The sequence below is a fragment of the Cellvibrio zantedeschiae genome (assembly GCF_014652535.1).
Lineage (GTDB): Bacteria > Pseudomonadota > Gammaproteobacteria > Pseudomonadales > Cellvibrionaceae > Cellvibrio > Cellvibrio zantedeschiae.
In genome coordinates, this window is the sequence record NZ_BMYZ01000001.1 from 805,525 (window position 1) to 863,195 (window position 57,671).

General features: G+C 45.4%; 50 protein-coding genes (2 of these 50 only partly in view). 40 read left to right on the forward strand and 10 right to left on the reverse strand.

The window, feature by feature from the left end; all coding sequences use genetic code 11:
- The 6 genes from IE104_RS03620 to IE104_RS03645 form a co-directional block, all read left to right on the forward strand.
- Positions 1-14: the final stretch of a Rieske (2Fe-2S) protein gene (locus IE104_RS03620; protein WP_189416106.1), read on the forward strand. It extends 298 nt beyond the left edge of the window; only the last 14 of its 312 coding nucleotides appear in the window; its start codon lies beyond the left edge, outside the window; its stop codon occupies positions 12-14.
- Positions 15-46: 32 nt separating this feature from the next.
- Positions 47-1,363, forward strand: coding sequence for a GntT/GntP/DsdX family permease (locus IE104_RS03625; RefSeq protein ID WP_189416108.1), 1,317 nt, complete (start codon positions 47-49; stop codon positions 1,361-1,363).
- An 85-nt stretch (positions 1,364-1,448) separates the two neighbouring features.
- Positions 1,449-4,268, forward strand: a complete 2,820-nt coding sequence (locus tag IE104_RS03630; RefSeq protein ID WP_189416109.1) for a DUF349 domain-containing protein — start codon at positions 1,449-1,451, stop codon at positions 4,266-4,268.
- A gap of 64 nt (positions 4,269-4,332) precedes the next feature.
- Entirely contained in the window at positions 4,333-4,716 is a 384-nt protein-coding gene (locus IE104_RS03635; protein WP_189416110.1) for a DUF4124 domain-containing protein, read from the forward strand.
- A gap of 14 nt (positions 4,717-4,730) precedes the next feature.
- On the forward strand, positions 4,731-5,420 hold the full coding sequence (gene mtgA, locus IE104_RS03640; RefSeq protein WP_189416112.1) for a monofunctional biosynthetic peptidoglycan transglycosylase: 690 nt from the start codon (positions 4,731-4,733) through the stop codon (positions 5,418-5,420).
- A 13-nt stretch (positions 5,421-5,433) separates the two neighbouring features.
- Entirely contained in the window at positions 5,434-7,302 is a 1,869-nt protein-coding gene (locus IE104_RS03645; protein ID WP_268247513.1) for a winged helix-turn-helix domain-containing protein, read from the forward strand.
- 25 nt (positions 7,303-7,327) lie between these two features.
- Here the strand turns inward: IE104_RS03645 and IE104_RS03650 are convergent, their stop codons facing one another.
- Positions 7,328-8,188 carry a formylglycine-generating enzyme family protein gene (locus IE104_RS03650; protein ID WP_189416115.1) on the reverse strand — a complete coding sequence of 287 codons (861 nt, stop codon included), beginning with the start codon at positions 8,186-8,188 and terminating at the stop codon, positions 7,328-7,330.
- Between the two features lie 284 nt (positions 8,189-8,472).
- On the opposite strand from IE104_RS03650, the gene IE104_RS03655 reads away from it, so the two are divergent.
- The 17 genes from IE104_RS03655 to IE104_RS03735 all read left to right on the forward strand — a co-directional run bounded on the left by IE104_RS03655 (position 8,473) and on the right by IE104_RS03735 (position 23,304).
- A complete protein-coding gene (locus tag IE104_RS03655) occupies positions 8,473-8,739 on the forward strand; it encodes an FmdB family zinc ribbon protein (RefSeq protein ID WP_189416116.1) in 267 nt (88 codons plus the stop codon).
- A 60-nt stretch (positions 8,740-8,799) separates the two neighbouring features.
- Positions 8,800-10,608 carry an aspartate--tRNA ligase gene (gene aspS / locus IE104_RS03660; protein WP_189416117.1) on the forward strand — a complete coding sequence of 603 codons (1,809 nt, stop codon included), beginning with the start codon at positions 8,800-8,802 and terminating at the stop codon, positions 10,606-10,608.
- 102 nt (positions 10,609-10,710) lie between these two features.
- Positions 10,711-11,454: a YebC/PmpR family DNA-binding transcriptional regulator gene (locus tag IE104_RS03665; protein ID WP_189416119.1), complete on the forward strand. Its 744-nt coding sequence runs from the start codon at positions 10,711-10,713 to the stop codon at positions 11,452-11,454.
- 121 nt (positions 11,455-11,575) lie between these two features.
- A complete protein-coding gene (gene ruvC / locus IE104_RS03670) occupies positions 11,576-12,094 on the forward strand; it encodes a crossover junction endodeoxyribonuclease RuvC (RefSeq protein WP_189416120.1) in 519 nt (172 codons plus the stop codon).
- A gap of 97 nt (positions 12,095-12,191) precedes the next feature.
- Positions 12,192-12,809, forward strand: a complete 618-nt coding sequence (gene ruvA, locus IE104_RS03675; RefSeq protein WP_189416121.1) for a Holliday junction branch migration protein RuvA — start codon at positions 12,192-12,194, stop codon at positions 12,807-12,809.
- A 49-nt stretch (positions 12,810-12,858) separates the two neighbouring features.
- Complete coding sequence (gene ruvB / locus IE104_RS03680; RefSeq protein WP_189416123.1) at positions 12,859-13,890, forward strand: Holliday junction branch migration DNA helicase RuvB; 1,032 nt, start codon at positions 12,859-12,861, stop codon at positions 13,888-13,890.
- 27 nt (positions 13,891-13,917) lie between these two features.
- Positions 13,918-14,337 carry a tol-pal system-associated acyl-CoA thioesterase gene (gene ybgC, locus IE104_RS03685; protein WP_308429261.1) on the forward strand — a complete coding sequence of 140 codons (420 nt, stop codon included), beginning with the start codon at positions 13,918-13,920 and terminating at the stop codon, positions 14,335-14,337.
- 27 nt (positions 14,338-14,364) lie between these two features.
- The gene (gene tolQ, locus IE104_RS03690) at positions 14,365-15,048 is read left to right on the forward strand and encodes a protein TolQ (protein ID WP_189416124.1); all 684 of its coding nucleotides are present in this window, start codon (positions 14,365-14,367) and stop codon (positions 15,046-15,048) included.
- 51 nt (positions 15,049-15,099) lie between these two features.
- A complete protein-coding gene (gene tolR, locus IE104_RS03695; protein WP_189416125.1) occupies positions 15,100-15,546 on the forward strand; it encodes a protein TolR in 447 nt (148 codons plus the stop codon).
- A gap of 7 nt (positions 15,547-15,553) precedes the next feature.
- Positions 15,554-16,396, forward strand: coding sequence for a cell envelope integrity protein TolA (gene tolA, locus IE104_RS03700; RefSeq protein WP_189416127.1), 843 nt, complete (start codon positions 15,554-15,556; stop codon positions 16,394-16,396).
- Positions 16,393-17,664: a Tol-Pal system beta propeller repeat protein TolB gene (gene tolB, locus IE104_RS03705; RefSeq protein ID WP_189416128.1), complete on the forward strand. Its 1,272-nt coding sequence runs from the start codon at positions 16,393-16,395 to the stop codon at positions 17,662-17,664. The genes tolA and tolB overlap by 4 nt, the downstream gene beginning before the upstream one ends.
- A 51-nt stretch (positions 17,665-17,715) precedes the next feature.
- Positions 17,716-18,183 (forward strand): peptidoglycan-associated lipoprotein Pal, encoded by a 468-nt coding sequence (gene pal / locus IE104_RS03710; RefSeq protein WP_189416129.1) that lies wholly within the window; start codon positions 17,716-17,718, stop codon positions 18,181-18,183.
- A 16-nt stretch (positions 18,184-18,199) separates the two neighbouring features.
- Positions 18,200-18,946, forward strand: coding sequence for a YbgF trimerization domain-containing protein (locus tag IE104_RS03715; RefSeq protein WP_189416131.1), 747 nt, complete (start codon positions 18,200-18,202; stop codon positions 18,944-18,946).
- Between the two features lie 125 nt (positions 18,947-19,071).
- A complete protein-coding gene (locus tag IE104_RS03720; protein ID WP_189416132.1) occupies positions 19,072-19,569 on the forward strand; it encodes an FKBP-type peptidyl-prolyl cis-trans isomerase in 498 nt (165 codons plus the stop codon).
- Positions 19,570-19,733: 164 nt separating this feature from the next.
- Positions 19,734-20,897 (forward strand): FIST C-terminal domain-containing protein, encoded by a 1,164-nt coding sequence (locus IE104_RS03725; protein WP_189416133.1) that lies wholly within the window; start codon positions 19,734-19,736, stop codon positions 20,895-20,897.
- A gap of 53 nt (positions 20,898-20,950) precedes the next feature.
- Complete coding sequence (locus tag IE104_RS03730; protein WP_189416135.1) at positions 20,951-22,750, forward strand: putative bifunctional diguanylate cyclase/phosphodiesterase; 1,800 nt, start codon at positions 20,951-20,953, stop codon at positions 22,748-22,750.
- Positions 22,751-22,776: 26 nt separating this feature from the next.
- Positions 22,777-23,304 carry an RNA methyltransferase gene (locus tag IE104_RS03735; RefSeq protein ID WP_189416136.1) on the forward strand — a complete coding sequence of 176 codons (528 nt, stop codon included), beginning with the start codon at positions 22,777-22,779 and terminating at the stop codon, positions 23,302-23,304.
- Between the two features lie 64 nt (positions 23,305-23,368).
- Here the strand turns inward: IE104_RS03735 and IE104_RS03740 are convergent, their stop codons facing one another.
- The 5 genes from IE104_RS03740 to IE104_RS03760 form a co-directional block, all read right to left on the reverse strand.
- Positions 23,369-23,665, reverse strand: coding sequence for a PA4642 family protein (locus IE104_RS03740; RefSeq protein WP_189416137.1), 297 nt, complete (start codon positions 23,663-23,665; stop codon positions 23,369-23,371).
- A 10-nt stretch (positions 23,666-23,675) separates the two neighbouring features.
- The gene (gene gatB / locus IE104_RS03745) at positions 23,676-25,121 is read right to left on the reverse strand and encodes an Asp-tRNA(Asn)/Glu-tRNA(Gln) amidotransferase subunit GatB (RefSeq protein WP_189416139.1); all 1,446 of its coding nucleotides are present in this window, start codon (positions 25,119-25,121) and stop codon (positions 23,676-23,678) included.
- Positions 25,122-25,135: 14 nt separating this feature from the next.
- On the reverse strand, positions 25,136-26,590 hold the full coding sequence (gatA, locus tag IE104_RS03750; RefSeq protein ID WP_189416140.1) for an Asp-tRNA(Asn)/Glu-tRNA(Gln) amidotransferase subunit GatA: 1,455 nt from the start codon (positions 26,588-26,590) through the stop codon (positions 25,136-25,138).
- A gap of 91 nt (positions 26,591-26,681) precedes the next feature.
- Positions 26,682-26,969 (reverse strand): Asp-tRNA(Asn)/Glu-tRNA(Gln) amidotransferase subunit GatC, encoded by a 288-nt coding sequence (gene gatC / locus IE104_RS03755; protein ID WP_189416141.1) that lies wholly within the window; start codon positions 26,967-26,969, stop codon positions 26,682-26,684.
- 229 nt (positions 26,970-27,198) lie between these two features.
- Positions 27,199-28,662 carry a M48 family metalloprotease gene (locus IE104_RS03760; RefSeq protein WP_229837601.1) on the reverse strand — a complete coding sequence of 488 codons (1,464 nt, stop codon included), beginning with the start codon at positions 28,660-28,662 and terminating at the stop codon, positions 27,199-27,201.
- 225 nt (positions 28,663-28,887) lie between these two features.
- Between IE104_RS03760 and IE104_RS03765 the strand changes: the two genes are divergently transcribed.
- From IE104_RS03765 to IE104_RS03785, 5 genes are all read left to right on the forward strand, one after another.
- On the forward strand, positions 28,888-29,184 hold the full coding sequence (locus IE104_RS03765) for a sulfurtransferase TusA family protein (protein WP_229837602.1): 297 nt from the start codon (positions 28,888-28,890) through the stop codon (positions 29,182-29,184).
- Positions 29,185-29,244: 60 nt separating this feature from the next.
- Positions 29,245-32,130 (forward strand): insulinase family protein, encoded by a 2,886-nt coding sequence (locus tag IE104_RS03770; RefSeq protein ID WP_189416142.1) that lies wholly within the window; start codon positions 29,245-29,247, stop codon positions 32,128-32,130.
- A 399-nt stretch (positions 32,131-32,529) separates the two neighbouring features.
- Positions 32,530-35,181: a pyruvate dehydrogenase (acetyl-transferring), homodimeric type gene (gene aceE, locus IE104_RS03775; protein ID WP_189416144.1), complete on the forward strand. Its 2,652-nt coding sequence runs from the start codon at positions 32,530-32,532 to the stop codon at positions 35,179-35,181.
- 119 nt (positions 35,182-35,300) lie between these two features.
- Entirely contained in the window at positions 35,301-36,923 is a 1,623-nt protein-coding gene (gene aceF, locus IE104_RS03780) for a dihydrolipoyllysine-residue acetyltransferase (RefSeq protein WP_189416145.1), read from the forward strand.
- Positions 36,924-37,164: 241 nt separating this feature from the next.
- Entirely contained in the window at positions 37,165-38,172 is a 1,008-nt protein-coding gene (locus IE104_RS03785; protein ID WP_189416146.1) for an alpha/beta hydrolase, read from the forward strand.
- A gap of 21 nt (positions 38,173-38,193) precedes the next feature.
- Here IE104_RS03785 and IE104_RS03790 read toward each other — a convergent pair whose 3' ends face one another.
- Together IE104_RS03790 and mobA are read right to left on the reverse strand one after the other, a co-directional pair.
- Positions 38,194-38,598 carry a VanZ family protein gene (locus IE104_RS03790; RefSeq protein ID WP_229837603.1) on the reverse strand — a complete coding sequence of 135 codons (405 nt, stop codon included), beginning with the start codon at positions 38,596-38,598 and terminating at the stop codon, positions 38,194-38,196.
- Between the two features lie 99 nt (positions 38,599-38,697).
- Entirely contained in the window at positions 38,698-39,321 is a 624-nt protein-coding gene (mobA, locus tag IE104_RS03795; RefSeq protein WP_189416148.1) for a molybdenum cofactor guanylyltransferase MobA, read from the reverse strand.
- 279 nt (positions 39,322-39,600) lie between these two features.
- Between mobA and IE104_RS03800 the strand changes: the two genes are divergently transcribed.
- The gene (locus IE104_RS03800; protein ID WP_189416149.1) at positions 39,601-41,061 is read left to right on the forward strand and encodes a catalase; all 1,461 of its coding nucleotides are present in this window, start codon (positions 39,601-39,603) and stop codon (positions 41,059-41,061) included.
- 232 nt (positions 41,062-41,293) lie between these two features.
- The gene (locus tag IE104_RS03805) at positions 41,294-44,641 is read left to right on the forward strand and encodes a CPBP family intramembrane glutamic endopeptidase (RefSeq protein WP_189416151.1); all 3,348 of its coding nucleotides are present in this window, start codon (positions 41,294-41,296) and stop codon (positions 44,639-44,641) included.
- A 162-nt stretch (positions 44,642-44,803) separates the two neighbouring features.
- Here the strand turns inward: IE104_RS03805 and IE104_RS03810 are convergent, their stop codons facing one another.
- Together IE104_RS03810 and IE104_RS03815 are read right to left on the reverse strand one after the other, a co-directional pair.
- Positions 44,804-46,504, reverse strand: a complete 1,701-nt coding sequence (locus IE104_RS03810; protein WP_189416153.1) for a GMC oxidoreductase — start codon at positions 46,502-46,504, stop codon at positions 44,804-44,806.
- A 2-nt stretch (positions 46,505-46,506) separates the two neighbouring features.
- Entirely contained in the window at positions 46,507-47,100 is a 594-nt protein-coding gene (locus IE104_RS03815) for a gluconate 2-dehydrogenase subunit 3 family protein (protein ID WP_189416154.1), read from the reverse strand.
- 257 nt (positions 47,101-47,357) lie between these two features.
- On the opposite strand from IE104_RS03815, the gene pdxH reads away from it, so the two are divergent.
- From pdxH to IE104_RS03865, 10 genes are all read left to right on the forward strand, one after another.
- Positions 47,358-48,002, forward strand: coding sequence for a pyridoxamine 5'-phosphate oxidase (gene pdxH, locus IE104_RS03820; RefSeq protein WP_189416156.1), 645 nt, complete (start codon positions 47,358-47,360; stop codon positions 48,000-48,002).
- 54 nt (positions 48,003-48,056) lie between these two features.
- On the forward strand, positions 48,057-49,034 hold the full coding sequence (locus tag IE104_RS03825; protein WP_189416157.1) for an NAD(P)H-quinone oxidoreductase: 978 nt from the start codon (positions 48,057-48,059) through the stop codon (positions 49,032-49,034).
- Positions 49,035-49,210: 176 nt separating this feature from the next.
- The gene (locus IE104_RS03830) at positions 49,211-50,926 is read left to right on the forward strand and encodes an ABC transporter substrate-binding protein (RefSeq protein ID WP_189416159.1); all 1,716 of its coding nucleotides are present in this window, start codon (positions 49,211-49,213) and stop codon (positions 50,924-50,926) included.
- Between the two features lie 10 nt (positions 50,927-50,936).
- On the forward strand, positions 50,937-51,719 hold the full coding sequence (locus IE104_RS03835; protein WP_189416160.1) for a vWA domain-containing protein: 783 nt from the start codon (positions 50,937-50,939) through the stop codon (positions 51,717-51,719).
- Entirely contained in the window at positions 51,716-53,260 is a 1,545-nt protein-coding gene (locus IE104_RS03840; RefSeq protein WP_189416162.1) for a phosphate ABC transporter substrate-binding/OmpA family protein, read from the forward strand. Before IE104_RS03835 ends, IE104_RS03840 begins: the two co-directional genes overlap by 4 nt.
- 10 nt (positions 53,261-53,270) lie before the next feature.
- Positions 53,271-54,074 (forward strand): hypothetical protein, encoded by an 804-nt coding sequence (locus tag IE104_RS03845; protein WP_189416163.1) that lies wholly within the window; start codon positions 53,271-53,273, stop codon positions 54,072-54,074.
- A gap of 27 nt (positions 54,075-54,101) precedes the next feature.
- Positions 54,102-55,328, forward strand: a complete 1,227-nt coding sequence (locus IE104_RS03850) for a toxic anion resistance protein (RefSeq protein WP_189416165.1) — start codon at positions 54,102-54,104, stop codon at positions 55,326-55,328.
- A gap of 26 nt (positions 55,329-55,354) precedes the next feature.
- Positions 55,355-56,398 carry a putative urea ABC transporter substrate-binding protein gene (locus IE104_RS03855; RefSeq protein WP_189416167.1) on the forward strand — a complete coding sequence of 348 codons (1,044 nt, stop codon included), beginning with the start codon at positions 55,355-55,357 and terminating at the stop codon, positions 56,396-56,398.
- Positions 56,385-57,224 (forward strand): ABC transporter permease, encoded by an 840-nt coding sequence (locus IE104_RS03860; protein ID WP_189416168.1) that lies wholly within the window; start codon positions 56,385-56,387, stop codon positions 57,222-57,224. The genes IE104_RS03855 and IE104_RS03860 overlap by 14 nt, the downstream gene beginning before the upstream one ends.
- A protein-coding gene (locus IE104_RS03865; RefSeq protein ID WP_189416170.1) for an ABC transporter ATP-binding protein crosses the window boundary here: on the forward strand, positions 57,221-57,671 show its 5' portion. It continues 443 nt past the right edge of the window; the window shows 451 of its 894 coding nt (coding positions 1-451); the start codon lies at positions 57,221-57,223; the stop codon falls past the right edge of the window. The genes IE104_RS03860 and IE104_RS03865 overlap by 4 nt, the downstream gene beginning before the upstream one ends.

Genomic DNA, 57,671 nt, shown 5'->3' on the forward strand with positions numbered 1-57,671 from the left:
TAGATCTCCACTAAGCATAATCCCAAAACAATAAGCAAGGTTGGCCATGTCTATTTTATCGGTTGTTATTTGTATTGCGTTGTTGGTGTTATTAACGGCGCGCTGGAATATTAATCCTTTTATTGCTTTTCTTATTACGGCAATTTCCGGCGGTGTGATGCTGGGTATTCCGCTCGATAAAATCCCCGACTCTGTTGAAAAAGGTATGGGCGGCATTCTTGGGTCGCTGACTGCAATTATTTGTTTGGGCGCTATGTTTGGGAAGTTAATTGCAGATTCTGGTGCAGCGCAAAAAATTACCGCCGTGTTGATTCAATTTTGCGGTGAAAAATATATTGCCTGGGCCTTAATGCTTACGGGGTTTTTTGTGGGGATTCCGCTATTTTATAATGTGGGTTTTGTGCTCCTGGTGCCCCTGGTTTTTTCAGTTGCCTATCAAACTAAATTGCCCGCAGTTTATTTGGGTATTCCTTTGCTTGCAGCGCTTTCTGTTACCCATGGCTTCTTGCCTCCGCACCCTTCGCCCACTGCTCTGGTACCGCAATTTCAAGCGGACATGGGGCTAACCTTGATTTACGGTTTAGTCGTGGGCTTACCTACCATGATGATCGCGGGCCCAATTTTTTCGCGCTTTTTAAAAAATATTCACAGCGAACCTTTATCCACCTTTACACCGCAAATAATTCCCGACCATGCTTTACCCTCTACGGGAAAAAGTTTTTTTGTTGCGTTATTGCCCGTGTTGATGCTGAGCCTTGCCAGCGTGTTAACGCCTTTACTGGCGGAACAAATTCAGTTCAAACCTTATGTTTCCTTTTTCGGAAACCCGCTTATGGTGATGTTAGTTTCCTTGATCATCGCTACTTATAGCCTGGGTTTGGCGCGTGGCCACACGCTTAAGTCGATAATGCAAACCTATACGCAAGCCTTAAAAGATATTTCTGTTATCCTGCTCATCATTGCAGGTGCAGGCGCACTTAAGCAGATTTTTGTCGATAGTGGTGTGAGCACTGAAATTGCTGCCGGGTTAAAAAATATCCCGGTTAACCCGCTCTTTCTTGGCTGGTTAATCGCGTTAATTATCCGTATTTGTCTTGGCTCAGCTACTGTTGCGGGTTTAACTGCTGCGGGTATTGTTGCGCCATTGGTGTTAGCTTCGCCGTCTATCAACCCTAATCTTATGGTGCTTGCTATTGGTGCGGGTAGTTTGATGTGCTCGCACGTGAATGACTCCGGCTTTTGGATGTACAAAGAGTATTTTAATTTAAGTTTGAAGCAGACCTTTGCTTCCTGGTCTGTGATGGAAACTATAGTGGGTACTTTGGGGTTAATTGGTGTTCTGCTACTGGATGTTTTTGTTTAATTAGATTCTGTTTCATCACTCTACTTTCACTCTCCAGACTTCAATTGCTAGTAAGTCTTGGTTTAATTTTTAAAAGGTAATGTTTATGTCATTCTTCGCTCGTTTATTAGGTAAAAAACCGCAACCTAAGCCGGTTGAAAAGAAATCCACTAATTTGGAAGTGCTTTCGCTTGATGCTTTAGTAGCAGTTATTAAAAGTGGCGACGATGAAGCATTGCGCATTGCTGCAATTCAAAAAATTACCGATCAGGAAACGCTATTGAGTCTTGCAGGAATTACCGAAGCATCAAACCTGAATGCCGGTATACAAAAAGCTGCAAAGCAGCGTTTGGCTAATTTGGTTGATTCGGGGGCGATTAACGGCGAACAATTAAGTCAGCGTATTAGTGACAAAATGGCACTCTTCGCGCTTCTGGGTTTAACGAATAATAAGCAATTGTTTGACGATGCATTTAATGCAATTACAGATCAAGCTGAATTGGCAAAGTTTGCTGTTGACGGCGCGACCAGCAAATTACGTCAGCATGCGGCAGAAAAAATTACCGATAAAGATATTTTGCAACAACTGTTGAAAGACACTAAAACCAAAGATAAAACCGTTTTTAAAATTGTTAAAGAAAAGTGTGATGCGTTTAAGGAGGATGAAAAGCGTTCCGCTGAAATCCTGGCGTCGGTAGCCGCAGTTGTGCAATCTTTAGAGCAACACAGCAATCGTCCATTCGACGGTCAATTTGTTGCGAAGTTTACCTATTTACAACAACAGTGGGATACAAAAAAAGCTGACGCAAATAGTGAGCTTATTGAACGCGTGGCTCAGGCTGTTAAAAAAGCCCAGCTAACTATAGATAACATTTCTGCGGAAGAGGTTGCGCAGGAAAAACAACGTAAAGCAGAAACAGCCGCAGCTGAAGAGCGTCAAGCCCATATTCAACAACTGCAATCGATTTTGGTATCTGTTGTAAGCAGTGAAGTTAACGTTGAAGAAACCCAAGCCTTGCTTAAATTATTGAATTCAGCATGGGAATCACTCGCCGCCGTAAAAGCACCAAGCGCCAGCGAACAAAAAATCGTAAATAATTTACACCGTGTTATTGCTGATGAGCTGGCTAACCATAGCGCGCATGGCAGCCTTGCTGCACACAAAACTCGCTTTGAACAACTGGTAACCGACGCATCGGCAGATGCAAATACTTATTATCAGTCGTTAAAAAAGCGCGTCAATGGCTTGGCAGCTTCTTTCAAAGAAGAGCTACCGGAAGTCATAACATCCGCACAGGCGACCTATCAAGAATGGGAAAAAGCAGCAGAGAAAAAAGCTGCTGAAATACAAAGCGCTCAACGTCATATCGCTGGCTTGATTCGCAAAGCTAACGAAACTGTGAGTTCCGGGGTATTAGGCAAAGCTTTAGGAATTCGCCGTGCTATTGACGAAAAATTGCAAAGCCTTGAACAATTGCCAAACTATTTGGCCAACCAACTTGAACAGCTGGATGAAACCCTTACCAAGTTACAAGACTGGAAAGATTACGCTGTACAGCCTAAAAAGCATGAGCTGATTGCACAACTGGAAGCTTTGGCTGGTAGCAAAGAGCATCCCGAAACTCTGGCGAACAAAATCAAGCGTATTCAGGATGAATGGCGCGCGTTAAGCAAGGGTGGCAAAGATCAGGATCAGGAATTGTGGGAGAAATTCCACGATTTGGCACAAAAGGTTTATCAACCCTGTCGCGATTATTTTGCTGAACAAGCTACTCTTCGCCAAAACAATTTAAATTCTTGCAAACAGCTTGTTGCGCAGTTGAAGGACTATCTTGAGAACCATGATTGGTTAAATGCTAACTGGAAAGAAGTTGAAAAAGTGATGCGCGTGGCGCGCTCAGAATGGCGTAACTACACACCAACAGACCGTGCGGCAACCCAACCAATATTGACAGAATTTGAAAACGTGTTGGCGGGTATTCAGCAGAAACTGCATGATGAGTATGCAAAAAACGCTTTGCTTAAGAAAGAATTAATTACGCAAGCTCAACAGTTAGTAGGCTTGGACGATTCACGCAAGGCGACGGATGAAATTAAAAAATTGCAAACTCGCTGGCAAGCTATAGGTGCAAGCTTGCGTAAGGAAGAGCAGCAGTTGTGGCACGAGTTCAGAGATGTGTGCGATGCAGTTTTTGCAAAGCGTCAACAGCAATCAGCAGAGTTTAAGGCTGAGTTGGACGCGAATTTAACAAATGCTAAAAACCTGATCGCTGAGCTTTCAAGTTTAAGCTCACTCACTGCCCAGGCGTTAACTGATGCGCGCAAACGAGTTGACGAAATTCGCCAGGAGTTTACCGGCTTGGGCCAACTCCCTAAAACACAAGTCAATGAAATAAAAACCGCGTTCAATCAGGCAATAGAAGTCTTCGAGAAAAAAATAAAAGATGAACGAGTTGCGCTTAAGCAACAAATTTGGGTGAATTTGTTTGCTGCTAATAAAATTGTAAATGATTATGAGCTGGCGCTTGTGAAGGGTAAATTGCCCGACTTGGCAGACCAAGCCGAATTACAAACGCAAATAGATTCGTTCACGCAATGGCCTGCAGGGGGCTTAAAAGCCATACAGCAAAAGCTCGCACGTGCACGTGGCGATGCCGATCTTACAGAAAATTTAAACGCACTGCGTGAATTGTGTGTTCGTGCAGATATCTTAACTGACAGCGCCACACCAGCATCTGAACAAGCTTTGCGCACCGCTTTTCAAGTCAATCAATTACAGCAAAACTTTGGGCGAAAAACCCAGGACGTTGCGACGGAAATTGAAAATCTTGTGTTTGATTGGGTCGCAGTGGGCGCTGTCGACTCAAAAGACTACGAGCCATTATTTGAACGTTTTAATGCGTGCCGTTTAAAAGCAGCAAATTAATTTGCCGATAAAAGCCGGTGAGCTTTGATTTACAGAGTTCACTGGCAATAAATTAAGGGACTTTATGAGAATTATATTCAGGTTTGCGATTTTGCGCTTTGTGTTGTTGATCGTTATGTCCTATCAGCAATCCCATTACATCCCCACGCGCGCATGGCTGGCGGGGGCAGAAAACTTTTTATATAAGCTTATGGGCAAGAATTCCCCAGCGGATGAACGTGTAAAAGTATCTACATGGACTGACGCAAAAGGCGTTGTTCATTATGAAAATCGTGAGGTTGAGGGAGCTAAAACTATCGCTGTTGACCCCAACACAAATGTGTTGCCGCCGGCGCCTGTTATAAACCTGCCAGCAGCAAAAGATGAAAAACCAAAAACAATGAACGACGAATTGCGTGATATCCAGGAAGCTAAAAAAGCGCACTTTGAATCTGTAATTAATAACTAACGAGTTACTCAGCAATGTTGATTGTTCGGCTATTAAAGCGATTAATACTTCTAGTGTTTGTGCTTTTACTCGCCTATCAAGTTTGGGTATTTGCCTGGGTCCTTTGGTGGAAGTGGAATCCGCCCAAAGAAACTAACTTTATGGAGATTCGTTTAGACGAACTGCAAGAAAAAAATCCACAGGCAAAACTGCAATACCAATGGGTGCCATACGAAAATATTTCTGCCAATTTGAAGCGTGCTGTAGTCGCAGCAGAAGATGACAAGTTTATGGAACATGGCGGCTTTGATTGGGAAGGGATTGAATACGCGCTCAAGAAGAATCAACGCAAAGGCAAAAAAGTTGCTGGCGGTTCAACCATTACCCAGCAGTTGGCAAAAAATCTATTCCTTTCACCTTCGCGCTCTTATCTCCGCAAAATCGAAGAGGCTGTGATCACCCTTATGATTGAATCGCTTTGGAGCAAACGACGTATTCTTGAGGTTTATCTCAACGTTGTGGAATGGGGCAGTGGGGTTTTTGGTGCAGAGGCGGGAGCGCGCAGGCACTTTGGCCAATCCGCAGCCTACTTAAGCGATTCGCAAGCTGCTCGCATGGCAGTAATGCTCCCCAGCCCACGCCGGTTCGAAAAGCGCTTCCCCGCCTATGTTAGTGAGCATGCGCAGTCGGTTCAGGAACGTATGCGTTATTCGCGAGTTCCATAATCTGAGCCGATCTATGCTTTATTCATTTAATGATTTTGTCTTTGATAGCGAGCGACTCCTTTTATCTAAACACGAGGAGATAATTTCCTGTCGCCCCAACGAGGCCAAATTGCTCGCTTTGTTCCTTGCAGAACCGCAAACAGTCTTTAGTAAAGACGATATTCTAAATCGCGTGTGGGCAGGGAAAGTAGTTTCTGAGCAAGCGGTTTTCCAAAGTATTAGTAATCTACGTAGTTTATTTGGCGAAGGTTCTATTAAAACTTTTCCTAAAAAGGGTTATCAATGGCAAGTAAATGCGTGTGTGCTTGAATCAGAATCATCTGCGGAGTCTGAAGTTAGTGACGTTCCACTCGTTAGCTTTTATCAAGCTAATAAACGTTTATTTATTCAGTTTATCGTTGCCTTTGTTGTAAGCATCGCTGTTTTATTTTATCTGCTTGATAGGTCTAAAATTGACTCCACTCAAATTGCTGCATTTCCTTTATTAATTGATTCGCAAAATCAGGATTCTCCTGAGCTGCAAGCTGAGTTAGTTGAGCCCTTATGGAATGAACTACTTGATACGGGTAACTTTCAGCCAGTTACCACAGAGCAAAATGAAGATTACCGCGATTTTTTTTATTTACCAGAAAAGTACACTCAACATATCAGCTTGCGTAAAAATAGTTCTTTAATAATGGGTTTTGTGGGTGAGCGAAAAGGTAAAGTATTTGTTCGCTATCTATTAAAAAGCCATTCTAATTTCTGGCTCGCAGAGATTGAGGCTGGCTCCCGCGCACAATTAATTGAAAAGTGGCTCAGCCATTTGACACATGTTACGAGTTCACGGTTTGCTGTGGTAGACACAATAGATCCAGTGTTAATAAATGCCGAGCTAAAGCTATTGCACAATAGTTATCCTGATGATCTTGTCATATTTTATCGCCTCGTCCAAAGTCAATTATGGCTTGGTGATTCAAGTAATACCTTAGTGTTGGCAGAACAACTGAGCGACAAAGCTCGCGCGCAAAATGATAATTTGTACTTGGGTTCTGCGTTGTTGATATGGGGACAAGCTTTACAGCAACAACAATTGTTGGGTGACGCGGAGCAAAAATTACAACAAGCATTGGTTTTATTTAAGGATGCGCAAAATTATCGAATGGCAAGTGAGACACAAGTAGCAATTGGACGTTTGGCATTTGATAAGGGCAACTATAAGCAAATGAAAGCGTGGAATATTCAGGCAATGGAATCAGCGCGTTTGGCAAAAGATGTTTTGTTAGAAGCGCATCTAAACGAAGTTTCGGCTGTTATGGCTTTAAAGTTTAAGTATCGCCAGGATGCCGAGTATTTTTTAAAGCAGGCTGAAACACTATTAGATAAGCACAACCAATCGCGCGAACACTATGCGATGGTTTATTTTTACATGGGTATGAGTGAACAAGAACCTTCTGCCGCAGAGCATAATTATCGGAGAGTTTTAAGCGTCACTCCAAATGACCCAGCATTGTGGGTGAGAGAGCGAGCGCAGGCGCATTTGGTGCAACTGTTTATCGAACAGCAACGTTGGCAAGATGCATTTGCTATCTATAAAAATCAAAATCCTTTGAATGCGTCCCAGAAACTTATGTTGGCAAAAATTTATCAGGCTCAAACAGAATGGAGCAAAGCGGAAGAACATACACTCGCCGCTTTTAAACAGGCGAATACTGCAGGTGATCGTAATTTAGCCTTAGATGCTGCTTTAGCGTTAATAGGAATTTATCAACATCAGCAGTTGCCGGAAAAACAAATGCTATATAGAAATTTTATTCTACAAGAGTCCGTCAATTTGGTGTTTTGGCAAAAGCAAAATAAGGCAGCGCTTGATGAGCTTGATATTCGTTTAAATATTCAGTAGCCCGTTGCCGAGCTACGTTTGCAAATCACTCTATATCTTGAGCGATACGAAAACCGAAATTAATATCACGTTCTGGCACTATGGGGTGAAAGTTACGTGCTGCTACACGAATCATGAATGGATTGTTGTGGTATTGGCCGCCCAAGCTAACATGTTTACTACAATTGCCTGATGTCCAGGCGCTACCATCGGTAGGTGCCCCTACATAATTGAGATTCATGCAGTCTTGAACAAATTCAGAAACATTTCCCAGCATGTCATAAAGTCCAAACTTATTAGGCGGGAACTGGCCAACCGGTGCTGCGTGCAACCATTTGTCGGTACCACTCGCAAATAGATCGCAACATTCGTCTTTACCGTAATTGGCGTAGGCGTGACTAGCTTCGTTACCCCAATAATACTCGGTGGTTGTTCCTGCTCTAGCTGCATATTGCCATTCTGCTTCGGTAGCGAGCCGGAACTTTTTGCCGGTTTGTTGGCTAAGCCAATCCGCATAAGCGGTAGCTTCCCACCAGGTAACATTACCTACTGGCTGCTGACCTCGCCCGTTACCTTTGTCGTCTGGCTTGGTTTTACCTGTTGCTTCAGCAAACACATCGTATTGTGCAAAGGTAACTTCGTACTTGCCTAATCTAAATGCCTTAATTTTAACCTTGTGAACAGGTTGCTCCATTTCTGTTGCTCTAACCATCCGAGGGTCTTCAGGGATAAAGTGATTGATGTCGCCCATCATAAAACTACCGGCAGGGATGTCGACCATGTCGGGGATGGCTAGCTTTTGGATTTTATTGAACTCCTTTTGAGTAGGGCTTTTTTCATCGGCGAGAGCCAATGTTGATGCGGAAATCACCAAAAACATGGAGAAAAGAGTTTTAAGTTTGTACATAAACCGTCCTAAGTAGCCTGAGCTAGTTGAAGTTAGTGGTAGCGATGGACGCGGAAGCGGCTCCAATCGGGAGGCTATTTGATCGAAACTTGTCGCGAATCTCTTATTTTTTCCCTATAAAACAGCTTTATAGAAAAATTATAGAAATTCGAAGTAAATTTAGATGGATAATTCCAAAACCAGCTACGGCAGTTCTCGCAGGCGTTGGCTTAGGCTATAATCGCGAGCTTTTTCAGGGTAAATGCTCTGGAAAATGCATCTACATAGTAGTTTTGAGAGTTGAAATGCCTATTTACGAGTACCAGTGTGAAGCTTGCGGCCACGCTTTAGAGGCCTTACAGCGTTTGAGTGATGGCCCTTTGGTGGATTGTCCGGCCTGTAATAAGTCAACCTTGAAGAAACAAATATCAGCGGCCGGCTTCCGTTTAAAGGGCGGTGGTTGGTACGAAACTGATTTCAAATCAGGCAATAAAAAGAATTTAGCCGGTGACTCTGGTTCGGGCACTTCCAGCTCGTCAACCTCTAGTTCCAGCACTAAAGCCGCGGACTAATCGGATCCTCCGAGCACCGCGCAACTAATTAATTTACTTTTATATAACGGGACAATGCCTATGCGCAGCCAATACTGCGGCTCTTTAAATGCCGCTCATATCGATCAAGAAGTCACCCTCTCTGGCTGGGTGGATCGTCGTCGCGATCACGGTGGTGTGATCTTTATCGACCTGCGCGACCGCGAAGGTATTGTGCAAGTGGTGTTTGATCCGGATGCCAAAGAGAATTTTGCATTGGCTGATAAGGTGCGCGGCGAATATGTTTTGCAAGTTACTGGTAAGGTTCGCGCTCGTGCAGCAGCAGCTGTAAACCCGAATATGGCGAGCGGCGAGATCGAAGTTTACGGCACGGGTTTGAAAATCCTGAACGAAGCCGAAACTATTCCGTTCCCATTGGATGCATTTTCAAACGTAGGTGAAGAAACTCGTTTGAAATATCGATTCCTCGATTTGCGCCGTTTAGAGATGCAAAAAAGTTTGCGCTTCCGTTCAAAAGTGACCAGCGCAATTCGCAATTATTTAGATCGCAATAACTTTTTGGATATTGAAACGCCAATTCTGACTCGTGCTACCCCCGAAGGTGCGCGCGATTATTTGGTGCCATCACGTACCCACGAAAATAAATTTTTCGCATTGCCACAATCGCCACAGTTGTTTAAACAATTGTTAATGGTGGCTGGTTTTGATCGCTACTACCAAATCGCAAAATGTTTCCGCGATGAAGATTTGCGTGCAGATCGCCAACCAGAATTTACCCAGATCGATATCGAAACTTCATTCATGACCCAAGACCAGATTATGTCTGTGACTGAAGGTATGATTCGCGAAGTGTTTAAAGATTTGAAAGGTGTAGAGTTCGACGAATTGCAACGCATGCCTTTCTCTGAAGCCATCGCAAAATACGGATCAGATAAACCTGATATGCGTATTCCGTTGGAATTGGTTGATGTTAAAGACCTGGTTGCCGAAGTAGATTTTAAAGTATTTGCTGGCCCAGCGAACGATCCAAAATCTCGCGTAACTGCGCTCAAAGTCCCCGGTGGAAATGAAAAGTTAACGCGCAAGCAAATCGACGACTACACCAAGTTCGTAAGCATCTACGGTGCAAAAGGTTTGGCGTACATTAAAGTTAACGACAAGAATGATCTTGAAGAAGGTTTGCAATCTCCAATCGTTAAAAATCTCCCTGTTCCAGTTCGTGCCGCAATTCTTGAGCGCGTTGGTGCAGAAAACGGTGACTTGATTTTCTTCGGTGCCGACAAGCACAAAATCGTAACTGAAGCTTTGGGCGCATTGCGTTGCAAACTCGGTGCAGATTTGAATTTGTACACCAAAGAGTGGGCAATGTTGTGGGTTGTTGATTTCCCGATGTTCGAAGAATTGGATGACGGCAGCTTGACTGCAATTCACCATCCATTTACTGCGCCTTCTTGTTCACCAGAAGAATTGGCTGCAAACCCGGCGACTGCATTGTCACAAGCTTACGATTTGGTATTAAACGGTACTGAATTGGGCGGTGGTTCTGTGCGTATCCACACCAAGGAAATGCAACAAACTGTGTTCAACATCCTTGGCATTAGCGAAGAAGAGCAACGCGAAAAATTTGGCTTCCTGTTGGACGCATTGAAATATGGTGCACCACCGCACGGTGGTTTGGCATTCGGTTTGGATCGCTTGATTATGTTGATGATTGGCGCAAGCTCAATCCGCGATGTAATCGCCTTCCCGAAAACCCAAAGCGCTGCTTGTGTAATGACTGACGCCCCAGGTTTTGTAGACGATTTGCAATTGCGTGAATTGCACATTCGTTTACGCAAGAAAGAAAAAGCCGAAGCTGCACCAGCTGAAGGCGCTGAGTACGGAATGTAATCGCACTTGAAACAACGCGATTGAAAAAGGGTGGGCAATGCCCGCCCTTTTTTTATGGGATTTTTAATCTTGAATTAAATAAAAGTATCTTGGAGAAACAAGATGGCAGGCCACAGTAAATGGCACAACATGCGTCACCGCAAAGCGCGACAAGATGCCAAACGCGTAAAAATTTTTACCAAACTCATTCGTGAGATAACTGTTGCCGCAAAAAGCAGCGCAAACATTGCAGACAACCCGCGCTTGCGTGCTGCAGTTGACGACGCACTTTACAACAACATGAAGCGTGATTCGATTGAGAAAGCGATTGCGCGTGGCGCTGGTACAACTGAAGCGGATAATTACGAAGAGTTAACTTATGAAGGTTACGGCGTAAACGGCGTTGCCTTTATTGTTGAATGTATGACCGACAACCGTAATCGCACCGCGGGCGAAGTTCGCCATGCGTTCGATAAGCGTGGCGGAAATCTCGGTACAAACGGTTCTGTTTCTTATCTGTTTGCACGCAAAGGCCAAATCAGTTTTGCGCCAGGTATAAGCGAAGATGCATTAATGGAAGCTGCGCTGGAAGCTGGCGCAGATGATGTGATTGCCAATGATGATGGTTCCATCGAAATCTTCACCGCGTTTGAAGATTATCTGAATGTAAAAGATGCGCTGATTGCGGCTGGCTTCAAGCCTGAGCACTCCGAAATTATTATGCAGCCGTCATTAACCGTATCGCTCGATAAAGACCAGGCCGAAAAAATCCTCGCATTAATTGATATGCTTGAAGATCTGGACGATGTGCAGAAGGTTTATACCAATGCGGATATTTCAGAAGAAATCATGGAGCAAATCGGTTAGTTTCTATCTACATCCTCTCTTTAGAATAGCTGCTTGCTTTAGGTGCATGCAGCTTGCCTAGATGCCATCTTCATGTAACACTGTACGTATCTACAGTTTATGCATGATCTTGGTTCTGCTTATGGCACTTATCCTCGGTATAGATCCCGGCTCACGTAAAACCGGTTTTGGCATTATCAACGCGAATGGCAATAAAACCGAATACGTCACTAGCGGAGTTATACGTATTCCGGAGGTGGAATTGTCTGAGCGGTTAAAAATCATTTTCAATTCCATCACTCAGATTATTAATCAATATTGTCCGCAGGAAATGGCCATTGAACAGGTTTTTATGGCCAAGAACGCGGCTTCAGCTCTTAAGCTTGGGCAGGCGAGGGGCGCCGCAATCGTGGCCGCTGTCGCCTTGGATATGCCAGTTTCAGAATATGAAGCGCGCAAAGTGAAGCAGTCGGTCGTAGGCAACGGTGCAGCAGATAAGCTTCAAGTCCAGCATATGGTGAAAACACTGTTGCGGCTGCCCGCCGTTCCACAAGAAGATGCTGCAGATGCACTTGCCGTCGCTCTTTGTCATGCCAACAGTTCCCAGCATTTAATTAAGTTGGCCGGTTCAGTAAGCTTTCGGCGAGGCAGGGTGGTTTAATAATAATCCCAAAGTTTTCCCGGTAAAGATTCAAATTTTTAAAATGTTTAAACTGCATTACAATCGCCCTCAACGTTAACACAGGCTAAAAGCGCACATGATTGGACGTCTCCGTGGCACCCTCATTGAAAAGCAACCTCCTTATTTATTGCTGGATGTAAATGGCGTTGGCTACGAGCTACAAGCGCCCATGACAACTTTCTATCGTCTCCCGGCAATGGGTGCAGAAGTTATTTTGCACACGCATTTGTCCATCACCGAAAACTTGCACCAACTTTTTGGTTTTGCTGATCAGCGTGACCGCTCCCTCTTTCGCACCTTGATAAAAGTAAATGGTGTTGGTCCCAAGTTAGCAGTAGCGATTTTGTCGGGCATGGAGGCGGATGATATCGCTCGCTGTGTGCGCGACAATAATGTTAAAGCCTTAACCAAAGTGCCAGGCATAGGCGCCAAAACGGCTGAACGATTGGTGATTGAGTTACGTGATCGCTTGAAAAATTGGGATATGCCCCATAACGATCTGCTGGCGCATAATGAAATCAAGCAAATTGTTAGCGACAATGATACTTACGCAGAAGCTGAAAGTGCATTGGTGGCCTTGGGTTATAAACCTGTGGAAGCTGCAAAAATGATTTCCGCAGCATCCAAGCAAAAACCAGATGCTAAGAGTGAAGAGCTCATTCGCTTGGCTTTGCGTTCTATGGCTAGCTCCTGATTTCTCTTAATAAGACATTCACACACTTTGTTTATCTTACGAGCTGATAATGATTGAAACAGATCGCCTGATTGCCCCCGCCGCCAAAGAGCGTGAAGATTATTTGGATCGCACTGTGCGCCCCAAAAGCCTTGCGGATTATGTTGGGCAGCCTGTTGTGCGTGAGCAGATGGAAATTTTTATCGGTGCTGCCAAAAAACGCAACGAAGCGCTGGATCATACCTTGGTATTCGGTCCGCCTGGATTGGGTAAGACCACGCTCGCCAATATTATTGCTAATGAAATGGGCGTATCGCTAAAAAGTACTTCTGGCCCGGTATTAGAAAAAGCCGGTGATTTAGCTGCACTTATGACTAATCTGGAGCCGGGCGATGTGTTGTTTATTGACGAAATACATCGCTTGAGCCCTGTGGTGGAGGAGATTCTTTATCCAGCCATGGAGGATTTCCAGCTGGATATTATGATTGGTGAAGGCCCCGCTGCACGCTCCATTAAGCTGGATTTACCGCAGTTTACTTTGGTGGGGGCAACTACTCGTGCCGGACTTTTAACATCACCCTTACGCGACCGTTTTGGTATTGTTCAGCGTCTGGAGTTTTATAATGTCGCCGATCTCACCCATATTGTTGCGCGTTCCGCTAATTTGCTTGGCGTTCGTATGGATGATAAAGGCGCGCAGGAAGTCGCAAAACGCTCGCGCGGTACACCGCGGATTGCCAATCGATTGCTGCGTCGAGTGCGCGATTTCGCTGAAATGAAAGGTGACGGCATAGTCACCGCAAGCATGGCAGATAGCGCATTAAATATGCTGAATGTAGATGAACGCGGCTTTGATCATATGGACCGGCGTTTATTAATGGCGATGATGAACAATTTTGATGGAGGCCCAGTAGGTGTTGAAAGTTTGGCGGCAGCTATTAGTGAAGACCGCGGCACCATCGAAGATGTGATTGAACCATATTTAATTCAGCAAGGCTTTATGGCGCGGACGCCACGCGGTCGGGTCTTAACTAATAATGCCTATCTGCATTTTGGCGTACCCATGCCAAAACGATTACAACAAGACGTCGGTGAAAATTAATCCGAATAAAATTTGTACAGAGAAATTATGGTTGCGGAAGAGTTTAGTATTTCGGTTCGCGTTTATATCGAAGATACAGATGCGGGCGGAATTGTTTATTACGTAAACTATTTAAAATTCATGGAGCGCTGCCGTACAGAATTCTTGCGCACTTTGGGTTATCATAAGCCGGCGATTTTGGACGACGGCCTTTTATTGGTAGTACATGCTGCTCAAGTTGACTACCGTCGTCCTGCGCGACTTGATGATGAATTGCTGATAACAAGCAGCATTACCAAGTTAGCGCGCACCTATATCGAATTTAAACAGCAGGTTTTCCGCGAGCAAGAGTTGTTATCTAGTGGGCTCGTGCGTGTTGCCTGTGTAGATGCAGCGTTAATGAAACCGCGCCCAATTCCAGCGGATATGCATCAGCAATTGTCACAACTTCAAATTTCACAAATATAGAAACCAACACTCAAGGTTAAACCCTCTATGTCAGACGCTGAAAATACAATGTCAATTTTCGCCCTCATGGGCCAGGCTACCATCGCAGTGAAAATCGTCATGCTGATTTTGGTTGCAGCTTCAGTTGTGTCCTGGGTGATGATTTTTAAAAGTCTTATTTATCAAAGCAAAGCTAAAAATGCGTTTGATTATTTTGAAAAACAATTTTGGTCCGGCATTGATCTCAACCAGCTCTTCCGTCAGGGCAATGGGCATGAGCGTATTGAAGGAATAGAAAATATATTCCGCGCAGGATTTAAAGAATTTACTCGTCTGCGTCAAACGGCTGGTGCAGATGCTGAAGCAATTATGGATGGCGCTCAGCGTGCAATGCGTGTGGCGCTAGCGCGTGAAGAGGAAAAACTGGATGAAAACTTACCATTCCTTGCCAGTGTCGCATCTGTAAGCCCATACGTTGGTCTTTTTGGGACCGTATGGGGAATTATGAACTCCTTTATGAACCTTTCAAATGTCCATCAAACAACCTTGGCGACGGTTGCACCAGGTATTGCCGAAGCCTTGATCGCAACGGCTATGGGGCTTTTTGCTGCGATTCCTGCGGTGTTGGCGTACAACAAATTTTCCTCACGTTCAGCAGCGCTGCTCAGTAATTATCAAACCTTCGCAGAAGAGTTTTCGACCATTCTTCATCGCCAAGTGCATAGCAAGTAAATGTTTTGCAGATGTATATAGGTTAAGTGAACGCGAAATAGGTTATTACACATGTCTGGATTCGGACCAAAAGTTAAAAAAAATCTCAAAGCAGAAATTAACGTCGTCCCCTTTATTGACGTGATGTTGGTGCTGCTGGTTGTTTTTATGATCGCCGCGCCCATGATGACGCAGGGTATAAAGGTTGATCTTCCTAAGGCAGCTGCGGAGCCTGTTGACACCAAAGACGACGAACCTATTACGGTCTCTGTTAAAAAGGACGGCGGCTTCTACATTGAGTCTGGTGGAGAGGGGCTTGGAGGAAGCAGGGATACCGCACGGCCTCTCCATGAGATTAAAGATATTGTTGGGAAAATATTGGCCGCCAAACCTAACACATTGGTGTTTGTGCAGGGCGATCGCAGCGTGAACTATGGTGTTATTGTCGAGTTGATGGGCGAATTAAAAGCCGCTGGCGCACCGTCAGTGGGCTTGTTGACTGATCCACCCTCGCACTAGGTTGTCTATGAAGCTTGCCGATATTTTTTCGCTGCCAGTATTTCTCAGTGTGTTACTTCACGCACTGATTGTTTTGGCAATGATATTAAAATTTGATTTTCTGAAGGAAGAGCCTGAACCCTATAAGCCGCATTTTGTGACGGCCACTTTGGTTGACGTAAAGCCAAAAGCAAAAGCTGCGCCCCAACAGCCTAAAGAGCAGGTGTTGGATGGGAAAAATAATCCTGAATTAAAACAGGTGAAACAGCAGCAGGAGCAGCAAGAACAGCAGGCTGAATCCAAAGCTGTAGTTCAAAAACAGCAAGAACAGAAAGAAAAGGCGGTAGCCGAACAAAAAGTTCGCGATGAAAATGTAAAGAAAGAAAAAGCTAAAAAAGAAGCTGATGCAAAAGCTAAAGCTGAAAAGCAGAAAAAATTAGAAGAAGAGCAAAAAGCACAAGCCGAAGCTGAAAAGAAGAAAAAGGCAGAAAAGCAACGCCGCGAGGAATTGAAAGCGCTAGAAGCGCAAATGCAAAAAGAAGAGCAAATGCTGAGCAGTACTGTTGATGACGTCAGCACAAAAAGTTACGAAGAGTTAATTGCTGAGCGCGTAAGACAAAATTGGAGTAGACCTCCATCAGCGCGTAACGGAATGACAGCAGTGTTGGAAATTAGAATGTTGCCCACCGGACAAGTTATGGGCGTTCGCGTCACCAAGAGTAGTGGAGATGCCGCGTTTGATCGCGCTGCGGAGCAAGCGGTAAAACGTGTTGATCGATTTGAAGACGTCAAAAATATTCCGCCGGATGTTTTTGAAAAATATTTCCGTCAATTTTTATTCACCTTCCGACCAGAGGATTTGCGCCAGTGAAACGCATTGTATTGTTCTGTATGGTTTTGTTATCAGGTTATGCTAACGCACAGTTGACTAACATCACGATTTCAAAAGGTATTGATAATCCAACGCGAATTGCGGTGGATGATTTTGCAGGCCCAAAGCTGGCGGAAGATATTCCAGCCATCATTCGTAATGATTTGAATTTCAGTGGTCAATTTGAATCCATAGATTCAAATCAGCTGATTACTCATCCTCGTAGTGAAAGCGAAATTTCTTACCGCGATTTTAAAGCGATCAAAGCAGAATATTTATTGATCGGTAGTATCGCAGAGCAGGGTGGCCGCTACACAGCATCCTACGAATTATTTGATGTCGTGCAACAGAAGCGCGTTTTTATCAAAATGAGTGTTGATGGTTCAGAGACTCAGCTGCGCGATATGGCACATAGAATCAGCGATAAGGTGTATGAAACTATCACTGGGATTCGCGGCATCTTCTCCACTAAAATTATTTATGTAGAAGCTTTCTCCAAGCCCGCAAGATCGCGCTTGATGCTTTCAGATGTGGATGGTGCACGCGCTCGTGTGTTGCTTGAATCAAAACAACCGATTATGTCACCTGTTTGGTCGCCAGATGGCACTCGTGTGGCTTATGTGTCTTTTGAATCCGATCGTCCCGCCATTTATATACAAACCTTAGCGACCGGACGTAAAGAGCAAATCACAAACTTCAAAGGGTTAAATGGTGCACCGGCTTGGTCTCCAGATGGTCAAAAGCTGGCTATGGTTCTGTCTAAAGATGACAACCCGGAAATTTATACCGTAGATATTGCGAGTCGAGCATTTACTCGTGTTACAAATCAATTTGCAATCGATACTGAGCCGTCATGGACCATTGATGGAACGGGAATATTTTTCACATCAGATCGTGGCGTAAGACCACAAATTTATAAAGTAACACTTGCAACGGGTATAACAGAACGTGTAACCTTCGACGGCGATTATAACGCGCGTGGTCGTGTTTCTCCCGATGGTAAGAGTTTGGTAATGGTCAATAAGCGCCCTGGTGGTAACTATCAGATTGCCGCTCAAGACCTTAAATCGGGAAATATACGCATTTTGACCGAGACAAATTACGACGAATCGCCTACTATAGCGCCCAACGGCGCAATGCTTATGTATGCGACCAGTGTTGGTGGTAAGGGTATCCTCGGTGCTGTTTCGTTGGATGCGCGAACAAAGGTTCGTTTGCCATCCAAGCAAGGCGATGTACGTGAACCCGCGTGGTCACCATTTTTTTAAGCTGTTTTTTTCACCACTATAGATCTACAACTTGATTGGAGTTACACACACATGATCACTAAAGCAATTAAGCAAGGTTTGACTTTGGCCGTAGTTATGGCTTTCCTGGTTGGCTGTTCTTCTAGCGATAAGAAGAAAACCACTGCTCCAGCAGCTACTCCAGCTCCTGTTGCTACAGAAACTGCTGCTCCAGTTAAAGCAGTTGCAAACGTTGTTTACTTTGAATTCAACAAGTACGATCTGAGCCCAGAAGCTCGCGCTATTCTGTTGGCGCACGCTGAGAAATTAAAAGGTTCTTCTGCAGCAGTTCGCTTGGAAGGTCACGCTTCTGAAGAAGGTTCTCGCGAATACAACATGGCTTTGGGCGAAAAACGTGCTAAAGCTGCTCGTGATTTCTTGGTTCTTCAAGGCGTAAAAGCGGCTTCTTTGGAAGTTGTTAGCTACGGTGAAGAGCGTCCAGTTGCTACTGGTCACGATGAAGCTTCTTACACTCAAAACCGTCGTGTAGAAATCAAGTAATTAGAGTCTGACCCGTATGTTGAAACGCGCAATTGCTCTCCTATGTTGTATTGCAGTTCCGGCGGTTGAAGCACAAGTACGGGTTGTTGATTCCTCACCTCAGAGCGTTCGCTCTGGGGTGAATCGTCAACAAGAATCCCTCGAACAAAAAACTGAATCTTATAATCAGGTTCAATCGCTCCTGCAAGAAGTCTCCGAGTTGCGCGCTCTGGTTGAAGAGCAAGGTCACGAAATCTCCCGTTTAAAACAACTTCAGCTCGACAACTATGTTGATCTGGATCGTCGTGTTTCTTTTTTAACGGGTAATGCAGCTAAAGCAAAAGACCTGGATGCCAGTGCAAATACAGACTCATCTGTTTCTACGGATTCTGCAGTAGCGCCCGCAGTAGCTGGTGCGAGTGAAGCTGATGAATATAAAGCAGCTTATGATTTGTTGCGTCAGCGCCAAGTTGATCAATCCTTGGTTGCGTTCAAAGAATATCTCAAAAAATATCCGTCAGGTGAGTTTGCCGCTAACAGTTGCTATTGGTTAGGCGAAATTTTCCTATTGAAGAACCAATTACCCCAAGCGCGTGATTGGTTTGCAAAATTGCTTCAAGATTTTCCTGAAAGTAACAAAGTACCTGATGCCAAATTTAAGTTAGGGAAGGTATATCATTTGTTAGGCGATAAAAAACGCGCCAAGCCTTTGTTAGATGATGCCGCAGCTGGTTTGGGCGATTCAGCACGTCTTGCCAAGCAATATTTGAAAGATAATTTTTAATTCGAAAATTATTTAATTTCCTCTTCTGCCCTTCTTTTCAATTGAAATTTTAATTTCTGTTGATTCGTATTGTTCAACTCTCCATACTGCCGCTTTTAATTATGTAGGCAATTTTCGGAGAAATTATGCACATTTCCGCTGACAAAGTAGTGAGTTTTCATTACAACTTAAAAGATGTTGATGGAACATTATTGGAAACATCTTATGATGCTGATCCAACTTTGTATCTTCATGGTCACAGTAATATTTTGGCCGCGCTTGAATCTGAATTAGATACTAAGGTCGTGGGAGACAAAGTAAATGTGACTTTGGCGCCCGATCAGGCGTATGGTGAGCGCAAAGAGGGTGCTGTTCAACGTGTCCCCATTAAACATTTGCATAATCATGCAGCGTTAAAAAATAAATTGAAGCCTGGTTCGCGTGTGCAAGTAAATACTCAGCATGGCCCATGGGAGGCTGTGGTGCTTAAAGTGGGTAAGTTCAATGTTGATATTGATAGTAACCATCCCTTGGCAGGTAAAACTTTAACTTTTGAAATAGAAGTTGTAGATATTCGTGAAGCAACTTCCGAGGAGTTAGCTCATGGTCACGCCCATGGAGCTGGCGGTCATCATCACGATTGATTTTTTAGGGCAGGGATGCTCTACATTCTGTCTTTACCGCGCATGTTCTTATAATAACTAACATCAAATGGCGCTTAAATTTCCATTCGTTGCTTAAAAATAATATTTCCTATTCCAGGAGTGCTCCATTATTATCCCTGCCAACAGTAAGTTAGGGATGCATCATGGCGTTCATTGCACAGCAAGAGAGTGTTTCTACACCTCTTATTTGGGTTTCCGAGCAAGGCACAGATAAGTCTTTGCTGGATGCTTTGACCCAAATTCTTGCACGTGGAGCCCAAAGTCTAATGATTCTGGCCTGTAGCGCTAACAATCATTCCCCCCGAGTTCTTGAGTCCTCATTGCAGTCTTACCCAATACCAATTTGTGGAGGAATATTTCCTTCTGTTTTTTATGCAGATACAAAATTGGATAAGGGATTTATTTTGGTGGGATTTCCTTTCGTAATTTCCGTTACTAATTATGATCTTTCTGTTAATCAAACTGCTCCAGACTTTAATTCTCCGTTAGTTCGGGATGCTGAACAACCGCAAAGCTCGTTTGATCTATTGGTATTTATAGATGCTATGGCGAACGCTACCGAACCTTTTATTAATGTCCTCTACGAAACGTTGGGTGGTGGAATAGATGTAATTGGTGGTGGTGCCGGCTCGATTGATTTCAAACAGCGCCCCTGTGTATTTTCGCGGAAGGGTTTACTGATGAACACTGCTCTCGTTGTTCGTTTGCCAGTGCCTATGCAGTGTGCTGTTGAACATGGTTGGGAGGTTTTAAATGGCCCCTATTTAGTTACAGAGGCCGAAGATACCAAGATAAAAACATTAAATTATTTACCCGCGTTTGATGTTTATAAAAATGTAATTGAAGAAATTGCAGATTATAAATTTACAAAAGAAAATTTTTTTCAAATATCGCAAAACTTCCCTTTGGGAATACTAAGCATTAATGACGACATATTGGTTCGTGATCCCATCCAGGTTCGTGGCAAAGAATTATTTTGTGTCGGGTCTGTGCCTGTAAACTCCATGATTTATATTTTAAGCGGAAATGACGAGCATATTGTTCGAGCAGCCGAAAATGCAGGCGTACTTGCACATAAAGAATCGCAAACTGCCAATCAGGAGTCCTTGAATTTCAGTTTGGTGTTTGATTGCGTGAGCCGCGTTCTTTATTTGGGTGATAAGTTTCCGCAAGAGATGGCAGCAATACAGCGTGGGCTTGGCGGCCAGCGATCAATTGTTGGTGCGCTCTCCATTGGCGAGATTGCAAATACCTGTCGCGGTACAATAAATCTATTAAATAAATCCATTGTTATTGGGAATATATAAAAACAATTATGAAACGTGCTCTCCAAATAATTTCAATCCAGCATGAGCTGGCAATGGCTATTGGAAATGGCCTCGATTTACATGAAATGCTTCAATCGTTTATCCGTGTCTCTATTGCTCGTTTGGATTTGAGTAGCGCACATTTATTTTTATTTTGCGACGAAAATAATGAGCCTATTCATTATGTGGGTGAGACTGCAGATTGCCAGTTATCGCACTATCTAAGTATTCCGGCACAATTTTTAGGTAAGGCTTGGGCTGACAATCCAATGCTGTGCGGTATTGTTCAAGCTCACTTGGGACAGAATGACTTATTGTCTGTTGTTCACTTTAACGGAAAGGTTTATCAAAGTTTTACTATCCCCGAACATGGGGTCATTATTTTTGAAAGTATTGTAGAAATTGAGCCGACTATCCAAAAATCTTTGCAACCGATTTTGAAAAAACTGGCGTTGAGTTGTTATGCCTGTCTCGTGCATCAGTCTCTCGCAAAAGAAATGGCTGCACGTAGATGCGCAGAAGAAAAAATTGCCCACCAAGCTGCTCACGACGAGCTGACGCAACTTTTTAATCGCAGAACTCTGACGGATAATCTTAAAAAAGCTATTGCCTACTGTAATGAAAATAACAAGTTTGGTGCCCTGATCTTTATCGATCTAAACCAGTTTAAATCGATTAACGATGTAATGGGGCATGATGTTGGTGACAAAATATTAAAAGAGGTTGCTAATAGATTAAAGGGCATTACACGCGGTAAGGATACGGTTGCTCGCTTTGGTGGCGATGAATTTATCATCCTATTGCCAGACTTAGGCGATTATGAGCAAGTTGCCGAACAAATTGTAAATAGAACAGCAGTGCGCATCCTTGATGTTATCGAAGAGCCTTTCTCTGTAGGGGATTTGGTTTATAACGTTAGTTGCAGCATGGGCTTTGAGATTTTTCCTGTCGTCGATAATTCTTCATGCGATATTATCAAGAATGCCGACCTTGCGATGTACGAGGCCAAAACATTGCGGCAGCGTGTGGCCTTGCGTTATAACTCGAGCATGTCAGAAAAGCTCAATATGCGCTCTGCATACGTAGCAGAGCTTAAAAATGCCCTGAAAAACAATGAATTTGTTCTCTACTATCAGCCGCAATACGATTTTGACCATCAAATCATTGGTGCTGAAGCCTTGTTGCGTTGGAATAACCCAAAACGTATTCAGGAATCTCCGGAAATTTATATTCCCATAGCAGAAGACAGCGAGCTGATCCTTGCGATTGGTGACTGGGTTTTGCATGAGTCGTGTCGGCAGTTAAAAATTCTGCAGGAAGCTGGGTTGCCGGAAAGCTTTAAGAAGTTATCTGTCAACGTAAGTGCAAAGCAGTTGGGGCAAGAAAATTTCTTCGATAACATTTGCCGCGCTATAAAAACCTCGGGTGTGAACGCTGGCCAAATGACAATTGAGATTACTGAAAATATTTTAATTAGTCGCATTCATGATGCAATGAATTTAATTGCCCAATTGGGTGATATCGGTGTGGACTGTGCTATTGATGATTTTGGTACTGGCTATTCTTCGTTAACTTATTTGCGCCGCTTGCCATCGAGTCTGATAAAAATCGACAGAAATTTTGTGCGTGATATTCATAAAGATGAAGAAAATCGTTCTATTGCCAAAATGATTATTGCGCTCGGCGAAAATTTGGATATGGATATTTTGGCTGAAGGTGTTGAGTCTGCAGAGGAGTTGCAATGTTTGAAAGATTTGGGGTGCACCCAGTACCAGGGGTTTTATTTTTCACATCCTTTGCCTTTTGATCAATTTAGTGTGCTGGCAAAATCGCGTTATTTAGAAGCTTGTTAATTATTTGTTCGAAGTGCTAAAACCTAATGACTGAGTCTGTAGTAGCTAAACCCTTCGCCTATATTGGCCTTGTTAATCCCAAAAGCCCGGAAAATGTCGGTATGGTAATGCGTGCCGCTGGTTGTTACGAGGCAAGTAAAATATTTTATACGGGCACACGTTTCGATCGCGCTCGCCAATTTTTTACCGATACAAAAAACAGCCATGAAAAAATTCCGCTGAAGCATACGGAGGATTTGGTTGCGGTAGTGCCTGAAGGTGCAAAAATTGTTGCTGTCGAGCTCGTTGAAGGTGCAACGCCGCTCATGTATTTCGAGCATCCTGAACACGCTTTTTACATATTTGGTCCAGAAGATGGTTCGCTTTCGCAAAGTGTTTTGGATAAGTGCGATCACGTGGTTTATGTGCCCACCGTAGGCTGTATGAATTTGGCTGCGAGTGTAAATGTTGTGCTTTATGATCGTTTAGCAAAGTCTGTAGGTTCTGCAATTGAAGATAGGTCTATTGCAGAGAATCGTGATACAAATAGTCGGGGTGTGGTTGTTAGGAAGTAAATGGCTCACACATAACAAAAAGGCAGCTAATTGAGCTGCCTTTTTGTTTCAAGCAAAGATGGAGTTACTTGGCTCCGGCAGCCTCTAATGCAATCACGTATTCCTCGCCATTGCGGTGAGTCTTAATAGTTTGCAAAAAGGTCTTTCCTTCAGGGCCGACTGCATTTAAATCGCGACCAGCTTCTTTGAATAATCTCACGAAGGTTGTGAAGTTTTCACCACGCATGCCGCGGTAGGCTTTTTCTAAAAGATGAAAATCTGCGTTTATTCCTGTGGGTGCGGTAAATTCCAAAAAGGTTTTGATGCGCTCTTCATCAAAAATTTCGCCCAGTACTTTCTCTTTGTCTTTACGTAAACTCATGTTCGTTCTCTTAAGAATTTAATTTTTTCAGCAACAATTCATTCAATGCTTGTGGGTTGGCTTGACCTTTAGACGCTTTCATCGCTTGGCCAACAAAGAAACCGAGCATTTTTGCACGTTTGTCTTCAGCGGCTGCGCGGTAACCTTCTACTTGCGCAACATTGGCAGCGAGAATGTCGTCGATGATTTTCTCCAGTGCACCTGTATCAGAAACTTGTTTTAAGCCTTTGGTTTCGATAATGGTATCGGCATCGCCTTCGCCATTAGTGATGGCTTCAAAAACTTGCTTGGCGATTTTGCTCGACAAGGTACCGTCTTTAATACGTACCACTAAACCTGAAAGCAATTCCGGTGTAACGGGAGATTGGTCGATGCGTTGTTCAGTGCGATTTAAATAAGCACCCAAATCCGCCATGATCCAGTTTGCAGTCAGTTTTGCTTCACCGGAGATTTTTGTCGCTGCTTCAAAATAAGCGGCTGCAAATTTATCCATGGTGATTTGACCTGCGTCGTAATCGCTCAAACCATATTGCTCAACAAAGCGCGCGCGTTTTGCCTCGGGTAATTCTGGCATCTGCTTGCGAACTGATTCGATATATTCGTCATCAATAATCACCGGCAATAAATCAGGGCAGGGGAAGTAGCGGTAGTCGTTGCTGTCTTCTTTGCTGCGCATTGAGCGTGCTTTTTTGGTGTCGCCGTTATAGAGGCGAGTTTCCTGTTTAATTTTTCCGCCGTCTTCCAGTACATCAATCTGGCGTTCAACTTCGAGTGCGATGGCTTCTTCCATAAACTTAAAGGAGTTTAAGTTTTTGGTTTCAGTGCGGGTGCCGAGTTTTTCCTGGCCTTTGGGTCGTACAGAAATATTTACGTCAAAACGCATGGAGCCCTGGCTCATTTCGCCGTCGCAAATTTCCAACGACGTTACGATTGAGTGTAATTTTTTTGCGAAAGCGACAGCTTCTTCTGCGCTGCGCATATCGGGCTCAGTTACCACTTCAATTAATGGTGTGCCTGCGCGGTTTAAATCGATTCCGCTCATGCCGGCGAAATCTTCGTGCAAGGATTTGCCTGCATCTTCTTCCAAGTGCGCGTGGTGAATGCGAACGCGTTTGGTGCGGCCGCCTTCCAATTCCAAATCAACAAAGCCTGCGCCAACAATCGGTTCTGCGAGTTGCGTTGTTTGATAACCTTTTGGAAGGTCTGGATAGAAATAGTTTTTACGTTCGAACACAGAACGTTTACCGATTTCTGCATTTACCGCCAAGCCAAACATGGTGGCGAAACGAAATGCTTGTTCGTTTGCAACAGGCAAGGTGCCTGGCAATGCCAAATCAACAGCACAAGCTTGGGTGTTTGGCTCCGCACCGAATGCAGTGCTAGCGCCAGAGAAAATTTTGGTTTTGGTGGCAAGTTGTACGTGAACTTCCAAGCCAATAACAGTTTCCCATTGCATCTTTTATTCTCCTCTTACTCAATGCCTGGTGCAGTTTGTTGGTGGAAGTTGGTTGCTTGTTGGAATTGATGCGCAGCATTTAATAATTGCGCTTCGGCAAAGAAATTGCCGATCAATTGCAAGCCAACAGGTTTGCTATCCACAAATCCGCAGGGGATTGATAAGCCGGGCAAGCCCGCCAAATTAGTTGCGATGGTGTAAATATCTTCTAAATACATGGCAACTGGGTCTTTCGATTTTGAGCCAAATTGAAATGCAGGCGACGGTGAAGTTGGGCCGAGAATGACATCGACACTTTGGAAGGCATCAACGAAATCTTGTTTGATCAAGCGGCGAACTTTTTGTGCTTTGCTGTAGTAGGCATCGTAATAACCGGCAGACAATGCATAAGCGCCCACGAGAATGCGGCGCTTCACTTCATCGCCAAAACCTTCGCTGCGTGAACGCATATAAAGGTCATTTAAATCTTTTGGATTTTCACAGCGATGGCCGTAACGCACACCGTCCATACGCGACAAGTTTGCAGAGCATTCTGCCGGGGCGATTACGTAGTAAGCCGGTACTGAAAGATTTGTATGCGGCAAACTGATGCTGTGAATCGTTGCGCCCAAGCTTTCGTAAACTTTTATCGCCGCTTCAACATGCGCAGCAGTTTGCGGATTCAAGCCTTCACCGAAATATTCTTTAGGTACACCGATGCGCAAACCTTTCAATGAATCATTTAAAGTTGCGGTGTAGTCAGGCACTTCGCGATCAACACTGGTGGAATCTTTTGTGTCATAGCTCGCCATGTCGTTCAATAAAATCGCAGCGTCTTCTGCGGTGCGCGACAAAATACCGGCTTGATCCAGGCTCGACGCAAACGCAATCATGCCCCAGCGAGAAACGCGGCCATAGGTTGGTTTGATGCCTGTTAAACCACAGTGAGCAGCTGGCTGGCGAATCGAACCGCCGGTGTCAGATGCAGTTGCTGCTGGTGCTAAATGTGCAGCAACCGCTGCCGCAGAACCGCCAGAAGATCCACCGGGAACACAGTCAGTTGCCCAAGGATTTTTCACGGGGCCGTAATAACTTGTTTCATTGGATGAGCCCATTGCGAATTCATCCATGTTGGTTTTGCCCAACATGACTACGCCGGAATCCAAATAATTTTCAACGATGGTCGCGTTGTAGGGCGCGATAAAATTATCGAGCATTTTGGATGCACATGATGTGCGAACACCAATCGTGCAAAAAATATCTTTGTGTGCGATAGGCACTCCGCAGAGTGCGGGCGCATTGCCAGCTGCTAAACGCTTATCTGCAGCAGAGGCTTGTGCGAGTGCAAGTGCGGGCGTAGTGGTGATATAAGAATTGTAGGTTTTATCGAGGCGCGCAATGCGGTCGAGATAATGCTGGGTAACTTCAACGCTGGAAAAGTCTTTGTTGCGTAGACCTTTTACAAGCTCGGCAATGGTTAACTGATGCATTCAAAAATTCCTGATCGGGACGGCGTTGAAAGTCGCCAATATAAAGTGCAAATGATTGTGCTTATCACAAACGTATTTTTATTGGATTACCTTACTCAATAACTTGGGGCACCAAGTACAAACCGTCTTGCACGGCAGGTGCAATGGATTGGTAAAGTTCGCGCTCATTTGGCTCAGTCACCACATCTGCACGCAAGCGTTGTACGGCATCCAGCGGATGCGCCATTGGCAATACGCCATCGGTATTTACAGCTTGCAGCTGGTCAACCAGCGCGAGCACGGTAGAAATACGGTTTGCCACTTCATCGGCAGCGTCATCAGAGATGGCGATGCGCGCCAGATTGGCGAGTTTTGCGATATCAGAACGATCTACAGCCATAGCTGGCACTCCACATAAACGAATTCTGCAACACAGCTGGCTATTGGCCAATACCTTGATTTCACTGCTTTTCACACAAAAAATCGGGCGCTGTTAAAGGGGCGCTCAAGTTACCATATTTGGCCGGAGGTTGAAAAACTAGTTTGCGGGAAATGGGGGCAGAAAAGGCTTTTAGCGGCCTTATTGATGGCTTTGGGGCTCAAGTTTGCCTGGAGCCCTAACCGACAAGTTACTGGTTACGCATTTCCAGCATTTCATGCTCTACGTATTTAAGGCGCTCCTCCAGAATTGAGGTGCGTTGGAACTGGCCTTTGGCGAGTTTGAGAGCATTGCGCAGGTGGATTTGCGCCTTGTCATAAATGCCGTTGGCGATGAAATATTCGGCACGAGCCTCGTGAACTCCTAGAATATCGCCATTCAAGCCGTTTACTTCGGCCAACAAGTACCATAAGTAATCATCGTTCTTGCGTTTGCGCGAATAGCGTTCAAGCAGTTCTGCGCTCTGCTTGTATTGGCCGGCTTTCATGCTGGCCTCGGCATAGCGAATATTGAGCGGATAGCTTTCTGGATTGAGCTTGAGCTGGCTTTCCAGTAAATCGAGTGCGGGTTTGAATCGCTCTGCCGCAACATCTATATCTGCGCTCATGATCAGATAGGTTATTCGCGTTGGGTCTTTTTCGAGTAGCGGTTTGAGCGCCGTGCGTGCAGCATCAAATTGTCCGGCAGCCGAATAGGCCATAGCCAAGCCGTAACGGCTGGCATCGGGCGATAAATTGTCACCATCCAGCTCATTCTTAAAGCGTTTAATTGCTGTTTGTGGCGTCTCCTCAAGTTCAAACCTTATGCGTGAACGCATAAGTTGAAACTCAAGGTTGTCCGGATAGGCTGTGCGCGGATGAGCCATGGCGCGGTTACGTGCATCGGAAACACGGCGCTCGGTTACCGGGTGAGTCAGCAAATATTCTGGTGGGCGGCGACTTGAGCGGGTCGCATGCAGCATTTCTTCAAACATATCTGAAGCAGCGTAAGGATCAAGCTTGGCTTGATACATGGTCTGCATGCCTATACGGTCAGCTTCTTGCTCGTTTTCACGGCTAAAGCGCAAGGACGCAGCTTCGGTTGCCGCTTGGGTGGCCATAATCGCGGCCATACCGCCGTCGCCGTTACTGTTTGCGGCTAAAACCAAACCTGCCAACATGCCGGCAAGCATGGGCATCATCATATTCTTTTGTTGTTCGAGCCGGCGGGCATAGTGGCGTTGGCTCAAGTGGCCCATTTCATGGGCGAGAATAGCTGCTAGCTGGTTCTCGGTTTTGGCGTAGTTGAATACACCGGTGTGCATTCCAATGATGCCGCCAGGTACAGCAAAGGCATTGAGTGTATCGTTTTTAACGACCACCAGATCAACGCGCTTGTCTTCCAGTTGGCTGTAAGGCAAGAGTCGGCCAATCAGGTTTTCAAGATAATCGATTACGAGCGGGTCTGAAGAGGTGGGCACTTGGCTGCGGTAAGCTTTAAGGACACGCTGCCCCAATATCCGCTCTTGTACAGGTGAAATCATTGCAGAGCTGGTATCGCCCAGTACAGGTAGTTCGATATCATTTGATGCATAGGTAAACGCGGCGGCTAAGGCGGCAGCTGCCAAGGCGCAACGGCCACAGGCAAGTACTAGCTGTCGGATAAGTCGGTTCACTGTGTAAAACTCCTGATGCAATAAGACTTAATGCCCACTCTGGCGGCGCACTCTAGCGTTTTTGTGACTTTCTGGCTACGCAGCCAAGCTTGCTTTGAACGTTAAACTACACATTAGTTCTTAAACTCATCTGTGATTTGGAGCGGTTCTGCGTTAATTTAGCGTCCTTTGCGTGGCGTATGATTCTTTTTCGGTGCGCCAGTCACGTTTTTGAAGGTGTAGGTTTTGAAAGATCAGGAAGCAGGCATCCCCGCTGCATTAAAGGTAGTAGAATCTGCAGCGGCTTTAAATTGTCCGGTCAATTTAGAGGTCGATGCGCGCCAGTTGGCTTGTCCATTACCCCTATTGAAAGCCAAGCAAGGCTTGCGCGCTTTAGCGGTGGGCGAGTTACTACGGGTTTGGTCGACTGATGCCGGGTCGCTCAAAGACTTCGTGTCTTTTGCGCATATAACAGGGCAGGTATTGGAAGGTTTTTACGGGCAAGACGGTTACTATTGCTTCCTTATACGTAAGCAATCTTAAGCAGTTCGCTTCGGGTTTACAGAGATTATTTATGCTAAACGTTTCGTATTGGATGATTGGATGCTGAAGTTGCCATTTAACTTTCGTTGGTGCCAGCATGCATTAGTTTTGTTCACCCTATTTATAGTCGCCTCTGCGCAGGCGCAACATTTGGCTGTCTCCAAAGTTTCCAATGTCATCAAAAGCGATAACGATAATCGTGAATATCGTTATCTAACCCTCAGCAACAACCTACGTGTCTTGTTAATTTCAGATCCCGCTGCAGAGAAATCTGCCGCAGCTTTAAATATCCACGTTGGCAGCCATCAAAACCCCAAAGAGCGTCCCGGCCTTGCGCACTTTTTAGAGCACATGCTGTTCCTGGGTACAGAAAAGTATCCCGCTGCAGATGAATACCAGGAATTTATTAGCCAGCATGGTGGAAGCAATAACGCCTATACAGCTGCAGAAAATACTAATTACTTTTTTGATGTTGAGCATGCTTCGCTTGAGCCAGCTTTAGATCGCTTCGCACAATTTTTTATTTCGCCGTTGTTTGACGCAAGTTACATTGAGCATGAAAAAAATGCGGTAAATGCAGAATATCTTTCAAAGATAAGCGATGATGAACGTCGCGAATGGGATGTGTACCGCAGTATATTTAATCCAGAGCATCCCGCTGCAATTTTTGATGTGGGTAGTCTGGGTACTTTAGCTGACATGGACGGGCATAGTGTTCGTGATGATTTGTTAGCTTTCTACCAAAACTATTATTCTGCGAACCTGATGACTCTGGTCGTACTGGGTAATCGCAAGCTGGATGATTTGCAAAAAATAGTTGAGCCGCGCTTTGTGCAGGTGCCTAATAAAAATCGCTCTATTACGCAAAAATATCCCAACTTATTTATGCCAAAAAGTTTGCCAGCACGCGCAAGTTTAAAACCCTTGAAAGAGTTGCGCCAACTGACTTTGGCTTTTCCTGTGCCAAACTATGCGGATAAATACAAAACCAAACCGTTAAATTACCTAGGCCATTTTTTAGGTAATGAATCATCGGGTAGTTTACTGGCGCTTTTGAAAAGCCTGGGCTGGGCAGAATCGCTCTCTGCTGGCGAGTTATATCGCAGCCGTCAAGATGCGCTTTTTGCGGTGACCATCCAACTTACCAAAGAAGGTGCTACCGCCAAAGATCAAATTGTTTCGGCCGTTTTTGATTATTTGAAAATAATGTCTGCGCGAGGCATCTCTGAATGGCGGTTTGTGGAGATGCAACAAATCGCTGAAATTAATTTTCGTTTTCGCGATAAACCTGCCGCAATTGATTCTGTTATGGAGCTGTCACAAGCCATGCATGATTATCCCGCACAAGATGTGCTTTGGGGCGATTATGCGTATACAAAATTTGACGAAGAATTGCTGAGACAGGCGCTGGGCTATTTGCGTAAAGATAATGTGTTTATATCATTGGTTGCGCCAGAGGCATCAACCGCTATTTCTTCCAGCTTTTATAATACTGCCTATAGTGCTGCACAGGGCATCCCCGAGGTGCTTGAACTCAAACCTATGTATCACCAAAAACTCGGGTTGCCGGAGCGCAATATTTTTATTCCCAAAAACCTAGTGTTAAAAGCTCCTTCAATGCTTCCTGCATCAGATGGACAAGCCGGTAAAAACGTACCGGCACTACTGGTTAATAATGAAGATTTAAAGCTCTGGTTTTTACAGGACAGAAAATTCCGCTCACCCAAAGCTGAATTAAATTTCCGTTTTAAATTACCCGTGTTAAATAATTCTTTGGAAAATACTGCGCGCACCCAGTTATTTGCAGCTTTGATTACAGATCAGCTCAATGAATACGCCTATCCCGCTAGCCTGGCTGGTTTGACGTTCAGCGTAAAAGCGAACTCTCGCGGATTGGAAGTTAATGTTGCCGGCTATACCGATAAGCAAAGTTTGTTGATGAACAAGATCCTGGCTGCCATAGGGCAAGCCAGTTTTACTGAGGCCCGTTTTGAAACCTTAAAAGATGATTTGATTCGCGAATGGCGCAACGAAGATAAAAACTTGCCTTATGCTGTGCTCGCCAAAAAAGTACCTCGCTTACAGTATTTACCTTATTGGGGATCAAAAGAATTTATTGATGTGCTGTATAAAACATCTTATGACCAGTTCAAACAATTTTCTTCTGAGTTATTGCGCGGTGCAAAACTGGAAACCTTGCTTTACGGCAATTTATATCCTCAAGATGCCATAAAGTTATCCGCCATCATTGAACATCAGTTGTTGAAAAAGCGTTCCAAACGTTTGCCGCAATTGGCAAAAGTATTGCGCTCGGAAAATAAAGACAATAAATCCTGGTTGTACATTTATCCGTTAGAGCACAACGATCATGCAGTTGAATTATATGTTCAAGCTTTAGCCCCCTATATTGATGATGCTGCGCACATGAAATTGCTCACGCAAATTTTGGAGCCGCGTTTTTTTAATCAATTGCGAACTGAAAAACAGTTAGGTTATGTGGTTTCAGTGTTTCCCATGCCAATCAGAAATGTTGAAGGCAGTTTTTTTGTAGTGCAATCGCCTAATGTGTGTGCCACAGCATTGGTTGATGAAGTGAATAATTTTTTGTCTGCAAATGCAGCCAGCTTGACGGAAGGGTTCGCTGAAAATAAAGCTGCACTCTTATCAGAATTGCGCGAGCCTGCTTTGTCTTTAAATGAACAGTCAGAAAAATTCTGGCAAAGTATTTTATTAAATGACTATGAATTTACTCGTCAGCAAGATTTGATTAATGCAGTGAGTAAAATAACACCGGAATCTTTGCGCAAATATTATGAAGCCGCATTTTTGCAAAAAAATCGTCGTCTTTGGTTGTCGACAGAAAAATTAGACAACATGAAAGATTTTGATGTAATTCAAAATGTTGCCGCCTACCAACAGAAACAACAAGGATACTTACAACAATAGATACGTATTGAATGCAACAAAAATGCTAAATAATGGTGCATTTTTATTGTGATTTTTTATTTTTATTGCTTGGAGAATCCAAAAAAATTAGGTAATAATGCCAACCCTAATTTAAGTGACAGGATTTAGAGTTTATTTCTCACTTCTGCACCTTTATTGTGCCCGTCAGGTCGACACCCAAACGACTCAGGACTGGTAAAAAAACGCCATTTATGTAAGAATTCGGCGTTTTTTTAGTACAACCACAAGGAATTCTTCGCCGCTAACCCAGCAATATCAATGCTTTCAGGGGCGTAGGGCGCGCGAATACCCCAGTTCCAATTCCTATATATAGATACTCTCTATAGACACTATCGCTAAGTAAATATGCGCCACAAGCGCATACCCGAGGAGATTTGAATGCTACAAGATATCGATGCTATTGAAACCAAAGAATGGCTGGACGCCTTAAAGTCAGTTGTGCGACATGCCGGTAAGGATCGCGCAGCCGAATTACTCAAGACTCTGTCTGAATCTGCGGTTAACCAAGGCATTGAACAGCCTTCATCTATTCGTACTCCCTATCGCAACACCATTCCCGTTGAGCAAGAAGTAGACTATCCGGGCGATTTGAAGATGGAGCGCAAAATTCGCTCAATTATCCGCTGGAACGCTATGGCTATGGTAATGAAGGCCAACGACAACGACGAAGGTCTTGGTGGCCATATCGCGTCTTTCGCATCATCTGCGACCTTATATGACGTAGCTTTTAACAATTTCTTCCGCGGTAACGATGGCGATGTGCCAGGTGACTTGGTGTATTTCCAAGGTCACGTTTCCCCCGGTATGTACGCGCGCTCTTATGTAGAAGGGCGTTTGAACGAATCCCATTTGGACAATTTCCGTCGCGAAGTCGATGGCGGTGGTTTGTCCTCTTACCCACACCCATGGTTGATGCCTGATTACTGGCAGTTCCCCACCGTATCTATGGGTTTGGGCCCAATCAAAGCAATTTATCAAGCACGTTTTAACCGTTATATGGAAGCCCGTGGTTTAACGCCAGTAAGCGACCGTAAAGTCTGGGCATTCCTGGGCGACGGTGAGTGTGATGAGCCAGAAAGCCTGGGTGCAATTTCTCTCGCTGCGCGTGAGAAGTTGGACAATCTGATTTTCGTGATTAACTGTAACTTGCAGCGTTTGGACGGCCCGGTACGTGGCAACGGCAAAATCGTGCAAGAGCTTGAAGGTGTATTCCGTGGCGCAGGCTGGAACGTAGTTAAAGTTCTGTGGGGCGCTGGTTGGGATCGCTTGTTAGAGAAAGATAAAACTGGCTTGTTGCAAAAGCGCATGGACGAAGTTGTCGATGGCGAGATGCAAAACTACAAGGCCAACGGTGGTGCTTACACCCGTGAACACTTCTTCGGTAAATATCCTGAGCTGTTAGAGCTGGTTAGCGATATGACCGACCAGGACATCCTTTACCTCGCACGCGGCGGTCACGACGTTAAGAAAGTGTATAACGCTTACCACAATGCCGTTAACACCAAAGGCCAGCCAACCGTAATTCTTGCCCAAACTGTTAAAGGTTACGGCATGGGTTCATCGGGCGAAGCTATCAACAAAACTCACTCGGCCAAGCATTTGGCGGTGGAAGATCTGAAGAAATTCCGCGATCGTTTCGAGTTGCCAATCAAAGATGAAGAATTGGAAGCGCTGCCGTACTACCGTCCAGCAGAAGACAGCCCTGAGATGCAATACATGCGCTCTCGCCGCCATACGCTGAAAGGCTATTTGCCATCGCGTAAAGCGGATTTCGATCCGGTTGTTGCACCGGCGTTAGAGGCTTTTGCTGCGCAGTTGAAGAGCACAGGCGAGCGTGAAATCTCTACCACCATGAGTTTCGTGCGTATTCTGTCTTCTCTGGTGAAAGACAAGCAAATCGGTAAGCAAATTGTTCCAATCGTACCGGATGAAGCCCGTACTTTTGGTATGGAAGGTATGTTCAAAACCATCGGCATTTATTCATCCGAAGGCCAAAAATACACCCCGCACGACGCTGGCCAAATGATGTCTTACCACGAATCTGCCACTGGCCAGATTTTGGAAGAAGGTATTAACGAAGCCGGTTCTATGGCTTCATGGATTGCTGCAGCAACTGCTTACAGCAACTACCGCGTGCCCATGATTCCGTTCTACATCTACTACTCCATGTTCGGTTTCCAACGTATTGGTGACCTGGCGTGGGCGGCGGGCGATTCACAAGCGCGTGGTTTCTTGTTGGGCGCGACTGCTGGCCGTACTACATTGAACGGCGAAGGCTTGCAGCATCAGGATGGTCACAGCCACGTAATGGCAAATACCATTCCAAATTGCCGTACTTATGATCCAACTTACGCTTACGAATTGGCCGTTATCATTCAAGACGGTATCAAGCGCATGTATCAAGACAAAGAGAACGTGTTCTATTACATCTCTTTGATGAACGAAAACTACCAACACCCAGACATGCCTGCCGGTGCTGAAGAAGGCATCGTTAAAGGTTTGTATCTGTTGGAACAAGGTACTGGCAAAGCGAAAAACCGCGTTCAATTGATGGGTGCGGGCACTATCCTGCGTGAAGTGCGTTTTGCTGCTGAAATCTTGCGTAAAGACTTCGACGTTGAAGCTGACGTATGGAGCGTAACCAGCGTGAACGAATTGACTCGCGATGGTCAGCGCGCTACCCGCTGGAATATGTTGAACCCGACTTCTGCTGCGCGTAAGCCATACATTACCCAACAGTTGGAAGGTCGTGACGGTCCATTTGTGATCGCTACCGACAACTTGAAAACCTACTCCGAGCAACTGCGTGCCTATGTTCCTGGCACCTACACCGTGTTGGGTACCGAAGGTTTCGGTCGCAGTGATACTCGTACTCAATTGCGTCACTTCTTCGAAGTTAACCGTTACTTCGTGGTAGTTGCTGCACTCAAATCTTTGGCAGACCAAGGCAAAATCAAGCCTGATGTAGTTGCCAAAGCGATTAAAAAGTTTGGCATTGATCCAAATAAAGTGGATCCAATGAGCGTCTAAAAACTGGCCGCCCTCCCAAAAGGAGGGCTGCTCTGTTTTCAGGGCAAGGCATTTGTATCGAATACAATTTGATCGATTAAATGCTCTATATAAAGAGCAAATTTAAGTGAGGATAAACAGTGGCAATTCAAACAATTAAAGTCCCCGATATTGGTGGCGCAGAAGGCGTTGAAGTTATTGAGATTTCGGTAAAAGTAGGCGATGTAATCGCTGAAAATGATTCCATTCTTGTATTGGAAACCGACAAAGCTTCAATGGAAATCCCTGCCAGTGTGGGCGGTAAAGTTGTCGCTATTAAAGTGAACCTTGGCGATAAAGTGTCTGAAGGCTCTGCCCTGATTGAAGTTGAAGCTGAAGGTGCGGGCGTCGCTACGTCTGCCGCAGCTCCAGCACCTGTTGCCGCACCCGCTGCCGCTCCTGCACCTCAGGCAGCTGCTCCCGCCGCAGCGCCAGCTGCGGCTTCATCAGAAGTTACCTTATCTGTGCCTGATATTGGCGGTGCAGAAGCGGTAGAGGTTATCGAAATCTCTGTAAAAGTTGGTGATGAAGTTGCCCAAGGTGATTCGTTGATTGTATTGGAAACAGACAAAGCCTCTATGGAAATTCCAGCAGAGACTGCCGGTAAAATCCTGAGTATCGCTGTGAAAGTAGGCGATAAAGTTTCTCAAGGTGCTGCAATTGCTGTAGTTGCCAGTGCTGGCGGTGCGCCTGCTCCGGCAGCAGCGCCAGCTACTGCCGCACCAGCTCCTGCAAAAGTTGAAGCTGCGCCAGCACCCGCTGCTGCGTCTACTCCAGCACCAAAAGCGGCTGCAGTTGAAGAAGTTGTTCAAACTGGCGATGTATACGCCGGTCCTGCTGTGCGCAAACTGGCTCGTCAGTTGGGTGTAGACCTTGGCAAAGTAAGTGGCTCAGGCCCACGCAGTCGTTTATTGAAAGATGACGTGCGTAATTATGTCAAGCCAATCGTTCAAGCTGCTCAATCTGGTGCTTCTTTCGGTGGTTCAGGTGTTCCTGCATTACCAGTGATTGATTACTCCAAGTTTGGCGAAATCGAAATCGTCAAAATGAGCAAAATCAAAAAACTGACTGCAGACGCCATGACCCGCAGCTGGTTGAACGTTCCGCGTATTACCCAATTCGACGATGCAGATATCACTGACCTCGAAGCTTTCCGCAACAGCATGAAAGCAGAAGCTGAAAAGCGCGGCAGCAAGTTGACTCCATTGCCATTCATTGTGAAAGCTGTTGCAGCTGCCTTGGTTGCTGAGCCTTCTTTCAATGTTTCTGTGCATCAAGACAACGAAAGCATTGTGCACAAAAAGTTTGTACATATTGGTATCGCAGTAGATACACCAAATGGTTTGTTGGTTCCTGTTGTTCGTAACGCCGATAAAAAAGGTTTGTTTGAACTGGCAGATGAAATCAATGTGCTAGCTAAAAAAGCACGTGAAGGCAAGTTGACTCCAGCCGAAATGCAAGGCGGTTGCTTCACCATTTCCAGCCTTGGTGCTATGGGTGGTAATGGTTTTACACCAATGGTTTCTGCTCCAACTGAAGTAGGTATCCTCGGTGTATCTCGTGCGCAAATGAAACCTGTGTGGAACGGTAAAGAGTTTATTCCGCGCAACATGTTGCCACTGTCATTATCTTACGATCACCGCGCAGTAAACGGTGCCGACGCTGGCCGCTTTATGACTTACTTGACCGGCGTAATTGGCGATTTGCGTCGTCTGTTGTTGTAATAGGTTTTAGGTAAGTTGTATAAAAGGTCAGCACTGCTGGCCTTTTTTGTTTTTGCATTTTTGTTAAGAAGGGAGTCGTCATCCTCGCGTAGCGGGGATCCAGCTTTTGATTTTAGTCTGTTAACAACTGGATCCCCGCTACGCGAGGATGACGACTCCCAAATAAGTTTGATTTACACTTTATAATTAAAAATAAAACATTCGACAGTGGTACTCATTCACCTTTAATGAGAGATTCACTATGCAGTTAAAAAGTAAAACTAACTATTTTATTGTGATGTTCGCATTTCTAATAAGTGCATGCGCCACTCCAGTCATCACACACTTTGATGATCCAACCAACACCTACAACGCACAAACAACCTACCAAAAACTGAAAGGTGATTATCCGTTTATCACTATCGCCAGCACGACTTCACCAGCTACCGTCAAAGAAATTAAAAATATTACTTACGTGCAATACGGTAACCGCGCAATGCAGTTGGATTTGTATCTGCCTAAGCCCTCCACGAAAAAATTAACGCCGGCGATTATCTTTGTTCACTGCGGCGGCTGGAAGCATGGCTATCGCGAAAACTTTACGCCTATGGCAGTCCGCATGGCGGAACAAGGTTATGCAGCGGCAACTATTTCTTATCGGCTATCGCCAGAAGCTCAGTATCCAGCTGCGATTTACGATGTAAAAGCGGCTGTACGTTGGTTGCGAATCCATGCCAAAAAATACGGAGTGGATGCACAACATGTCGCTATTGCTGGCGGTTCTGCGGGGGGACAAATTGCGAGTCTTGTGGGCGTAACTAACGACGAAGAAAAGTTCGATCCTCAAAGGAAATCCGGCAAGGTTTCTAGTGCGGTGCAAGCGATTATTAATATCGATGGTCTTTCAGACTTTACGTCCGAAACTGCATTGAAATACGAAGATGATCCCAAGAAAAATCCGTCGGCAGCGGGAGCGTGGTTTGGTGGGCGCTACTCAGAAAAAACTGAATTATGGAAAGAAGCTTCGCCGATTAATCACGTTTCAAAAAATACACCGCCCATTCTTTTTATTGGCAGTGCCCAAACACGATTCAGTGTGGGGCGAGAGGAAATGATTGCGAAGTTAAAGCCTCTTAGCGTGGATACGCAAGTGGTACTGCTACCAAACGCTCCGCATTCGTTTTGGATGTTTGATCCTTGGTTGGAACCTAGTGTGAAATCGACAGTGGAGTTTTTAAATAGCGAATTTAATTACGTGCCGCAGCGATAGTGTCCGGAGTTTCTGTGCATGTTATTTCACATTCTTATCTACTGTTGGTTGAGCGGTTTGCCAATACAATAATGCTTTAAACCATTTCAATTTCTTCGCTAGAAAGTTTATGAGTAAAAGCCCCAGAATTACTCCGGTAGAGTTTGCACAAATATCGAAAATATCAAAGGTGCGTGGTGGCATAAAGTGCTGGCCAATTTCAATTGCGATGGAATAGATAATTAAAAATGCGGCGCGCTGTAAAAAACTCCAGCGGGGAAATGCAAAACTGATTGAAAACCCTGCCACAAAATAACCAGTGCAATGCATTAACTTATCGTTAAACATAGGCACGGTATTTTCTGGGCTAGGCGTTAAGCCTAAGTAGCTGAATACAAGAAGGACAACAAAAAACTGCAGTAAACAAAGCGCGCGCCAAATCAACATACATACACCATTAACTTAATAATTGAGCGCAGCATAGCATTAAGATATTTGCTGTTCAGTGTGTTGCGTGAGGAAAATAAAATTATTTCGCTTGTGCGGCTATTTTACGAGAGCCGCTAGGGGTTCTGCGGCGTAAAGATCTTGCGGTGTGTTGATATTAAAAAAGGGATCATATTGTTCAGCTTCGAAATCAACCTGAGCAGGATTATAGTTTCTCATCCACTCTTGTAAACGTGGTGCTTCCCCTGAGTTGAGTTGCGTTTCAATCTCTTCTTTTAATGATCTATGCCATAGCGCAAATACCGGATGTGTATTCAGCTTTGAAGTTGCTACTACTAACCTTGAGGGTGAAGATTTGGCTGCTTTTACCAATTCTTCTACCAGATTGGCGGGAAAGAAAGGTGTGTCGGACGCGAAGCTGACGAGCCATTCTGCAGCCGGGGCTTTAGTCTGCATCCAGGTAAAACCGGCATGAATTCCAGCGAGAGGGCCCAGGTTATTCGGGAAAACATCTGCAACTACAGGTAGGCGAGTGCGGGCAAAACGTAGGCTATTGCCATTGGCGTTGAGCAGCAGCTGTGTGACCTGCGGTTGGGCGCGGTCAATAGTGCGCTGCAACAGGGTTTTACCAGCAAGTGGTAGAAGGCACTTATCGCCCCCACCCATACGACGCGCAAGGCCGCCAGCAAGGATAATACCGACTACAGATTCGGATGCTTTCATAAGCGATTCAGGGTACCCAATAGTGAGCTGAGGCGTTTGCCTCTGCCAGTTATACGCCTTTATAGACAACAAAGATGAACCAGAGTTGACTTGGCGTATAAATTTACATTTTTCATGTAAATAGTTTAGCTGTTAGTTGCGGATTTTACTTTTGTTTTGCTATTAAAGTTTATCGCAAAAGCTATCAAACCAATAACATTAATTGATTTTATATTAATGTTGTCGTCTTTTAGTATTTCTTCGTAGTCCACAGCAACCCATAATTGGAAGGGTAATACTATGAGCAATACTAATTTAACAACTTCAGCTGGCGCTCCTGTTGGTGATGATAACAACAGCATCAGCGTGGGGCCTCGCGGTCCACTGACCTTCGATAACCACTATTTATTTGAGAAGCTTGCGCACTTTAACCGCGAGCGTATTCCAGAGCGCGTAGTTCATGCGCGTGGCACGGGTGCGTACGGCCATTTCACTTTGAGCAAGAGTTTGAGCCAATATACCATCGCGGATTTCTTACAACGCGAAGGTGAGAAGACTGAGGTGTTTTTGCGCTTTTCGACTGTAGGTGGCGGTCAGGACTCCAGTGATTATGCTCGTGACCCGCGTGGCTTTGCCGTGAAGTTTTACACTCGCCAGGGCAATTACGATGTGGTGGGTAATAACACGCCGGTGTTCTTTTTGAATGACCCAATTAAATTCCCGGATTTCATTCACTCGCAAAAGAAGAACCCGCAAACCAATTTACCAGACCCGGCAGCGGCCTTTGAGTTTTGGGCGAATCACCCGCAATCCCTGCACCAAATGACGATCCTCATGTCCGATCGCGGTATTCCTTTGTCTTATCGTCATATTCACGGCTTTGGTTCGCACACCTTGAGTTTGTGGAATGAGAAAGGCGAGCGTTACTACGTGAAGTGGCATTTCAAAACCAATCAAGGTATTAAAACTTTGACGGCGGAGGAGGCTGCGACCAAACCAGCATTCGGTGCGCAGCAAGATTTGGTGGATGCTATCAATCGCGGTGACTTCCCTAGCTGGACGGTAAAAATCCAAATTATGACGGAAGCACAAGCGGAGACTTATCACCTCAATCCGTTTGATTTAACAAAAGTTTGGCCGCACAAAGATTTCCCGTTAATTGAAATCGGCCAGCTCGAATTGAATCGCAATGTGCAAAATTATTTTGCAGAAACCGAGCAGTCCGCGTTTGCGCCAAGTAATTTGGTTCCGGGTACAGGTGCATCGCCCGACAAAATGTTGCAAGCGCGTTTGCTGGCTTATCAGGATGCACATCGCTACCGCGTAGGCGTGAATCACAATCAGTTGCCGGTGAATGCACCGCGTTGCCCGGTGAATCATTATCAGCGCGATGGAGCGGCGGCAGGTTGCCCGTTTGGTCACGGTAATAATGGTCAGGGAAATCAGGTGCAAACCAGCGGGACGAATTATTATCCGAATGATCGCGCAGCCCAAGGTTATCCCGCACCTAATCCCGCTTTTAAAGAGCCGCCCTTGCGTTTGAGTCATGCAGTTGCGGATCGATATGATCAATTGAGTGAAGATTATTATTCGCAGGCGGGCGATTTATTCCGCTTGATGACGGATGATCAAAAAAATCAGCTTACTCGCAATATTGCGGGTGGTTTAAAGCAAGCGAATACTTCGATTCAGGAACGCATGCTCGTGCAATTCGCTAAAGCTGATCCCGATTACGCTGCTCGAATCAAAGCGCTTTTGTAATATTTTTGGATGATTTAACTCCGATGTTTTCCCGCTCATGATTGTATGAGCGGGTTTTTTTATTGATGTAAATTCTGCTGAGCGCATCTAGCGTCTTTATCTTCCCGTCCAAAATCTATAGCATCCCCCATCACAGGGCCTCGCTAGTTCCTTGTCGTGCATCATTAACAATAATTACAACAACCTGATTACCCGAGATTCGGGTTAATTCACTTCAGTAGGAAAAAGGATTATGGGGTTATTTTCATTGCAGTCGCGCCGTTTTTGGGTGGTGTTTTTGGCGGCGGCTCTCATCGCACTCTTGGCCGGGCTTCACATAATGTTCAAGAGCCTGCCGGTGCTCAACGTTGATATAGAATTTTCGCGAGCTGAGGCGGTTGCTGCGGCCGAAAGCTTCTCGCAAAAGCAATTTCCTGAACTCAAAACTGACCGCAGCGCTGCTGTGTTTGTGAGCAATCGTGGCTTGCAAAATTATGTTGAGTTGGAGGCGGGAGGTGTTACTGCCTATAACAGCATCATCAACAATGTTGATGCTATGACTCACTACTGGAAAGTGCGCAAATTTTCCGAGAGCCAGCAAAAAGAGTTAACCACCAGCTTTAGTCCCAAAGGAGTGCCTTTATCCTTCTGGCTTACTGTGCCCGATGAGGAGCCTGGCGCTGCATTGGAAGAGGCCGCCGCACGTGAGATTGCCGAGCGCGGCGCACGTGAATTTTTAGGCGAGCGCTTCAACGCTTATAAATCTTTTGAAACGGTTGTGCGCAAGCAAACCTCCGGGCGTGCCGATTATAGTTTTACCTACGAGCATGAATCGCTGAAATTAGCCGAGGCTAAATTTCGTATAGCCATACGTGTTGCGGGCGAGAAGTTGGTCGGCATAGATACAATTAGCCATATCCCTGAAGCCTTCAATCAGCGTTATGGAGAGATGCGTTCGGTAAACGACCAAATTTCGCGTATAGCAAACTTCCTCATGATGGGATTGTGGGGTCTTGGTGGATTGATTGGCGGTGGTATTTGGCTGCACAGACGTCATCAACTGCGATGGAAGCGCGGTTTTTTGCCTGCGTTGTTTGTGGGGAGCGGTATGGCCGCTACCGTTCTTGCTGGCATTCCTATGAGTTGGATGGGCTACAACACAACGATTTCTGCGAGCAATTTTTTATTGCAGCAAGTTGTGGCCGCAGGAACCTTGATGGTGGGTAGCACACTAATTTTTGCAACGATTTATTCGGTGGCCGAAGGTTTATCTCGTCAGGCTTTTGCCAGTCACCCCAAGTTGTTTGATTTCTTTCGCAAACCAGTTGCCGCAACTCCAGAAGCTCTTGGGCGCGTATTGGGCGGCTACGCCAGCGCCGGGTTCTTTCTGCTCTACGCAATGAGTTTTATCGTCTTAAGCCGCAGTATGGGGTGGTGGTCACCCACTGATGCGCAAACAGATCCCAATATCCTCGCCAGCTGGCGCCCGGCATTAGGGCCAATTTTTATGGCGATGCAGGCGGGTACCTGGGAAGAGTGTTTGTTCCGGGCCATACCTTTGGCGCTTGCCGCGATTATCGGAGGTCGCTATGGCATTCGTACGCCGCTCATTATTTTTGTCCTCATTCTACAAGCGCTTATCTTTGGTGGCGCCCATGCTAATTATCCGCAGCTGCCCGGCTACAGTCGCTTGATTGAGTTATTTATTCCCTCCATCTTTTTCGGTTTGGTTTATCTGCGCTTCGGGTTGGTTGTGGGGATGCTCACGCACTTTACCTACGACTTGATACTCATGAGCATGCCGATCTTTGTGTCCAATGATCCGAACCTTCTGATTGATAAAATGTTGGTGGTATTGGTGGGTACTGCGCCGCTCTTGCTGGTGTTGTGGGCACGCTATAAGGCCGGTGCATTTACTCCACTGGCGGCGGAGTGGCGCAATGGTGTGGCAGAGGTACCAAATATCCCTGAACCTGTATCGGCGCCGCAAACTGTGTCGGCAGTGGAGCCTGAGCCGTCTGGCTTAAAACCCATTTACCTAAAGCCAATCTTCCTGTTGCCGGTAGCGCTGATCTGTTTTGCAGTGCTTATTGCGGAGTGGCGTAAGCCCGCGCAAATCGATTGGTTGCAGTATCAAATAACCCGTGCAGAAGCCAAAGCTCTGGCAGAAAAAGAGCTGGCAACGCGCGGCGTAAAACTTGAGGGTGAATGGCATTCTGCAGTACTGACCCATGTCGGCTGGCGTCAACCCATGGATTTCGTATGGAAGGAGACTAATCCAGAAACCTTTAAAGGCCTGGTGGGGCGCTATTTGGATACTCCTTTATGGCAAATCACCTGGAGCAAGTTTGACGGCCCGGTAGAAGGGCGCTCCGAGAAATGGCAAGTCTACCTGCGTGCCGATGGCAGTTTGCACGATGTACTTCATACGCTGCCTGAGGGTGCCGCTGGCGCCAAGCTTACCCGTGAGCAAGCAACGGCTAAAGCGCTAGGCTGGATTGTTGAGCACGGTTGGGGCGATACCAACCAGCTGGAAGAAAAATCCGTAGAGGAAACTGTGCGCCCGGCGCGCAGCGATTGGGCCGTCAAATACATTGATAAAGCGGCGTTCAACCAAAAAGATGGCCAGGCTGTTATCCGCATTACCTTAAATGGCGATGAGGTATCGAGTACTGCTCGCACCATAGATATCCCTGAAAAATGGACGCGTGCCGAAGCTGAAAAGCAGTCCCGCAAAATGCCCTTTAATATCGCGACTGGGTTGGCGGGGTTGGTGCTGATTGCGCTGGCTTTGAGCACCTTCTTCCGTAAGCACACGGGGCGCAAAATCAAAGTTGGCCTTGCGCTGCCATGGATATTATTTAGTACCTTGTCATTCTTGGTGGTATCACTGCTATGGCTTGATGGAGATCTTGTAAATTTCCAACCGACAACGGGTTGGAATCAGCAATTGGCCATGAGTATTTTGTCCAGCGTACTGCAGGTTGCTGTTATTGGTGTATTGATTTTGTTTGCGGCCCAGGCTGTTTATGCTGAGCGCCCCTTGGCGAATGCAACCATCAAATCTGATTATATTCTGGGTGCGAGCATAGCCTTGGTTGTTGCGGGTTTGTATGCATTGGCGAGTTTGGCATTTCCTTCTAAAAATACACCACCAAGCTATGCGGCAGATTGGGGAACCTATCAACCTCTGGTAGCCGTTATTTTTAATGGCTTTAAAGCCTTTATCAAAAAACTCGCAATCATTATTGTGCTGATAGGCGCTGCACGCTTTTTGCAAAGTCGCCTGAAGTTGGCTGTGTTCGTGAGTTTATTTTTGGTTACCACTGTTGGGGTAGTTTTGTCGGCTGATGAAATTGCACCTGCGATTGCCAATCAGGTTTTGATGTTCTTTAGTTTTATTATCATGCTCATGTTAATTCGCCGTAAACAATTAGGCGTGTTGATTGCGATGCTGGGGGTGGGTGTTGCTTTAGGGCAGGCGAACATCGGGAATGCGCTTTATTCCAGCGCTTGGGCACATGCTGCGATTAGTATGATCTGTTGCTTGCTGGTTACCTATGTTTTCTTGCGTCACTGGCATCGCAATAGCGTTTTGTGATGAGCGTATAAGTCGTAAAAAGAGCACTGTGAAATCAGTGTTTTTTTAGGTGAGGAGTTGTATGGGCGTAAAAACTAATAGTTTAATTTTTATTAAAAAAATATAAATAAAAAAACGCCGCTGTGATATCAACACACAGCGGCGTTTTTGTTCGGACTATCCTTAAAGTGCTCCCGCCAACATTTGCTTATGAGCATAATCGACAGCGCGAGCGGTTAACGCCATGTAAGTGATACTGGGGTTCTGCGTTCCAGAACTGGTCATGCAGGCACCGTCAGTGACAAATACATTGGGTACATCATGCATTTGGTTCCATTTGTTGAGCACACTGGTTTTCGGGTCGCGCCCCATACGCGCCGTTCCCATTTCATGGATACAAGCTCCTGGTGCAGTAGCGCTGTTGTACGACGTGATATTTTTACAACCAGCGGCTTCTAACATTTCTACCGCACACTTGACGCCGTCTTCACGCAGCTTATGCTCGTTGTCACGTAGCTTGGCATCAAAGGTGATGAGCGGCATTCCATGTTTATCGGTCTTGCTAAAGTCCAGGTACATGCGGTTCTCGTGATAGGGCAGCATTTCTCCAAAACACGTCATATTCACTCTGTAAGCACCCGGTGAAAAAATCACATCTTTCAATGCAGTACCAATAACGCCTTCCGGCGCATTAGTAATGCGTTGTGCTTCACCCTGATAACCAAAGCCGCGCAAGTAATCTGCCTTTTTAGTTTTTTCATCAATATTAGTAAAGCGCGGGATATAAAAACCCGTTGGTTTACGGCCGGAATAATAAGTATCTTCAAGCCCCGGTAAAATACCGGAAGCGCCCATTCCATAGTGATGATCCATAAGGTTATGGCCAAGTTCACCACTACTGTTACCCAGGCCATTAGGAAATTTCTCCGAGCGGCTATTCAGTAAAATGGCAGTGGTACCGACGGTGCTGGCATTACAAAAAATAATGCGTGCTGAAATATTTAATTGCTTGCCCGTTTCTGCATCTTTAATGCGCACACCCGTTGCCTTGCCACTGGTTGCATCATAAATAATTTCTTGCACTATGCTGTTGGGGCGCAGGGTTAAATTGCCGGTCTCTTGCGCGACTGGCAAAGTAGCTGATTGGCTACTGAAATAAGCACCAAATGGACATCCGCGCCAGCAGCGATTGCGCGATAAACACTGCCCACGCTTACCTTTATGTATTTCCGGTTTGTACTCGCTCAGGTTGGCAACACGCCCTGGCGTAACTACGCGCCCCGGATATTTCTTTGCAACATTTTCACGTAAGTGTTGTTCAGCACAATTGAGTGGAAATGGCTTTAAGAACACGCCGTCAGGAACTTGCTTCAAATTTTCTTTTTGCCCACTTACGCCCACAAATGTTTCAACGTAGGTGTACCAAGGTTCGATATCAGCGTAACGAATTGGCCAATCGACCGCGACGCCCTCTTTTTTGTTGGCTTCGAAATCAATATCACTCCATCTGTAGCATTGGCGTCCCCACATAAGTGAACGTCCGCCGGTGTGGTGGCCGCGAATCCAATCGAAACGTTCATCTTCCTCGTAAGGATATTCGTCGTCTTTATTAATCCACTGTTTGTTTGCTTGTGTAACCCACCAAGCTAAACGATTCTGTTTTGGATAATGTGTAGTAATTTCCGCCTGCGGAACCTTGTCGTTATGAGGAAGATCCCAAGGGTCCATCATCGCCGTAGGATAATCTCCATGTGTCACGTCGCGTCCGCGCTCAAGTACCAGCGTTTTATAGCCTTTAGTGCAAAGCTCCATAGCCGCGAAGCCGCCGCTAATACCAGAGCCAATGACAATTGCATCGTAATCGGTTGTTGTTGTTTTGATCATTTTTAGAGTGCCCACGCTTTATTGTTAACTTCAGCGACTGAAATACAGGGTTTATAAGATCCGGGAATAGGCAGATAATTTAAAAACTTCTCGCCAATTTCTTCCGTCGTTAAGTAATACGCGATGACTTGTTGTTTGAACTCTATCAAGGCTTTTTTTGCGCTTGTTGTGTCATCGCTCTTGTTCAGTTCAAGTGCTTTTAATGCTTCTACTTGAGCCGTTGGTGATAGCTGTAAAAATTGTTGTTGGCCTAGATATTTTTCTAATGCTAACCAATGGGTTTTGTGTGTGGTTTGATAGGTTACATCAAACACTTGGCCCAACATTGAATCGAGTGTGATGTGAACTTTTACATCGGTTGCAGATGGGCTGTCGGTGCGGGGCAAAATGGTGTCCGCCAGCAAGCCAACCAATGCAAATTGCTCGGGTGTAAAAAAGTGCAAATGACTGGAGTTAGGGTTGGTGGGCGTGCCTGTTGTTTTATTTTGTTCAGATGTTTGCTCTGAACACCCCGACAAAATTGCACTCGTTAATGATGCGGATACAGCGCTGCCGGTAATCCAGGCGGTGTACCTGAGAACTTCTCTTCTGTTCATGGGAGGTGGCCTATATTGGTGATGTTTTATTGTTTGGTGTAACTGATAATTGAGCTTTGCTACAAAACGGCTCTCTTATGGTCGATAATTACATAAGGTGTTGAGCGTGTAAATTAGCGGGCAATCAGCTGTGTCAGCTGCGTAAGTAAATCGGTTTATTTGCCCTACAAAAGTCGTGTTAGCATGACACTTCTTAACAGAATGACCTTTCTCTAAAACTATTGGAAGTCTTTCGTAGTTTGTTCTTTGGGGTGAGTATGGATTTACATTTAGAAAACTTTCGCCGCGAGTACACTCAAGGTGGATTGGAACTGGAGGATTTGGCTGCTAACCCTTTTGAGCAGTTTAATCGTTGGATGGAACAGACCATCAAGTCTGGTATTCCTGATCCAAATGCGATGACCATTGCCACGGTTGATGCGTCTGGTCAGCCGTCGCAACGCATAGTGCTGCTAAAAAGTCTCGACGATAAAGGCTTTGTGTTTTACACCAACTTAGGCAGCCGCAAGGCGCAGGATCTAAAACAGAACCCAAAAATCAGTTTGCATTTCCCTTGGTATTTTTTAGAACGCCAAGTAAAAGTGTGTGGCGTAGCTGAACAACTTTCCACCGCAGAAGTTTTAAAATATTTCGTAACGCGCCCACGCGATAGCCAACTCGGTGCCTGGGCATCGCAACAGAGTCGCCCGATTTCATCGCGCGCTTTGTTAATGCAACAATTCGAATCTATGAAAAATAAATTTGCCAAGGGCGAAATTCCTGTGCCCGATTTTTGGGGCGGGTTTCGTGTCAAACCGCATCAAATAGAATTTTGGCAGGGCGGTGAGGCGCGCTTGCATGATCGCTTTGAATACAATTTGCAGCCGGATAATTCTTGGACGATCGAGCGGTTAGAGCCTTAAGCAGCTCGAATCTTAAGTAATAGGAAATCTTAAATAATAGGAGCCTTAGACGTTATGCAAATAATCGGTATGAAAAATCCCGGTACGTCTGATGTGCTCTATCTTGCGAGCGCAGAAAAACCGCAACCTAAATCAGATGAAGTTTTAATTCGCGTTCACGCCGCAGGAGTCAATCGTCCAGATGTTTTGCAGCGTGAAGGTTTATATCCTGCACCGGCAGATGCATCACCCATTTTAGGTTTAGAAGTCGCGGGCGAAATCGTTGCGCTCGGTGAAGACGTTTCAGAATGGAAACTGGGCGATAAAGTTTGCGCTTTAGTAAACGGCGGTGGTTACGCCGAATATGCTGCCGCACCTGCTGCACAATGTTTACCCATTCCCGATAATTTTACATTCGTACAAGCCGCTGCATTACCAGAAACTTTTTTTACCGTGTGGCATAATTTATTTCAACGCGCGCAATTAAAAGCCGGCGAAACCTTGTTAATCCACGGCGGTACCAGCGGCATAGGCACAACTGCAATTCAAGTGACGATTGCCTTTGGTGTAAAAGTATTTGCAACGGCAGGTTCAGTTGAAAAATGCCAAGCGATTGAAAAGCTCGGTGCTGTAGCGATTAATTATCGCGAGCAAGATTTTGTTGCAGAAATAAAATCCAAAACCCAAGGGCAGGGCGCTAACGTCATATTAGATATGGTTGGCGGTGATTATATCCAGCGCAACTTTTCTGCTGCGGCTAAGGATGGTCGAATCGTCAATATCGCTTTTTTAAATGGCAGCAAAACCGAACTGGATTTAATGCCACTCATGTTAAAACGTCTAACGCTCACAGGTTCAACACTGCGAGCACAATCTGCACAAGTGAAGGCGCAAATCGCACAAGAATTAAAACAACAGGTTTGGCCGCTGTTAAATAAGCAAACAAATTTACCGATGATTGATTCCGTGTTTCCATTGCATCATGTGGCACAAGCTCATGAGCGTATGGAATCTGGTAAGCATATTGGAAAAATAATATTGACTGTCATCTAAGAAATGCCAGTTTTTGGTGCAATCTTTTCTGGTGCTTGAGTAGTTGCTTCTCATGAGTGTCGGACGCTTATCAAATTCCCCCTGTTTTTATTGACGGCAAATGTTGCTATTGGTACACATGGCGCCTCAGGAAAAAACAAACAGCTCATTACTATTATCGAAAAAGGAGAACTTGCGTGAAAACTGATTATTCCAGGATGCTGGCAGGCTTGTTGTTATGTCTCACCGCTATGAGCGCGTGGAGTATTGAATACATTACGCCGAAACCCCTGGCAGAAACGCTCAAGGGTTCTGTGGGCACAGTCAAAAACGGTACTCTTGAGCTGCCCATTATTTCCTGGGGAGCGGATATAGCAACTATTCACGCAAATGGTAATGGTATTAGCACTGCACCAGATTCTTTGTTCGGGCAAGCCGGGCTGGATTTCAAACTCGTGCGTGAAGATGTGTTTGCTCGTCAACTCGAAAAATACATGTCTGGTACCACACCTTATTTGCGCGGCACCATGGGCATGATCAATATGGCCAGCGATTTGCTCGCAGGTGATCCACGCACCAAACCTGTTGTTATTGCCAAGCTCTCTGATTCCGCAGGTGGTGATGTATTGGTCGTAAAAGAAGGTATTCGCACAGTTGCAGATCTGCGCGGTAAAACTGTTGCGCTGCAAGCTTACGGCCCGCACCTGGATTATTTAAATCGTTTGCTTAACGATGCAAATTTAACGCTCGCCGATATCAAAGTGAAATGGGTGCGCGATTTAACCGCAAGTGCAAATTCGCCTGCAGAAGCCCTGCGCCAAAAAGATGTAGATGCCGCTTTTGTGATTACTCCCGACGCGCTCGCGCTCACATCAAACGGTACCGTAGGTACAGGTGCTGAAGAATCTGTACGTGGTGCACGCGTATTAGTTTCCACCAAAACTGCCAATAAAGTTATTGTAGATGTGTACGCAGTGCGCGCGGATTATCTCGAGCAAAATCGTGCAAAAGTTGAAGCTTTTGTGTCGGTATTGTTGAAAGCGCAAGAGCAAGTTGCGGTATTGGTAACCAACAGCGGTTCGCAAAAAGCGGAATATCAAAAGCTGATGAAATCTTCCGCTAAATTATTACTGGATTCTGAACAAGCAGTTGCAGATGCCGAAGGTATGTATGCCGATGCTGCACTCGCGTTATTTAACGGCAACAAAGCATTCTTTGCTGGTGCGGGCGAACAGCGCAGTTTTGAGGTGATTGCAAAAGAATCACTTGCAGGTATTAAACAATTTGGTTTGGCGAGCGGGCGCGAATTATTGCGTGCGCAAATGTGGGATTACGGTCGCTTGCAAGCACAAGTGGGCGCTGTAAAAGAAAAGCAAGCGAGCCGCTTCGATCAAAAAGCGGCGACAGCAACAGTAAACCGCATGCAACAACAGGGCGCGTTGCAATCCAATGAGCTTTATTCATTTGAAGTATTTTTTGCACCTAACCAAAACGCATTTACGGCAGAAATGTATAAAGATGCTTTTGATCGCGTTATTGAGTTGGCGGGAACTTATGGCGGTGCACTGATTACAGTAGAAGGCCACAGTGACCCCATGGAGTATTTACGCAAGCGTAAAGCGAATGAATCTGCATTGGTGCTTGGGCAAATCAAACAAGCAGCGCGCAATTTGAGTTTGAGCCGTTCGCAAGCGGTGCGTGATGCAATTTTGCAATACGGGAAATCTAAAAATATTGTGTTGGATGCAAGCCAGTTTGTCACCGTTGGCCACGGAATTGCCATGCCCAAAACGGGCATTTGCGGCGATGAACCCTGTGCACCTAAAACTGAAGCAGAATGGCGTACCAACATGCGGGTAGTTTTCCGTATTGTTCAAGTTGAAGCGGAAGCAGAAGTCTTTAAACCTTTGTAAGGACGCGACCATGAAAAAATTATTAGTAAGTGCGCCGGCGCTATTGCTGCTCGTGGCTTGCGATCAACAGCCTGATAGCAAGCAGGCAATAGAAAATATCCAGGGTCCACAAAATCTGGGACACCTATATGCGGGGAAGCCAACGGAATATACCTGGCCTGTTATTGAACAAGCAGGTGCAATACAAATTTCCGCATCTTTGCTCGCGCAAAATTATTACTTGGTTATTGATGGCTCAGGCTCCATGGATGAGGTAGGTTGCTCAGGTAATCGCAAAAAAATCGACGTTGCAAAAGAAGCGGTAAATCAATTTATTGACAGCATTCCCAAAGATGCCAATGTCGGTTTGCTCGTGTTTGACGATAAGGGAATAGGTGAACGTGTTGCGCTTAGCGTGGATCACGACAGTGTTAAACAGGAAGTGCAAAATATTTCCGCCAATGGCGGTACACCTTTGCTTGAAGCAATGTCGCGCGCCTACAGCGCAATCACTGCGCAAGGGCAGCAGCAATTAGGTTACGGCGAATACCATATGGTAGTGGTGACTGATGGTGAAGCTAATACTGGGCAAGATCCGGGCAGAATTGTTGATACTATTTTGCGTGCAAGCCCAATTACCTTGCACACCATCGGCTTTTGTATTGGCAACGGGCACAGTTTAAATGTACCGGGGCTTACTGACTATCGCGCGGCGAATAACCCTGATGAATTACTTGCCGGTTTGCAAAGTGTGTTGGCTGAATCTGCAGAATATCCCGCTGATAAATTTGACTCTGGCGGAGTAAAACCATGAGTGGTCACGTCAAGGTTGCAATGGGTTTATTTGTGGCGGGTGCACTGGCGTTGTTTGGTTATTGGTTTTGGAATGAAAGAAAAGTTGAAAATGCTTTTTACCAAACATCGGATGCCGCTGGCGCTAAAGATAAAATTCGAATCGCAGTAGATTCATGGGTGGGTTATTACCCTTTATGTTCTGTTGGGCTAAAGCGTCGTTTGCGCGAAGTAGGTTACTCGCTGGAATGTGTGGATGACGGTGCAAATTATCCAGAGCGTATTAATGCGTTGGCGCGTGGTGAATATGATTTCGCGGTAGCCACAGTAGATAGTTATGTGCATGCGGGTGTCGCAGCGCGCTACCCCGGAGTAGTGGTTGCGGTGATCGACGAATCAAAAGGTGGAGATGCCCTGGTTGCGCGCAAAGATAAGCTTGCGTCGATTGACGATTTGAAAAAAGGCAGCCCACACATTGCATTGACTCCCAACTCTCCCAGCGATTATCTAGCTAAATCGCTTTCGGTGCATTTTGGAATTCCAACCCTTGCACGTGGTAAACCCTGGCGTGCAGAAGTTGCAGGTTCAGGCGAAGCCTTAAAAAGTTTGCGTTCAGGCAAAGTGGATGCTGCTGTGTTGTGGGAACCGGATGTAAGCCGCGCGCTGGCCAATGAAAATTATCACCGCATAATTGGTACAGAAAAAACCCAACGTTTAATTGTGGATGTTTTGCTCGCACAGCGTGAGCGCAGTCATGATCAGCCGGAAAAAGTGAAAGTATTCTTACAACAGTATTTTCGCATGTTGAAACAATATCGCGATGACTCAAATTTATTTGAGCAGGAGTTGGCTGATTTTACCAAGCTTAAACCTGCTGAAGTTGCCGTCATGGTTAAAGGAGTGAAGTGGGCGTCGCTTGCTGAAAACGTAGAGTTGTGGATGGCGCACACCGCCGAGGTTCCGTCGCAAGAAGCGTTAATCAGCTCTATTGAATCTGTGGTAGCGGTGCTTAAAGAATATGGTGATCTGGATGCGAATCCTTTACCGGATGGCGATGCTTATAGATTGGTGAACAGCGCATTTGTGCACGGCCTTTATCAGGAAAGTGAAACGGGAATATTCAAGGGTGCGGCTCAGGCCAATCAAAATGCTAATGAATATGCCGAACTTAGCGATGCACAATGGGCTGCGTTGCGTGAAGTGGGTACGCTGAAAATGCGTCCCATCAGTTTTGCATCGGGCAGTGATATTTTGACCATTGAAGATAAAGAGCAGTTAGATCAAATCACAGAAAATTTATCGCATTACCCCAGCTTTCGTGTAGAAATTCGCGGTCATTCCGGCGTGCGCGGTGATGCAGAGGAAAATAAACTTTTGTCGCAATCCCGTGCTGAATCTGTTGCGCGTTATTTGGAGTTGACGCACAACATTCCTACAGCACGTATGCATCCCGTTGGTTTTGGTGGCAGTAAACCGCTTGTGCGTCAGTCTGACGAGTCCGAGCGCGCCTACAATTATCGTTTGCCTCGCGTTGAGCTGGTGTTGTTGGGGGCAGAGTTGTGAGTAAAAAGTTATGAGTGAGCCATCAAATAATCAACCCGTAACACCAGAAAAAATGCCTGGCTTATTGTTGCAGCGTTCAATTGGCAGTCCTTTTGTTTTGTATCCCACTGCAACTGCAGGTATAGGTGCTGTTGCTGGTGCACTCTTTGGCTTCACCTTAATTCCCGGAGCTTTGTTAATAGGTGGTTTGGCTATAGCGGCGGGTGGGTTCTTAACAGAGTTTGGCTTTCGCCGCGATACTAATGTCAAAGCAATTATTCTTGCCGCAACCCGTAAAATGGAATTTGAGCGCGCACAAATTATTGCTGTGTTGAATAATGAAATTGACGATACCAGTTTGCCAAGTGCACGTAGTCAGCTGGACGATTTTAAACGCAAGTTTGAAACTTTTGTGGATGTATTGGATGACCGTTTTAACCCCGGCGAGCTTACGTTTATTCGCTACATGAGTGTTGCTGAACAAGTGTATTTATCGGGGTTGGATAATTTGCGCAATGCGGTTATTTCCAGCAAAGCGATTCAAACGACAGATGTCGGTGTCTTGCAAAGCCGTTTGGAAAAATTGGGTTCATCTAGTAACGATGATATTGAGCGGGCGGCGCTGAGTGAGCGTCTGCGTGGTTATGAAGAAACCAAAAAATCTATTACAGATTTAATCGTCATCAACGAAAAAGCCTTAACTGTACTCGATAGTGTGACGCAAAAACTGGCGCGTACGCAGGTTTCAAAAGGAATGGCCGATAGTGACACAGAATCGGCAATGCAAGAATTAGGGCGTATGGGCGAGATGTTGGCGCGCTACGCACAATCTTAAATTAAAGTTGAACAGGGGAAGACTCTAATGGCTGCTACTATCGAACAAGAAAAACCCGTTACCAATTTACAGGTTCTTACCAAAGAAATGATTGCACCAGAAATGGCTGTGCCTGCTGCGGGTACCAGCGACGAAATGGAAGCCGCTGCCAATAAAGTAGTTGATCATTTGTTTAAAGTGGATGTTCAAAATGAAACTGCAAAAGCTGCAGCGGTTAGCTCAGTGGAAACCATGGGCTTGCGTGCGCAGCAAGAGGCATCGCGTCGCTCACAAATGCTCAAGCAACCTATAGCGGTGCTGGCGCGCAATTCTGAAGATGGTGGCCCGGTGGCAAAATCTTTACTGGATTTGCGCGATCAAGTGGAGGATTTGGATCCCAACAAATACGATTTTTCTGCGTCTGGTATTCGCCGTTTATTGGGCAGCATCCCGGGTATAGGTTCACCCATTCGCCGCTACTTTTCGAAATTCCAGTCTTCGGAAGCAGTTATCGACAATATTGTTGCTGCGTTGGAAAAAGGTGGTGAGCAATTAAAGCGTGACAATATTACCTTGGCAGATGACCAAAAACATTTTCGTGAGTTAGCGGTCAAGCTTGCGCAAGCGGTTGCTTTTGGCCAATTGATTGACGCCAAGCTGGTAGAAAAGCTTAATGAAGTTTTAAAGGAAGATCCGCTCTATTCATTTATTGAGCAGGAATTATTATTCCCGCTGCGCCAACGCATTATGGATTTGCAACAACAACAAGCGGTTGCCCAGCAATCTGTGTTGACGGTAGAAGTTATTATTCGCAACAACAAAGAATTAATTCGCGGTGTACAACGCGCTCTGAATGTTACGGTTAATGCACTGAGTACGGCAGTTACGCTTGCACTTGCGTTGGAAAATCAACGCATCACATTGGAGAAAGTTAAGCAAGTCAATCAAGTGACTAACGATTTAATTGCAGGTACAGCGGCTAAGTTGCGCACTCAGGGAGTTGAAATCCACAAGCAAGCAGCATCAACCATGTTGGATATGGAAGTGCTTAAAAAAGCATTCCAGGATATTGCAGCTGCACTGGATGATATAGAGCGCTTCCGCAGCGATGCCTTGCCAGCCATGCAGCAGACAATTCAGGAAATGGATACCGCTAATATCGAAAACGCAGAGCGCATTGAAACTTTGATCCGTGGTCGCGAATCGCAAACCAAAATGGGCGTTGCGACAGATGAAGATATTTTTGAATTTATCGATAAGCCAAAAGCGGAATAAATTAAATAATTTAAAAGGAATAAATCATGAAAATATCACGCAAATTATTGTTGGCTGTTGCTGCATTTATGCTGTCTTCCAGCGCGCTCGCAGCAAATGCATTTAAAGTATGTTGGTCACACTACACGGGCTGGGAGCCATGGCAGTATGCGCAAGACAGCGGCATCCTTAAAAAATGGGCCGATAAAAACGGCATTAAAATTGATTTAACCTTGGTTAATGATTACATCGAATCAGTAAACCTCTATACAACTGGTCAGTTTGATGCATGCACCATGACCAATATGGATGCGCTAACTATTCCTGCGGCGGGTGGTGTCGATTCTACGGCATTAATTATTGGTGATTATTCCAATGGTAATGACGGCATAGTCGTGCGTGGTGGTAAAACTGTTGCTGATTTGAAAGGTCGCGATATATTAATGGTTGAACTTTCGGTATCACATTATATGTTGGCGCGGGCGCTGAGTTTAAATGGATTAAGTGAACGCGATGTAAAAGTCATTAACACCTCAGATGCAGATATTGCCGCTGCATTTGCTGTGCAGACAAAAGCTGCGGTAGTGACATGGAATCCACCTTTGCAACAGGTTCGCCAGCAAAAAGGTGCAACCCTAGTGTTTGATTCGTCAAAAATTCCCGGTGAGATTTTGGATTTAATGGTTGTCAAAACCAATGCAGATCCTCGCTTGAAGAAAGCCCTGGTTGGCGCCTGGTATGAAACTATGAAAGCCATGTCTGGCGGTGGCCAGACCCAGCGTAACGCAATAGCCGCTATGGCAAAAAGTGCGGGTGGTACTGAAGCAGAATTTAATGCCCAGCTGACAACGACCAATATGTTTTACGTACCGGCAGATGCAGCGAAAATTGCGCTTGATCCACAGCTGGTAAAAACCATGGATACAGTGCGAAAATTCAGTTTTGCAAAAGGTTTATTCGGTACCAATGCAAAAAATGTAGATGCGATTGGAATTGAATTCCCTAACGCAAAAATATTGGGCGATCCAAAAAATATTAAATTGCGTTTTGACTTGTCCATAACTGAGCAGGCACGCGATGGCAAACTCTGATCGAAAATTATTCTGGGGTGTGCATGCACAGCAACCCAAATGGCTGAAAATAATTTTAGGTACCTTGCCATTTGTGCTCTTGCTGATTGCTTATCTCTGGGCTGCGGATGTGCGCCACACAGAAAACCCGGACGACAAATTGTTGCCGGGTATCAGTCAAATGGTAGAAGCCATGTCGCCCTTAATGTTTGAAGAAAATCGCCGCAGTGGTACCTATGTATTTTGGGATGATAGTCTCGCGAGTTTGAAGCGTCTCGCGGTGGGAGTTGGTCTTGCCTATCTTGTAGCCCTGTGGATTGGCATGAATATGGGTGTCTTCAGCGGCATGGAATCCATGGGCGGGCCTTTTAGTACCTTTATTGCCATGGTGCCGCCTTTAGCCTTATTACCCATTTTATTTATTACGTTGGGTGTTGATGAACTCGCGAAAGTTGCATTGATTTTTATTGGTGCCGCACCCGTTATGTTGCGCGATATTTATTTGTCGACCAAAGCTCTGCCGCGTGAACAATTGGTCAAAACGCTAACCTTGGGTGGAACCGATTCGGCCTACGTTTATCGAGTCGTATTGCCACAATTGTTGCCGCGCTCTATTGATACATTGCGTTTGAATTTGGGCGCAGCCTGGTTATTTTTAATTGCAGCAGAGGCTATAGCGTCAACAAACGGTTTGGGTTATCGAATTTTTCTTGTGCGCCGTTATCTGGCGATGGATGTCATTATTCCTTACGTGGCATGGATCACCTTGTTAGGCTTCACGTTGGATTATCTTCTGCGCGTATTTAGCCGAAAAATATTTCCCTGGTATCACGGAGGTGGAAAATGAATTCTCCTCTGAAGTTACATCTGGAAGATGTCTATAAATCCTATGGCGAAAAAGTGGTGCTCGACAATATAGATCTTAAGGTTAGTGCTGGAGATTTATGTACCGTAGTAGGGCCAAGTGGTTGTGGTAAAACAACGCTGTTGCGCTTGCTGCTTGGGCAAGAAATTGCAGATGCAGGAAAAATTTTAATTGATGGTAAACCCGTTTCGCACCCCGATCCGGTACGCGGAATTGTTTATCAGAAATATTCGCTATTTCCTCATCTAAGTGTGTTTGACAATGTAATGCTTGGTTTGCGTCTTGGGGCTTCACCATGGTGGTTGCCGTGGCGGGATAAAACAGAAGATAAAGATTTTGCGATGCATATGTTGGAAAAGCTTCGCCTAACTGATGCTCGCCATAAATATCCCCACGAATTATCGGGTGGTATGCAGCAACGTGTCGCCA

Excerpts from the sequence above, each read along its gene's own strand:
- IE104_RS03625 (WP_189416108.1), top strand. The coding sequence starts at position 47 with ATGTCTATTTTATCGGTTGTTATTTGTATTGCGTTGTTGGTGTTATTA.
- IE104_RS03630 (WP_189416109.1), top strand. The coding sequence starts at position 1,449 with ATGTCATTCTTCGCTCGTTTATTAGGTAAAAAACCGCAACCTAAGCCG.
- IE104_RS03635 (WP_189416110.1), top strand. The coding sequence starts at position 4,333 with ATGAGAATTATATTCAGGTTTGCGATTTTGCGCTTTGTGTTGTTGATC.
- mtgA (WP_189416112.1), top strand. The coding sequence starts at position 4,731 with ATGTTGATTGTTCGGCTATTAAAGCGATTAATACTTCTAGTGTTTGTG.
- IE104_RS03645 (WP_268247513.1), top strand. The coding sequence starts at position 5,434 with ATGCTTTATTCATTTAATGATTTTGTCTTTGATAGCGAGCGACTCCTT.
- IE104_RS03650 (WP_189416115.1), bottom strand. The coding sequence starts at position 8,188 with ATGTACAAACTTAAAACTCTTTTCTCCATGTTTTTGGTGATTTCCGCA.
- IE104_RS03655 (WP_189416116.1), top strand. The coding sequence starts at position 8,473 with ATGCCTATTTACGAGTACCAGTGTGAAGCTTGCGGCCACGCTTTAGAG.
- aspS (WP_189416117.1), top strand. The coding sequence starts at position 8,800 with ATGCGCAGCCAATACTGCGGCTCTTTAAATGCCGCTCATATCGATCAA.
- IE104_RS03665 (WP_189416119.1), top strand. The coding sequence starts at position 10,711 with ATGGCAGGCCACAGTAAATGGCACAACATGCGTCACCGCAAAGCGCGA.
- ruvC (WP_189416120.1), top strand. The coding sequence starts at position 11,576 with ATGGCACTTATCCTCGGTATAGATCCCGGCTCACGTAAAACCGGTTTT.
- ruvA (WP_189416121.1), top strand. The coding sequence starts at position 12,192 with ATGATTGGACGTCTCCGTGGCACCCTCATTGAAAAGCAACCTCCTTAT.
- ruvB (WP_189416123.1), top strand. The coding sequence starts at position 12,859 with ATGATTGAAACAGATCGCCTGATTGCCCCCGCCGCCAAAGAGCGTGAA.
- ybgC (WP_308429261.1), top strand. The coding sequence starts at position 13,918 with ATGGTTGCGGAAGAGTTTAGTATTTCGGTTCGCGTTTATATCGAAGAT.
- tolQ (WP_189416124.1), top strand. The coding sequence starts at position 14,365 with ATGTCAGACGCTGAAAATACAATGTCAATTTTCGCCCTCATGGGCCAG.
- tolR (WP_189416125.1), top strand. The coding sequence starts at position 15,100 with ATGTCTGGATTCGGACCAAAAGTTAAAAAAAATCTCAAAGCAGAAATT.
- tolA (WP_189416127.1), top strand. The coding sequence starts at position 15,554 with ATGAAGCTTGCCGATATTTTTTCGCTGCCAGTATTTCTCAGTGTGTTA.
- pal (WP_189416129.1), top strand. The coding sequence starts at position 17,716 with ATGATCACTAAAGCAATTAAGCAAGGTTTGACTTTGGCCGTAGTTATG.
- IE104_RS03715 (WP_189416131.1), top strand. The coding sequence starts at position 18,200 with ATGTTGAAACGCGCAATTGCTCTCCTATGTTGTATTGCAGTTCCGGCG.
- IE104_RS03720 (WP_189416132.1), top strand. The coding sequence starts at position 19,072 with ATGCACATTTCCGCTGACAAAGTAGTGAGTTTTCATTACAACTTAAAA.
- IE104_RS03725 (WP_189416133.1), top strand. The coding sequence starts at position 19,734 with ATGGCGTTCATTGCACAGCAAGAGAGTGTTTCTACACCTCTTATTTGG.
- IE104_RS03730 (WP_189416135.1), top strand. The coding sequence starts at position 20,951 with ATGGCTATTGGAAATGGCCTCGATTTACATGAAATGCTTCAATCGTTT.
- IE104_RS03735 (WP_189416136.1), top strand. The coding sequence starts at position 22,777 with ATGACTGAGTCTGTAGTAGCTAAACCCTTCGCCTATATTGGCCTTGTT.
- IE104_RS03740 (WP_189416137.1), bottom strand. The coding sequence starts at position 23,665 with ATGAGTTTACGTAAAGACAAAGAGAAAGTACTGGGCGAAATTTTTGAT.
- gatB (WP_189416139.1), bottom strand. The coding sequence starts at position 25,121 with ATGCAATGGGAAACTGTTATTGGCTTGGAAGTTCACGTACAACTTGCC.
- gatA (WP_189416140.1), bottom strand. The coding sequence starts at position 26,590 with ATGCATCAGTTAACCATTGCCGAGCTTGTAAAAGGTCTACGCAACAAA.
- gatC (WP_189416141.1), bottom strand. The coding sequence starts at position 26,969 with ATGGCTGTAGATCGTTCTGATATCGCAAAACTCGCCAATCTGGCGCGC.
- IE104_RS03770 (WP_189416142.1), top strand. The coding sequence starts at position 29,245 with ATGCTGAAGTTGCCATTTAACTTTCGTTGGTGCCAGCATGCATTAGTT.
- aceE (WP_189416144.1), top strand. The coding sequence starts at position 32,530 with ATGCTACAAGATATCGATGCTATTGAAACCAAAGAATGGCTGGACGCC.
- IE104_RS03785 (WP_189416146.1), top strand. The coding sequence starts at position 37,165 with ATGCAGTTAAAAAGTAAAACTAACTATTTTATTGTGATGTTCGCATTT.
- IE104_RS03790 (WP_229837603.1), bottom strand. The coding sequence starts at position 38,598 with ATGTTGATTTGGCGCGCGCTTTGTTTACTGCAGTTTTTTGTTGTCCTT.
- mobA (WP_189416148.1), bottom strand. The coding sequence starts at position 39,321 with ATGAAAGCATCCGAATCTGTAGTCGGTATTATCCTTGCTGGCGGCCTT.
- IE104_RS03800 (WP_189416149.1), top strand. The coding sequence starts at position 39,601 with ATGAGCAATACTAATTTAACAACTTCAGCTGGCGCTCCTGTTGGTGAT.
- IE104_RS03805 (WP_189416151.1), top strand. The coding sequence starts at position 41,294 with ATGGGGTTATTTTCATTGCAGTCGCGCCGTTTTTGGGTGGTGTTTTTG.
- IE104_RS03810 (WP_189416153.1), bottom strand. The coding sequence starts at position 46,504 with ATGATCAAAACAACAACAACCGATTACGATGCAATTGTCATTGGCTCT.
- IE104_RS03815 (WP_189416154.1), bottom strand. The coding sequence starts at position 47,100 with ATGAACAGAAGAGAAGTTCTCAGGTACACCGCCTGGATTACCGGCAGC.
- pdxH (WP_189416156.1), top strand. The coding sequence starts at position 47,358 with ATGGATTTACATTTAGAAAACTTTCGCCGCGAGTACACTCAAGGTGGA.
- IE104_RS03825 (WP_189416157.1), top strand. The coding sequence starts at position 48,057 with ATGCAAATAATCGGTATGAAAAATCCCGGTACGTCTGATGTGCTCTAT.
- IE104_RS03835 (WP_189416160.1), top strand. The coding sequence starts at position 50,937 with ATGAAAAAATTATTAGTAAGTGCGCCGGCGCTATTGCTGCTCGTGGCT.
- IE104_RS03840 (WP_189416162.1), top strand. The coding sequence starts at position 51,716 with ATGAGTGGTCACGTCAAGGTTGCAATGGGTTTATTTGTGGCGGGTGCA.
- IE104_RS03845 (WP_189416163.1), top strand. The coding sequence starts at position 53,271 with ATGAGTGAGCCATCAAATAATCAACCCGTAACACCAGAAAAAATGCCT.
- IE104_RS03850 (WP_189416165.1), top strand. The coding sequence starts at position 54,102 with ATGGCTGCTACTATCGAACAAGAAAAACCCGTTACCAATTTACAGGTT.
- IE104_RS03855 (WP_189416167.1), top strand. The coding sequence starts at position 55,355 with ATGAAAATATCACGCAAATTATTGTTGGCTGTTGCTGCATTTATGCTG.
- IE104_RS03860 (WP_189416168.1), top strand. The coding sequence starts at position 56,385 with ATGGCAAACTCTGATCGAAAATTATTCTGGGGTGTGCATGCACAGCAA.